This window comes from Micromonospora sp. NPDC006431, assembly GCF_042870725.1.
Taxonomy (GTDB): Bacteria; Actinomycetota; Actinomycetes; order Mycobacteriales; family Micromonosporaceae; genus Micromonospora.
This window is the reverse complement of record NZ_JBIAHQ010000002.1, coordinates 106,023-162,864: the sequence shown is the minus strand read 5'-3', so window position 1 is coordinate 162,864 and position 56,842 is coordinate 106,023. Positions and strand designations below refer to the sequence as shown.

Genomic DNA, 56,842 nt, shown 5'->3' with positions numbered 1-56,842 from the left:
CAGCGGCGCGTCGTCCGCGTCGAAGACGAGCGAGTTGGCGATGGCGCCGACGCCGACGCCGAGCGCCTCGGCGGCCGCCGAGGCGGTGTGCACCGCCTCGGGCAGCAGGCAGACCCGGCTCGGCCCGCCGGAGCCGTCGCGGGCGTCCGCGTCGTCGAGAATCCGCTGCACCGCCTGCACGTTCGGGTGTACCGCCGGCACGTTCGGGTGTGGCTGCATGCCGCTCATTCTCCCTGCCTCATCCCGTCGGGCCCGTCCCGCCCCGCCTCGGTGCGTCGATCATGAAGTTGTTGCCCTCGTCCCCGGGCGTGTCGCGGCAACAACTTCCTGGTCAACGGGCGGGGCGGCTGGCGGCGCGGGCGGCGATGAGAGCCTCGATGCCGTCGAGGATGCGGGCGAGGCCGAAGTCGAGCGCCTGGTCGCCGGCGGCCTGGGCGGCGGCCGAGCGGAGCGCGACGTCCAGCGCCGGGAAGCGCTCCTCCCGGCCCCGCAGCAGCGTGGCGAACCCGGCCTCCCGAGGCTGTCCGGGCGTCTCGGCGGCGGTCGCCGTCGCGTGCTGGGCCAGGTTGCGGGCGTGGCCGACCAGGAGCACCGCGACGTCGAGCTGTTCGCCGCCGGTCAGCCCGGTGCCGGTGAGGGCGGCGACGACCCGCTCCAACCAGGCCAGCTCGTTGGGGCCGGGGAGCCGGGGGCCGACCGTCGCCGCGTTGGCCCACGGGTGGCGGCGGAACCGGTCGAACATCTGCCGGGTCCAGTCATCGAGCTGGCCGCGCCAGTCCGCGCCCGTCCGGGGCGGGGACGGCTCGCCCATCGCCGTCTCCAGCATGAGGGCGACCAGCTCCGCCTTGCCGGGCACGTACCGGTAGAGGGCCATCTTGGTGACGTCCAGCGACTCGGCGACCCGCTGCATGGTCAGCCCGTCGAGCCCGTCAGCGTCGGCGATGGCGATGCCGGCCCGGGCGATCGCGTCGAGGGTCAGCGTGGGCCGGGGGCCCCGGCGAGGCCCGCTGGGCGTGCCCCACAGCAGCTCGTAGAGCCGTCGGTTGTCGGTGCCACCGGTCTCCACGCGCACCTCACACTTGTCCACGGATCGAAACTGTGTCTACAGTACTCTGTATCTGACGGACACAGTTTAGATCCCAAGGGGGAAGACATGTCCTCTTCACTGCGCGGCTTCCGGGTGCTCGTCTCCGGCGCCGGGGTGGCCGGCCCGGCGGTGGCCTGGTGGCTGGCCCGGCACGGGGCCGAGGTCATCGTCGTCGAGGCCGCCCCGGCGCTGCGGACCAGCGGCTTCGCGGTCGACTTCCGCGGGCCGACCCACCTCGGCGTGCTCGCCGCCATGGGGGTGCTCGACGAGCTACGCGCGGTGCAGACCCACGCCGGCGCGATGAGCCGGGTGGACGAGCACGACCGGGAGATCTTCCGGCTGCCGGCCGAGTTCGCCGGCGGCGAGCTGGAGGTCCGCCGCCGGGACCTGTCCCGGATCCTTTACGAGCGCGGCGCCGACCGGGTCGAGTACCTGTTCGGCGACCGGATCACCGCGCTCACCGACACCGGCGACGGGGTGCACGTCGACCTCGCCCGGGGCGCCTCCCGCACGGTCGACCTGGTGGTCGGCGCGGACGGCATGCATTCCGGGGTGCGCCGGCTGACCCTCGGCCCGGAGCCGGCGTACGTCACCCACCTCGGCTACCACCTGGCCGGCTGGGACCTGCCGAACGACCTGGGGGCGGACGCCGTCCCCCGGCAGTACAACGTGCCCGGCCGGATGGCCAGCGTCTCCGCCGATCCGCGCGACCCCGACCGGGCCACCGCCCTCGCCGTCTTCGCCGGGCCCCGGCAGGACCACGACCGGCTCGACCCCGACCGGCAGCAGGCGCTGATCGCCGACGCCTTCGCCGGGCTGGGCTGGCACGTGCCCCGGCTACTGGCCGGCCTGCGCGCCGCGCCGGAGCTCTACTTCGACGCGATCGCCCGGGTCCGCGTGCCCCACTGGCACACCGGCCGGACCGTGCTGCTCGGCGACGCGGCGTGGGGGGTCACCCTCGGCGGGATGGGGGTCGGCACCGGCCTCGTCGGGGCGTACGTGCTCGCCGGCGAGCTGGCTCTGACCGGCGGCGACCACCGGGTCGCGCTCCCGGCGTACGAGCGGCGGATGCGGGGGTACGCGTCCCGCTGGCAGCGCGGCGCCAACCCCGGCCACTTCCTGGCCCCGGCCAGCGGCTGGGGGCTGTGGCTGCGCGACCGACTGCTGGCCGCCCGCCCGGTCCAGTCGATGCTGGTGCGCAGCACCGGGTCGCTGGCCACCGAGGCCGACCTGCCCGACTACGCGGCGCGGGTCTGAACGGCTGGTCGGGAGCCGGGCCAGTTCGAGGTGGCCCGGACCCGGCCGGTGCTGTCCACCAGCAGGGCCGCGTAGCCGTCCAGGGTGGCCAGCCAGTCGAGTGCGTCCGCGCCCCGGGCGGCGGCCGCGGTGGCGTACACGTCGGCCCAGAGCAGCTCGGGGCCGACCACGGTGACCGACCGGACGGCCTCGGCGGGCCGGCCGGCGCGCGGGTCCAGGATGTGCGCGCCGCGCCGCGTGGTGCCCGAGGTGGCGACGGCGCCGCCCGCCCGCTCGACCACGTCGAGCATCCGCTCGGGGTGGTCGGGGTCCTCCACCCCGACCCGCCAGGCCGGCCGGCCCGGCGCGGTACGCAGCAGCACGTCCCCGCCGGCGTTGAGGCAGAGGTCGTGCTCGGGCAGGTCGGCGAGGTGCCGGGCGGCGCGCTCCACCGCCCATCCCTTGACCAGCCCGGACGGGTCGAAGCCGGTGCCGCCGCCGGGCAGCGGCAGGCGCCGGGCGTCGAACCAGCCGCCGGTGCGGGCGCGGGCCAGCTCGCAGAGCTCCACCACCTCGCGCACCACCGGCTCGGCGGTGGCCGGGTCGGGCGGCGCGCCGCCGAGCCGGCCCAGCACGCTCTCCGGCCGGTACGTGCTGAACACCGCGTCCACCTCGCCCAGCTCGGCGAAGACCCGCTCCACCCGCGCCGCCACCGCGTCGGTGTGCACCTCCGGCCCGCGCAGGTGCACGCTCACCGGCAGCCCCATCACCTGCACCACCCAGGCCCGCCGGTCCAGTTCCATCGTCAGGTTCATCGTCGCCACTCCGTTCACTTCAGGTGCGCCGCGTCGATCGCGGACTGGAGGGACTCGCGGTAGCCGTCGCTGGTGACGGTGGCCCCGGAGACGGTGTCGATCCGGGCGCTCTGCGCGGCCAGGGCCTCCTGCCGCAGGACCGGCACCGCGTAGTCGTTGATCTCCTGGTCCCGGCGGTTGCCGTCCGGCACCTGCACCGTCCTGACGTCGGTGATCTTCCCGCCGGAGACGGTGATCCGGACCTGCACCGGCCCCCACCGGGTCTGCGCCACCGACCCGGTGACCGTGCCGCCGGAAGAGGCGCCTCCCGACGAGCCGGCGCCGGTGGAGCCGTCCGCGCCGGTCGCGGTCCCGGGGTTCGTCACCACCCCGTCGGATCCGCCGCCGGCGGCCGCGCTGCTCGCCCCGCCCGGACCCATCGTGCTGGTCCGGTAGCTGAACAGCAGCACCAGGGCCGCCACGGTGGAGAGCAGCCAGAGGGTGATCCGTCGCACGGATCCTCCTTTCGTGCCTGTCACCAGGCGAACCGTTCGTGATGGGTGTGCGCGTCGGGAACCCCCGCCGCGCGGGTCGCGGCGCGGGCGGCGTCGACCCAGCCGTCCGGTCCGCAGAGGAAGACGTCGTGACCGGAGATGCCGGGGGAGAGCCGGCGCAGCGCCTCCGCGTCGGACAGCCCCTCGGCGTACGCGGGCAGCCACGCCGGGCGGGCCGCCCGCGGGCCGACCAGGTGGTGCACCACCAGCCCCCGCTCGGTGGCGAGCTGGTCCAGCTCGGCCCGGAAGGCCAGGTCCGCCGGGGTGCGTGCGCGGTAGAGCAGCACCGCCTCGCCGGGGGCGTACGGCAGCTCCCAGAGCAGTGCCAGCAGCGGGGTGATCCCGACCCCGCAGGCGAGCATGGTGATCCCGCCGCCGCGCCAGTGCTCCCCGGTCAGCCGCCCGTACGGCCCCTCGACCAGCACTTTCGTGCCGGGGCGCAGGGCGGCCATCCGGGCGCTGTCGTCGCCGAGGTCCTTGACGGTGATCCGCATCAGGTCCCCGTTCGGCGGCGCCGACAGCGAGTACGGGTGCGCCCGGGACCAGCCGGGGCCGTCCAGGAACCGCCAGAGGAGGAACTGCCCGGCCCGGGCGGGCAGCCGGTGCAGGTCGCGCCCGCGCAGCCAGACCGAGGTGACCCCGGGCGCCTCGGGCACCACCGCGGCCACCTCGATCCGGTGCCGCAGCGACCGCCAGGCGGGCAGCCCGAGCCGGTAGACCAGCACGCTGGCCAGCGCCAGCAGGTAGACCGTCCACCAGTAGGCGCGGGCCGCCGCCGAGCCGACGAAGTCGGCGCCGGCCCAGAGCTGGTGCGGCAGCGCCAGCGCGACACCGAGGTACGCGTACAGGTGCAGCAGGTGCCAGGACTCGTAGCGCAGCCGGCGCCGGGCCGCGCGGACCGAGGTCACCACCACCAGCACCAGCAGGGCCAGCGCCGCGGTGGCCAGCAGCATCCCGGGGTACGTGACGACCAGGTCCCAGGTCTCGGCCAGCACGCCCTGCCGGGCGGTGCCGGCGTACCCGAGGATGGTCAGCAGCACGTGGGTGAGCAGCAGGTGGAACGAGGTGAAGCCGGCGAGCCGGTGCCAGCGGGCGATCCGGTCCTGGCCGAAGCGTCGCTCGATCAGCGGCACCCGGGCCATCAGCACCACCTGGATGAGCATCAGGTCGGTGCTGACCAGACCGGCGAGCCGGCCGAGCGAGGTGAGGCCGGTGGCGAGGCCGCCCAGCAGCTCCTGCACCCCGCGATCGGCGGTCCAGAGGGCGGTGACGACCAGCAGGCTGAGCACCGCGGCGGTGCCGGCGACGTCGGCCCACCAGGCGGGGACCGCCGGCAGGGTACGGCGTCCGGTCCGCCGGTCGGCGACGGCGGCGGTCACCGGCGGGTTTCTTCGGTTCGGCTCACGTTCATGAAGCCCACTCTGGGCCGGGGAACTCGACGCGCCCTTTGCCGAAGCTGTGGGCCGGCTGAGAATCCGGCTCGCCTCTCGCGTGTCCCGGGCGACGCGCCGGGCCCGGGGTGATCGGCGCGCCGGGCGCGTCACACGTTGCATTTTCGTCGGAGGGGAGGTGTACTGTCAGGGCAGTTAGAACGAGTGTTCGATTCAGTCGTACGCTCGTTCCAACACCCGGGAGGGGTGTTTCGCGGCGCCGGCTCCCGGGAGGTGCGGTTCCGCGGACCGCACCGGGCTCCGGACAGTCGCGAGTCCGGACCCGTCAGGCAGGTCGTCGCCCGCCGCCCACGACCCCCGGGCGGCGGGCGACGGACCCGCCGGTACGCCGGCCGGGTGTGGTGTGGGGAAGCGTCCACACCCGGCCGGCCCCCACCTGGTGCGTCTTCCTCCGCACCGCCCGCTCCGGGCGTCCCGCCGGCGGATCCGATCCGTCACGTGCCGCCCCGCCCCGGCCCACGCGGAGGAGAGACCATGCCGACCAGTCCGGCCCAGGCCCCGACGGTGCCCGCGCACGTGCTGCCGCACCGCACCCCCGCCCAGTTGCTCGCGGTGGCCCGCCACGGGCTGGCCGAGGCCGCCCGGACCCGCCCCGACGGCCTCCGGTACGCCGCCGCCCACCTCGCGGCGCTGCGCGCCGCCGCCGCGCTGCTCGCCGCCCGCGCCCGCCCCACGCCCGGCCGGCGCAACCGGATCACCAGCGTCTGGGTCCTGCTCTCCACCGTCGCCCCCGAGCTCGACGAGTGGGCCGGCTACTTCGCCGCCGGGGCGAGCAAGCGGGCCGCCGCCGAGGCCGGCATCCCCCGGGTGGTCAGCGCCCGGGAGGCCGACGACCTGCTCCGCGCCGCCGAGGAGTTCGTGGCCGTGGTGGAGACCGCGCTCGGCCGGCAACCGGCGCTCGACGGTCTGCACCGGCCGCTCCGGCTCGGCGTGTCCGACGCCACGCCGCGACCCGGAGCAGCCGCCGCCTGACCCGGCGACGTCCGGCCACCCGGCGGGGAGGCGGGTGGCCGGACGTCGTCGTGCCCGGTCCGGCGACGTCCGCCGCACATGGAGATCCAGCAGCACCACCACCACGGGGCGTACCCGTGGGCGACACACGACAGGGGGTAGGTCGGATGGCGGGCCGCATGGTGGTCGGTTCCGCCGCGCTGGCCGAGTTGGTGCGCCCGGCGAGCGCGCCCGACCCGGCGAGCGGCCACCGGGTGCTGCCCGTCCGGCCCGAGCTGACCGGGCTGCTGCCCAACCGCGGGCTGCGGCGCGGCAGCACCATCGCGGTCGGCGTCGGGCAGCCCCGGCGCAGCGGCGGGACGTCGCTGATCCTCGCCCTGCTCGCCGAGGCGTCCCGGGCCGGCTCCTGGTGCGCCGTGGTCGGCGTGCCCACCTTCGGGGCCGGCGCGGCGGCCGAGGCCGGGATCGCCCTGGACCGGCTCGCCCTGGTGCCGCACCCCGGGCCCGAGTGGCCCACCGTGGTCGCCGCGCTCATCGACGGGGTCGACGTGGTGGTCACCGCCGTGCCGGCCACGGTCTCCGCCTCCGTCGCCAACCGGCTGGCCGCCCGGGCCCGGCAACGCGGCAGCGTGCTCGTCCCGTACGGCCGGTGGGACGGCGCGGACGTCACGCTCCAGGTGGTCCGCGGGGTCTGGGAGGGGCTCGGCCCGGGCCGGGGGCGGCTGCGCCGCCGGGAGGTGACCGTCTCGGCCCGGGGGCGGGGCGCGGCCGCCCGCCCCAAGGAGATCAAGGTCTGGCTGCCCGGCGACGAGCTGACCCGGGTCATCCCCCGGGCGACCGGTGCCGCCGCCCGCACCACCTCGCCCCGGCTCCGGGTGGTGGCGTCGCCCGTCCCGGCCGCCCGGCCCCGCACCGCGATCGGGTCGGCATGAGCGAGCGCAGCGAGCGAATCATCAGGCACAGTCCGGTGGAGCCTCATGCGGCCGCCGAGCGGAGCGAGGTGGCCGCATGACCGGGGCGCCGGTGCGGACCCTGCTGCTCTGGTGCCCGGACTGGCCGGTCCTCGCCGCCGAGATCCTCGACGGGGTGCCCGCCACCGACCCGGTCGCGGTGCTGCACGCCAACCGGGTGGTCGCCTGCTCCGAGCGGGCCCGCGCCGAGGGCGTACGCCGGGGGCTGCGCAAGCGGGAGGCACAGGGGCGCTGCCCGCAGCTCACCGTCGTCGACCACGATCCCGGCCGGGACGCCCGGGCGTTCGAGCCGGTGGTGGCCGCCGTCGAGGAGGTGGCCGCCGGGGTCGAGGTGATCCGCCCCGGCGCCTGCGCGCTGGCCGCCCGGGGGCCGAGCCGCTACCTCGGCGGGGAGGAGGCGGCGGCCGAGCGGATCGTCGAGCACGTCGCCCAGACCTGCGCGGTGGAGAGCCAGGTCGGCGTCGCCGACGGGGTCTTCGCCGCCGGGCTGGCCGCCCGGGACGGGCGCATCGTGCCGCCCGGCGGGACCGCGGAGTTCCTGGCCGCCCTGCCCGTCGAGGCGCTCGGCCGGCCGGCCCTGACCGACCTGCTGCGCCGGCTGGGGGTGCGTACCCTCGGGGACTTCGCCGCGCTGCCCGCCGGTGACGTGCTGGCCCGGTTCGGCTTCGACGGGGCGCTGGCCCACCGGCTCGCCGCCGGCCGGGACCACCGGCCGCTCGCGGTCCGGCAGCCGCCGGCCGACCTGACCGTCACCGCCGAGTACGACGAGCCGATCGACCGGGTCGACGCCGCGGCGTTCGCCGCCCGGACGCTGGCCGAGCAGCTGCACGAGCGGCTCGCCGCGTACGGGCTGGCCTGCACCCGGCTCGGCATCGAGGCGGTCACCGCGCACGGCCAGGAGCTGCACCGGGTCTGGCGGCACGACGGCCTGCTCACCGCCGCGGCCATCGCCGATCGGGTGCGCTGGCAGTTGGACGGCTGGCTCTCCGGCAGCAACGGCCGGGGCGGGGCCCGCCCGGCCCGCCCCACCGCCGGCATCATCCGGCTGCGGCTGGTGCCGGACGGGGTGCTCGCCCAGGCCGGCCTGCAACCCGGGCTGTGGGGGGAGACCGGCGAGGAGCGGGAGCGGGCGCACCGCGCGCTGAGCCGGGTGCAGGGCATCCTCGGCCCCGAGGCGGTGGTCACCCCGGTGCTCGGCGGCGGACGCTCCCCGGCCGACCAGGTACGCCTGGTCCCGTGGGGCGACGAACGACTGCCCGCCCGCCCCGGCCCACCGCCCCTGCCCGCCGCCCCGGCGGGCGGGCCGCCGCTGCCGGCCGGGACGGCCGATGCTTCCGCCGGATCGCCCGGCGGCGAGCCGCGCCCGGGTGCGGCGGGTCCGTCGGGTACGTCCACCCGATCCGGGGTGGCGCGCCCCGGCGGGGTGGCGCGGTCGGGTGGGGCGCCGGTCCCGCCCTGGCCGGGGCGGCTTCCGCCGCCCGCGCCGGCCGTGGTGCTGCCGACCCCGCTCCTCGCCACCGTGCACGACACCGCGGGTGAGCCCGTCGTGGTCAGTGCCCGGTTGGCGGTGAGCGCCCCGCCCGCGCGACTGGTCGTCGGCACCGGCCGGCCGGCCGAGATCGTCGGCTGGGCCGGCCCGTGGCCGGTGGACGAGCGCTGGTGGGCGCCGGCCGAGGCCCGGCGCCGGGCCCGGTTCCAGGTCTGCCTGGCCGACGGCGCCGCCCTGCTGCTCGCGGTCGAGGGCGGCCAGTGGCTGGTGGAGGCGATCTATGACTGAGCGCCGAGCGGCGGGGGCGGGGCGGTGAGCTTCCACAACCCGAATCTGTCCTGGTCGGAGCTGGAACAGGTGCTCTCCGGCCGGCCCCGCGGTGGGCGGTCCGGCAAGGGGCGGTCCCGGGACGAGCGGCACCTGCACGTGGTGGACCCGCTCGCGGTCGACGCCGACGGCGGCGACTCCCCGGCGTGGAGCCGCAAGCGGCAGCAGTACGAGCCGCCCGAGCTGCCCCGCCCGGACGACCCGGTGCCCTACGCGGAGCTGCACGCGCACTCCAACTTCAGCTTCCTCGACGGCGCGAGCCACCCCGAGGAACTGGCCGAGGAGGCCGCCCGGCTGGGGCTCACCGCGCTCGCCGTCACCGACCACGACGGCTTCTACGGCGTGGTGCGGTTCGCCGAGGCGGCCCGCGCACTGCACCTGCCGACGGTCTTCGGCGCGGAACTCTCCCTCGGGCTGCCCGGCCCGCAGAACGGCGAGCCCGACCCGCACGGGTCGCACCTGCTGGTGCTCGCCCACGGCCACGAGGGGTACGCCCGGCTGGCCGCCACCATCTCCCGCGCCCAGCTCCGCGGCGGCGAGAAGGGCCGCCCGGTCTACGGCGAGCTGGAGGAGGTCGCGGCGGAGCTGCGCGACCACGTGCTGGTGCTCACCGGCTGCCGCAAGGGGCACGTGCCCGGCGCCCTGCTCACCGAGGGCGTCGACGCCGCCGCCCGGGAGCTGGACCGGCTCACCGCGCTCTTCGGCGCCGAGACGGTGGCGGTGGAGCTGACCGACCACGGCCACCCGATCGACGCCGACCGCAACGACGCCCTGGTCGAGCTGGCCGACGCGGCGGGGCTGCCCACGGTCGCCACGAACAACGTGCACTACGCCACCCCGGGCCGGCGTCGACTGGCCACCACCGTGGCGGCGGTGCGCGCCCGGCGCAGCCTGGACGAGATCGACGGCTGGCTGCCCGCCGCCGGCACCGCCCACCTGCGCAGCGGCGCGGAGATGGCGGCGCGGTTCGCCGCGTACCCGGGCGCGGTGGCCCGGGCCGCCGAGTTCGGCGCGGAACTCGCCTTCGACCTGCAACTGGTCGCGCCGAAGCTGCCGGCGTACCCGGTGCCGCCCGGGCACACCGAGATGAGCTGGCTGCGCCGGCTGACCATGGACGGCGCCCGGGAACGCTACGGCCCGCCCGAGGCGCACCCGGAGGCGTACGCGCAGCTGGAGCACGAGCTGCGGATGATCTCCGACCTCGGCTTCCCCGGCTACTTCCTGGTGGTCTACGACATCGTCACGTTCTGCCGCGAGCAGGACATCTACTGCCAGGGCCGGGGCTCGGCGGCCAACTCGGCGGTCTGCTACGCGCTGCGGATCACCAACGTGGACGCAGTGCGGCACCAGCTGCTCTTCGAGCGTTTCCTCGCCCCGGAACGCGACGGTCCGCCCGACATCGACGTGGACATCGAATCCGACCGTCGGGAGGAGGTGATCCAGCACGTCTACGCCCGGTACGGCCGGGAGTACACCGCTCAGGTCGCCAACGTCATCTCGTACCGGCCGCGGTCGGCGGTGCGGGACGTGGCCAAGGCGTTCGGCTTCTCGCCCGGGCAGCAGGACGCCTGGAGCAAGCAGATCGACCGGTGGGGCTCGGTGGCGACGGTGGACGTGGCGGACATTCCCGAGCAGGTGGTGGCGTACGCCAACGAGCTGCAGAGGTTCCCCCGGCACCTGGGCATCCACTCCGGCGGCATGGTGATCTGCGACCGGCCGGTGATCGAGGTCTGCCCGGTCGAGTGGGGGCGGATGCCCGACCGCAGCGTCCTGCAGTGGGACAAGGACGACTGCGCCGCCGTCGGGCTGGTCAAGTTCGACCTGCTCGGCCTCGGCATGCTCTCCGCGCTGCACTACGGCTACGACATGATCGGGATGAGCCTGGACCTGGGCGACATGACCCTGGACGACCCCGAGGTCTACGACATGCTCTGCCGGGCCGACTCGGTCGGGGTGTTCCAGGTGGAGAGCCGCGCCCAGATGGCCACCCTGCCCCGGCTCAAGCCCCGCGTCTTCTACGACCTGGTGGTGGAGGTGGCGCTGATCCGGCCCGGCCCGATCCAGGGCGGCTCGGTGCACCCGTACATCCGGCGCAAGAACGGCCAGGAACCGGTGACGTTCCCGCACCCGCTGATGCGCAACGCGCTGGAGAAGACCCTCGGCGTGCCGCTGTTCCAGGAGCAGCTCATGCAGCTCGCCATCGACCTGGCCGGCTTCGACGCGGCCGGGGCCGACCAGCTGCGCCGGGCGATGGGGGCGAAGCGCTCGGTGGAGCGGATGGCGCAGATCGCCGACCGGCTCTACGCCGGGATGGCCGAGCGGGGCATCACCGGCGAACTGGCCGACGACGTCTATCGCAAGCTCACCGCCTTCGCCAGCTACGGCTTCCCGGAGAGCCACGCGATGAGCTTCGCCTACCTGGTGTACGCCAGTTCCTGGCTCAAGCGCTACCACCCGGGCCCGTTCCTGGCCGCCCTGCTCAACGCCCAGCCGATGGGCTTCTACTCGCCGCAGACCCTGGTCGACGACGCCCGCCGGCACGGCGTCGAGGTACGCCGGCCGGACATCAACGCCAGCGGCGCCAAGGCGGTGCTGGAGTCCACGCCGGAGACCCGGTGGGGGAGCCAGCCGGGGGAGCCGCCGCACGCCTGGGGGCTGGGCGGCCCGGCCGTCCGGCTCGGGTTGAGCAGCGTACGCACCCTCGGCGACGACGTGGCCGAGCGGATCGAGGCGGAGCGGACGGCCCACGGGCCGTACCGGGACATGCCGGACCTGGCCCGGCGGGTCGGGCTCACCGCCGCCCAGCTGGAGGCGCTGGCCACCGCGGACGCCTTCGCCTGCTTCGGGCTGACCCGGCGGCAGGCCCTCTGGGCCGCCGGCGCGGCGGCCCAGGACCGGCCGGGCCGGCTGCCCGGCACGGTGACCGGCGCGACCCCGCCCACCCTGCCCGGGATGGAGGCGGTGGACCGGCTGGTTGCCGACGTCTGGGCCACCGGCCTGTCCCCGGAGAGCCACCCGGCCCGGTTCATCCGGGACCGGCTGGACGCCCTGGGCGCGGTGCCGATCGCCCGGCTCGGCCGGGTGGAGCCCGGCCAGCGGATCCGGGTCGGCGGGATCGTCACCCACCGGCAGCGGCCGGCGACCGCGGGCGGGGTCACCTTCCTCAACCTCGAGGACGAGACCGGGATGCTCAACGTCACCTGCTCGCCGGGGCTCTGGCAGCGCTACCGGCGGGTCGCCCGCACCAGCGGGGCGCTGGTGGTGCGGGGCCGGTTGCAGCGGCACGAGGGCGTCACCAGCCTCACCGCGGACCGGCTGGACGCGATCGACCCGCCGGTCACGCCGGCCTCCCGCGACTTCCGCTGACCTCGCCTCAGCCACGCCGACCGGGGCGAGCCCGGTGCCGGCGTCGACGGCGGGCCGGCACCAGGCCCACGTCGTGGAGACCTTCGCCACACCGGGCCGGCAGAGGGCATGGCGTGGGCCACATTTCCGTTTCCTGGATCGGCGGGCCGGAGATACGGTCCGCCGGCATGGGCAGAGCGGCCCACGCGGGAAAGGTGGAAAACGATGACGGGGAGCAACACCCACCACGGCGTCGCCAACGCCCGACGGACCCGGCTCGGTGCGGACTGGGTCCCGGCGCACGACACCGAGGTGCACGAATACCCGGTGACGGACGGGCCGGTCGCCAACGCCCACCGCTCCCGCGCCGAGGAGGACCCGGCCGGAGGCGGCGAGTCCTGACCCCGCTGGCGCGGGTGACTAGGCTCGGCGGGGTGGAGCAGACCCGAACCCTGACCCCCCGTACCGCCGTGATCTGGGCGGTGCTCCGGGCCGAGCTGCAGCGCCGGGTGGGCGAGCGGCTCACGGTGCTCGACGTCGGCGGCGGGACCGGCGGCTTCGCCGTCCCGCTCGCCGAGGCGGGCCACCACGTCACCGTGGTCGACGCCAGTCCCGACGCGCTCGCCGCGCTGACCCGCCGCGCCGCCGAGGCCGGGGTCGCCGACCGGGTACGCGCCGTGCAGGGCGACGGTGACGCGCTCGCGGGGCTGGTCGAGCCGGCCAGCATGGACCTGGTGCTCTGCCACGCCGTCCTGGAGGTCGTCGACGACCCCGCGTCGGTGGTCTCGGCCCTGGTCGGCGCGCTGCGCCACGGGGGCGCGGCCAGCGTCCTGGTCGCCGGGCGGGCCGCCGCCGTGCTCACCCGCGCGATGAACGGCCACCTCGACGTGGCCGCCGCGCTCGCCGCCGACCCGGACGGCAGCGCCGGCCCGCGGGACACCCTGCGCCGGCGGTACGACGCCGAGGGCGCCGTCGCCCTGCTCAGCGCCGCCGGGCTCACCGTCGAGGAGATCCACGGCGTACGCGTCCTGGCCGACCTGCTGCCCGCCGCCGTGGCGGACGGTCAGCCGGCCGCCCTGGTCGAGCTGGAACGGGCCCTGGCGGCCCGGCCGCCGTACCGGGACATCGCCGCCCAGCTGCACCTGTTCGCCCGCCGCCCGGTATGACCGGCCCGGCGGTGGATCCGCTCGCCCCGGTCGCGCCCCGCTACGGTGGCGGCAGCCTCGCCGACGTCCTGCCCAGCGCGCTCGCGGTGCTCGGCGTGCCCGGCGCGGCCGACCTGCTCGGTCTGGCGCCCCGGTTGGCCGGGGTACGCCGGATCGCGGTCCTGCTGGTCGACGGGCTCGGCTGGTACCAGATCCCCGCCGCCACCCCGTACGCCCCGACCCTGGCCGGGCTGGCCGCCACCGTCGGCACCCCCCTCACCTCCGGATTTCCCTCCACCACCCCGACCAGCCTGGTCACCCTCGGCACCGGCGTGGCCGCCGGCGCGCACGGGGTGCTCGGCTTCAAGGTCCGGGTCCCGAACACCGACCGGGTGCTCAGCCACATCGAGTGGGCCGGCGACCCGGAGCCGCTGCGCTGGCAGCCCGTCCCCACCCAGTACGAGCGGGCCCGCGCCGCCGGGGTCGCGGTGACCGTGGTCAGCCGCCCCGAGTACGGCGGCAGCGGCCTGACCCTGGCCGCGAACCGGGGCGGCGACTACCGGGGGGCGTCCGGCGTCGACGCGCTCGCCGGGCAGATGCTCGCCGCCCTCGCGGCCGGCGCCGGGCCGACCCTGGTCTCCGGGTATCACCCGGACCTGGACCGGCACGGACACCTGAGCGGCGTCGACTCCGTGCCGTGGCGGCTGGCCGCCGCCGAGGTGGACCGGCTGCTCGTCCGGCTGGTCGACGGGCTGCCGCCGGACGCCGCGCTGCTGGCAACCGCCGATCACGGGCAGCTCAACGTGCCGGCGGGCCACCGGATCGACCTGGACACCGATCCCCGGCTGCGGGCCGGGGTCCGGGTGGTCGCCGGCGAGCCCCGGGTCCGCTACCTGCACGTCGAGCCGGGCGCCACCGCGGACGTGGTGGCCGCCTGGTCGGCGGTGCTGGACGGCGTCGCGTGGGTGACGACCCGGGACGAGGCGGTGGCCACCGGCTGGTTCGGGCCGGTGGCCGAGGAACACCTGCAGCGGATCGGCGACGTGGTGGTGGTCTGCCGGGACACGTACGCCGTGGTCGCCACCCGCTCGGAGAAGCCGATGGAGTCGCGGCTGGTGGCGTACCACGGCGCCGACACCGCCGCCGAGATGACCATCCCACTGCTCACCATCCGCGGCTGACCCGCCCGCCCCCCTGCGCCTGCAAGGTCCGCGCAGCTTCACGGTAGGGAGGGGCCTGGCGCCGCCGCCGGGGCGGCTCGTGGCGGGCGCTCGGGCGGGGCGGCGGGCGGGTTGTCGGACCGGGCGGTTAGCGTGCGGGAATGGGCCGCAGCCAGTCGTTGCCCCGGGGCGGTGATCCGCGCTTCGGGCCGGACGCCGACGACACCGGCTGCCCCATCCTGCACGTCGACATGGACGCGTTCTTCGCCTCCGTCGAGGTGCGCCGCCGGCCCGAGCTGCGCGGCCGGCCGGTCGTGGTGGGCGGGGTGGGGCCGCGCGGGGTGGTCAGCTCGGCCAGCTACGAGGCCCGACGGTACGGCGTCCGCAGCGCCATGCCGACCGCGCGGGCCCGGGCGCTCTGCCCGGGCGCGGTCTACCTGCCGCCCGACTTCACGCAATACTCGGCGGCCTCCCGGGCGGTGATGCAGATCTTCCGGGACGTCACCCCGCTGGTCGAGCCGCTCTCCCTGGACGAGGCGTTCCTCGACGTGGCCGGCGCCCGCCGGCTCTTCGGCTCCCCGGCCGGGATCGCCCGGCTGATCCGCCGCCGGGTCGCCGAGGAGCAGGGGCTGACCTGCTCGGTCGGGGTGGCGCCGAGCAAGTTCGTGGCGAAGCTGGGCTCCACCCGGGCCAAGCCGGACGGGCTGCTCGTGGTGCCCGCCGGCCGGGTGCTCGACTTCCTGCACCCGCTGTCGGTGGGGGCGCTGTGGGGAGTGGGGGAGCGGTCCGCCGAGACGCTGCGCCGGCTCGGCCTGAACACCGTGGGCGACCTGGCCGAGGCGCCGCTCGGCCTGCTCCGGCGGGCGGTCGGCGAGGCGGCCGCGACCCACCTGCACGAGCTGGCCTGGGGTCGGGACCCGCGCCGGGTCTCCCCGGAGCAGGTGGAGAAGTCGATCGGCGCGGAGGTCACCTTCGACGTCGACATCACCGACCCGGTGGAGATCCGCCGCGCCCTGCTGGCCCTCGCCGAGAAGGTCGGGGCCCGGTTGCGCGCCGCCGGTCAGGTGGGTCGGACGGTGTCGCTCAAGGTCCGGCTGGCCGACTTCCGCACGGTCACCCGGTCCCGCACCCTCACCGTGCCCACCGACACCGCCCGGGAGATGTTCGACACGGCCTGGGCCCTCTGGACCGCCCTGGCCGTCGGCGAGCCGGTCCGCCTGGTCGGCGTACGCATGGAGGGGCTCGCCACCGCGGCGGAGACGCCGCGACAGCTCACCCTCGGTGCGCCGGAGCGCGGCTGGCGGGAGGCGGAGGTGGCCGCCGACGCGGCGGCTGCCCGATTCGGGCGGTCCGTCATAGGTCCGGCCAGTCTTCTCGGGAGGCGTGATCCGCGACGAGTCGAAAAACCGACCCGGCCGTAGGTCGTCCCGCTTTCCGACGCGCGAGCCCCCTCGTAGACTTGCGGGTAAGCAGCCGGTTGGCTGCCACGGTCTGTCGGCCCGACCGGGCCGACCAACGTGACCGGGGAGGAGTGCCGTGCCGCTCTCGGAGCACGAGCAGCGGCTGTTCGAGCAGATCGAGCGGTCGCTTGCCGAGGACCCCAAGTTCGCCTCGGCCGTGCGCGCCAGCGACCCGCGTTTCCACACGCGGCGTCGCCTGCTCGTCGCTGCCGGCGTGGTAATCGCTGGTCTGGCCCTGTTGATCTACGGTGCCGTGATCAAGACGCCCCCGCTGGCCGTGGCGGGCTTCGTCGTCATGCTGGCCTCACTGGGCTACGCGGTGCAGTCGCACCGGCGCTCCCAGTCGCCCGACCTGCACGTGGTGGGCGGCACGACAAGCCGGCGTACCCGTGGCCGGACCGGCCGGCGGGGTTCGTTCCTCGACCGGATGGAGGACCGCTGGCGGCAGCGCCCGGAGGGGCACCGCTGACCGGCTCGGACCGCTGACGGCGGGCCCACCGCGACGGCGTGTCGCCGTGGGCCCGGCGAGCATCTCACGCTGCATCGCGGAAGTGGTGGCATCCGGTGGATCCGGACACCACCACTTCCAGGACGCAGCGCGATCGTGCCGCCGTGCCGGTTCACCTTCCAGGACGCAGCGCGGTCGTGCCGCCGTGCGGGTTCACCGGGCCGGACGGCCCGCCAGCAGCCGGCGCGGGCTCCACCGGAGCAGCCGCTGCCGCACCTCCCCGCCGGCAGTGACCAGCCGGGCGGACCGCTCCGACACCGTGGTCCGCCAGCGCAGCAGCACCGACGGCGGCAGCAGGGCCGCCATGATCCGGGTACGCCGGTCGGCCCGGGCGGCCAGTGCCCCGCGTACCGACCGCAGGGCCGGGTGCAGCTCCTCGCCGGTCAGCGGGTCGCGGGCGTAGCGGGCCCGCTCCTCGGCCCGGCCGAGCAGTCGCACCCCGGTCACCGCCCCGGCGTCCTCGGTGAGGGTCTCCTGGACCAGCCGCTCGGCGGTCGCCCGGGGAGTCTCCGTCCGGTCGACCCGGACCTGGAAGTCCACCAGGGTGTCGAGCAGCTCGTCCCAGGCGGCGTGGGCGTCCGCGCGGAGCCGGTCGGCGTCCACCCCGACCACGATGTCGCGTACCTCGCCGCGCTGGCCGGGGATGGCGGCGAGCGTGGTGGCCGCCGGCGCCGCAGCCCGGACCCGCCGGTGGCGACGCAGCGCGGAGCGGCGCAGCGCCGGCACCGCGAGCAGCACCAGCAGGGCGAGCGCCCCGGCGACCCACCACGGCCAGACCGGCGACTGCTGGGTGGGGCCGCCGTCGCCGACCGAGAGGCCCTGGTCGGCGTCCTTGTCGAGCCGGTCGGGACTGTTCGGGCCGGCCGAGGCGTCGGCCGCGTCCGGGGCGGCGGCGCCCCCGGTCGACGGGGTGGCCTCCTCTCGCGCCTCGGTGTCCGGGGCCCAGGCCGACCGGACCGACCCGGGGACGCTCGCCGCCGGGGTGGCGTCGAACGGCACCCAGCCGATCCCGCCGAAGAAGACCTCGGTCCAGGCGTGCAGGTTCTGGTTGGTCAGCACGTACGTGCCGCCGCTGGACCTGGTGCCGTTGGTGAAGCCGAACGCCACCCGGGCCGGGATGCCGGCGGCCCGGACCAGCCACGCCATCGCGCCGGCGTACTGCTGGCAGAAGCCCGCCTTGGTGGACAGGAAGTCGGTGATGTCCTCCCCGCTGGTGCCGTCCCGGGTGGAGAGCGAGTAGGTGAACCCGTTCTCCACCGAGAAGTAGTCGTAGATCGCCCGGACCTTGTCGTAGTCGTTCTGCTTGCCCTTGACGAGCTGCCTGACCAACTGGTCGACCGCGGGCGCCCCCGGCGTGGTGGTCTGCTGGCGCCGCAACGGGTCGTCGGTCGGCAGGGAGCGCGCCGCGCGCAGCACCGACGGGCTGTACGTCGAGCGGACGTAGTCGAACGAGTACCGCTTGCCCCGCGAGTTCTCCCGATCCGAGAAGAGGACCTGGAGGTTCGTGTCGTAGCGCCAGCTGCGGCCGAGGTCCTCGGTCTTGACCGGCTCGGCGTAGACCGGCAGCAGCGGCATGTTGAGGGTCTTCGACACCTCGACCGTGGCCCGGTAGCGCTGCCGCTCGACTCCGGCCCGCTCCGCCGGGTCGGTCAGGCCCTGGGTCACCGCCCGGCCGGTGGGAGTGCGATCCCGGAAGCCGTTCGGACGCAGGTCGTCGGCCACGCCGAAGCGCAGGTAGAACGGGGTCGGCTCGTTGGTGGTGACCTTGACCAGTTCGGTCACCGTGCTCTGTTTGAGCTGACCGCTGAGCGCGGCGAACAGGTCGATGCGGCCGGAGTTGCCGCCCTGGCCCGGGCGCCCGTTGCCGTCGCCCGTGCCGCTGCCGGCGGCGTTCAGCAGGCCGCTGGTCATCCCGGGCACGGCCAGGGGCAGCGCCACCGCGAGGGCGACCCCGACCACGGCCAGCCGGCGACCCGCCGCGGCCAGCGGCGAGGCCTCCCAGACGTCGACGTCCCGGCCCTCCCCGGTGAACCGGCGGCCGAACCGGCGTACCCGGTCGACGTTGTCGGTGACCAGCAGCCACAGGAAGCCACAGGCACCCACCACGAACGGGGTGGCGGGCACGTCGTCCACGTAGACCGCCACCGGCACCGAGTAGATGGCCAGCATCGGCAGCCCGGCCAGCGCCGGCCGGCGCAGCCCGACGGAGAGCACGTCCACCAGCACGGCGACGCCGCCGACGCCGAGCACGGTGAGGAAGAGCAGCGAGTCGACGTCGTCGACCTTCACGCTGTAGGTGCGCATGTCCTGCATCGACGCGCCGAGCAGGTCGCCGAAGTGGGCGAAGGTGCCCGGGGTGGGCAGGAACGCCAGCAGCTCGGTGCCGCCCGGGAAGACCCAGGTCAGGCCCAGCGTGAGGCCGGCGAGCATGGCGATGATCTGACCCCACAGGGGTGCCCGGGCCAGCCGGCTCAGCGCGGCGGCGCCGGCCACCACGGCGACCACGATGGCCGCCTCGATCAGCCACGTCCAGCGCAGGAAGATCGCCGACAGCGGGGCGGCCGCCAGCAGCGTCGCCGCGGCGGCGACGAAGCCCAGGTTGCGGTGCGCGGTCACGGGATCACCCTTCCGGTCATCGCACGCCTCCGGCCACCGTCTCGGCCAGCGCCGCCCGCAGCGCGAAGCCCTGCGAGCCGCGGGCCGCCTGCGGCCAGAGCACGGGCAGCCGGTTGCCGTGCTCCACGCCGATCACCCGCCACCCGCTCTGCAACAGGGCGAGCGCGGCGGTGCCGTGCGCGTGCTCCGCCTCGCTGCGGGCCTTCGCCGGCAGGTTGAGCCAGGTGGTGCTGTCGAGCAGGAAGCCGACGCAGGTCGCGCCGTTGCCGCGCAGCCCGGCCAGCAGCTCCGCCTCGGCGGTGCTCAGGGTGCCGAACAGCGCGATGATCAGGCCACCGTCGGCCCGCTGCCGGACCTGCTGCACCAGCGTGGTGAGCTCACCGCGCTTGGCGAGGCGTACCTCGGCGAGGTGGTCGAGCAGCAGGCCGTCGCCGGCCGCCTCGGTGGCGCCCACGTCCGCGCCGGAGCCGGTGACCAGGCGCAGCTTGTAGCCGGCCTGGCGCAGGTGCACGGCGATGCTGGCGGCGGCGGAGACCGCCCACTCGAAGCTCGCCGTCGGGCCGTCGCCCCGGTGGCCGGCGGCACGGGTGTCCAGGACCACCGTGGCCCGGCTCTCCCAGGGCTGCTCCTCCCGGCGCACCATCAGCTCGCCGGTGCGCGCGGTGGACTTCCAGTGCACCCGGCGCAGGTCGTCGCCCACCCGGTACTCCCGGGTGGCCGCATCGTCCTCGCCGTGCACCGCGACCGACCGGGCCCGACTGTCGCCGCTGCCGGCGTACTCGCCGGGGAGGCGGACCGCGGGCAGCGGAGTGACCTGCGGGATCACGGTGAGGTGGTCGATGCTGGGGAAGGCCCGGCTGAGCTCGCAGAGCCCGAACGGGTCGGTCAGCCGGACCACCAGCGGGCCCACCTCGTACCGGCCGCGCACGTCAGCCCGGACGGTGTACGCCACCGAGCTGGCCTGGTGCGCGCCGAGCCGCTCCAGCACCACACGGGGCCGGCTGCCCAGCGCGTACGGCAGCCGATCCTCCAGCAGCAGGGTGCCGGTCGGCAGGCGGGACAGGTTCTGCAGCCGCAGCACCACCCGGGAGCTGGCCCCGACCGGCACCCGGTGCGGTTCGAGGGACCGGCTGCAGGCGAGCTTGTACCGGCTGCGCCCCACGTACGCCGCCGCGAGCAGCGGCAGGACGGCGAGCAGGACGGCCACCCGGAGCAGGTCCTTCTCGCCCAGGATGCCGGCGGAGATCGCTGCGGCGACCGCGGCCGCCAGGAACGAGCGGCCGCGGGTGGTCAGTCCTCGCAGCCCGTCGCGCACCTCACGGCCTCCGTGGCTCGTACGGCCCGCGACCGGTGCCGCCGGGCCGGGTGTCGTACGGGGAGCGCTTGCGGTCGTTCGGCAGCGGCAGCCGGTGCACCAGCTCGGCGACGATCGCGTCGGTGGTGCGCCGGGCGAGCTGCGCGTCCGCGGTCGGGATGATCCGGTGCGCCAGCACCGGCACCGCGAGGGCCTGCAGGTCGTCGGGGAGGACGTAGTCCCGGCCCTCCAGAGCGGCCACCGCGCGGGCGGTGCGCAGCAGCTGCAGGGTGGCCCGCGGGGACGCGCCGAGCCGCAGGTCGGGCGCCTCGCGGGTGGCGGTGACCAGGTCGATCGCGTACTGCTTGACCGCGTCGGCGACGTGCACCTGCCGGACGTGGCCGATCAGCTGGCGGACGGTCGCCGCGTCGGAGACCGGGCGCAGCTCGGTCAGCGGGTCGGTGGCCCCGTGGCCGTCCAGCATGGCCAGCTCGGCGCCGGCGTCCGGGTAGCCCATCGCGATCCGGGCGGTGAACCGGTCGCGCTGCGCCTCCGGCAGCGGGTACGTGCCTTCCATCTCGATCGGGTTCTGCGTCGCGATCACCATGAACGGGGTCTGCAGCTGGTAGGTGACCCCGTCGACGGTGACCTGCCGCTCCTCCATGCACTCCAGCAGGGCGGACTGGGTCTTCGGCGAGGCCCGGTTGATCTCGTCGCCGACCACCAGGTTGGCGAAGACCGCGCCCGGCCGGAACTCGAAGTCGTGCGTCTCCTGGTTGTAGACGCTGACCCCGGTGACGTCGCTGGGCAGCAGGTCGGGGGTGAACTGGATCCGCCGCACCGAGCAGTCGATCGAGCGGGCCAGGGCCTTGGCGAGCTTGGTCTTGCCGACGCCGGGCACGTCCTCGATCAGCAGGTGACCCTCGGCGAGCAGCACGGCCAGGGCGAGCCGGACCGTGGCGGTCTTGCCCTCGATCACCTGCTCGATGTTGGCCACGATGGCCTCGCTGGCGGCGCGGAACTCGTCGTGCGGCAGCAGACCGCCCACCTCGTCCCAGGTCTGTTGTGTCACGGGCCTCCTCCTCGTCGCCCTGGACGGCAGCGCTGAATAGAGCACCTGGACCCGCCGTTTGGTTCGCGACGTCGAGCCACGTCTGCCGCAGAAATCTCACTGGCCTCTCAGGCTAACCATGTTTGTCGTTGTCGCCGACCCCCGCAGCCGGTCGGTCGGTTACGCCCGAAATATTCGCCGGACCGGGGGACGAGTCCCGCCCCGTGGATCGGGCGAGATAGTCGCTGGGCAGGCGGGGTACACTGCCGGACATGGCCGGAGTCTTCCTGCTTCTTACCCAGCCGTGCTGATGCGCTGAACGCGCGACAGCACGGCGGCCCCTCCTGCGCGAGGGGCTTTTTTGTGCCCGCAGGAGACCTCCCACTATCCGACTTGACCCGCGCCGAGGAGACGCCATGAGTGAGGCAGCCGCACCGGCGACCGACATCCCCCCGTTCCGGTACACCGCGGCCCTGGCCGACGAGATCGAGCACCGCTGGCAGGACACCTGGGAGCGGGACGGCACCTTCCACGCGCCGAACCCGACCGGCCCGCTGGCCGACCCCGGCCACCCGCGGGCGGGCGCGGAGAAGCTGTACGTGCTGGACATGTTCCCGTACCCGTCGGGCGCCGGCCTGCACGTCGGCCACCCGCTGGGCTACATCGGCACCGACTGCTTCGCCCGCTACCAGCGGATGGCCGGGCGCAACGTGCTGCACGCCATGGGCTTCGACGCGTTCGGCCTGCCCGCCGAGCAGTACGCGGTGCAGACCGGCACCCACCCGCGGACGACCACCGAGGCGAACATCGAGCGGTACAAGGCGCAGCTGCGCCGGCTGGGGCTGGCCCACGACGAGCGACGCTCGGTGGCCACCATCGACACCGACTTCTACCGCTGGACCCAGTGGATCTTCCTGCAGATCTTCAACTCCTGGTACGACCACCAGGCGCGGAAGGCCCGCCCGATCGCCGAGCTGATCGCCGAGTTCGAGGGGGGCAACCGGCCCACTCCGGACGGCCGGCCGTGGGCCGAGCTGACCGTGGCCGAGCGGCGGAAGGCCGTCGACGACCACCGGCTGGCGTACGTCTCGGAGGCGCCGGTGAACTGGTGCCCGGGGCTGGGCACCGTGCTGGCCAACGAGGAGGTCACCGCCGACGGCCGCTCCGAGCGGGGCAACTTCCCCGTCTTCAAGCGGAACCTGAAGCAGTGGATGATGCGGATCACCGCGTACGGCGACCGGCTGCTGGACGACCTGGACAAGCTGGACTGGCCGGAGCCGATCAAGCTGATGCAGCGCAACTGGATCGGCCGTTCGCAGGGCGCGCACATCGACTTCCCCGCCGACCGGCACTCCATCCGGGTGTTCACGACCCGGCCGGACACCGTCTTCGGGGCCACCTACCTGGTGCTGGCCCCCGAGCACGAGCTGGTCGACGGGCTGGTGCCGGCGGCCTGGCCGGAGGGGACGAAGGAGTCCTGGACCGGCGGGCACGCCAGCCCCCGGGCGGCCGTCGAGGCGTACCGGAAGGCGGCCGCGGCCAAGACGGACGTGGAGCGGCAGGCGGAGACCCGGGAGAAGACCGGCGTCTTCGTCGGCGGGTACGCGACCAACCCGGTGACCGGCGCGCCCATCCCGATCTTCATCGCCGACTACGTGCTGGCCGGCTACGGCACCGGCGCGATCATGGCTGTGCCCGCCCAGGACGAGCGGGACTGGGACTTCGCCGAGGTGTTCGATCTGCCGATCGTGCGTACCGTGCAGCCGCCGGAGGGCTTCGCCGGCAAGGCGTACACCGGGGACGGCCCGGCGATCAACAGCGCCGCGCCCGACCGCGGCGTGGACCTGAACGGCCTGGGGGTGGCCGACGCCAAGGCCCGGATCATCGACTGGCTGGAGGCGAACGGGCACGGCACCGGCGCGGTGACCTGGCGGCTGCGGGACTGGCTGTTCAGCCGGCAGCGCTACTGGGGCGAGCCGTTCCCGATCGTGTACGACTCCAGCGGCGCGCCGATCGCGCTGCCCGAGTCGATGCTGCCGGTCGAACTGCCCGAGGTGGATGACTTCTCGCCGAAGACGTTCGACCCGGAGGACGCCGACTCGAACCCGGAGACGCCGCTGTCCCGCCGCAGTGACTGGGTGGAGGTGGAGCTGGACCTGGGCGACGGGCCGAAGCGCTACACCCGGGAGACCAACGTGATGCCGCAGTGGGCCGGCTCCTGCTGGTACGAGCTGCGCTACCTGGATCCGACGAACGGTGAGCGTTTCGTGGATGCGGAGAACGAGCGGTACTGGATGGGGCCGCGCGGCGCCGGCGACTGCGGCGGCACCGACCTGTACGTGGGCGGCGCCGAACACGCCGTGCTGCACCTGCTGTACGCCCGGTTCTGGCACAAGGTCCTGTACGACCTGGGCCACGTCTCCAGCTTCGAGCCGTTCCGGAAGCTGTTCAACCAGGGCTACATCCAGGCGTACGCCTACACCGACGCCCGCGGCGCCTACGTGCCCGCGGCGGACGTGGTGGAGAGCGACGGCGGCTTCTTCCTGGGCGACGTCCACGTCAACCGCGAGTACGGCAAGATGGGCAAGTCGCTGAAGAACGTGGTGACCCCGGACGAGATGTGCGCCGCGTACGGCGCGGACACCTTCCGGGTCTACGAGATGTCGATGGGCCCGCTGGAGGTGTCCCGGCCCTGGGAGACCCGGGCGGTGGTCGGCTCGTACCGGTTCCTGCAGCGGGTCTGGCGGGCGATCGTCGACGAGCAGACCGGCGCGGCGCGGGTCGTCGACGCACCGGCCGACGAGGAGACCCGCCGGCTGCTGCACCGGGTGGTCGACGGCGTCCGCGGCGACATGGAGGGGATGCGGTTCAACACCGCGATCGCCAAGCTGATCGAGCTGACCAACGGGCTGACCCGGCTGTCCGCCACGCCGCGCGAGGTGGCCGAGCCGCTGGTGCTGATGCTGGCGCCGTTCGCCCCGCACGTCGCCGAGGAGCTGTGGCAGCGGCTGGGCCACGACACCTCCCTGGCGTACGCGGACTTCCCGACCGCCGACCCGGCGCTGCTGGTCGCCGCGACGGTGACCTACCCGGTGCAGGTCAACGGCAAGGTGCGGGGCCGGATCGAGGTCCCCGCCGACGCGTCCGAGGACGACGTCCGGGGGGCCGCGCTGGCGGCGGTCGAGGGCGCGCTGGCCGGCAAGGAGCCCCGCAAGGTCATCGTGGTGCAGGGCCGGATGGTCTCGGTCGTCGCCTGACCCTGCCCATACCGCCGCAGGCGCGTCCCGTGATCGGGGCGCGCCTGCGGCATACCCGGGTCAGGGCTCGCGGCGGTGGACGACGGCCATGGCGGCCAGGGCGGCCACCACCGGCCAGACGGCGAGGACCGCCCACGAGCCGGGGACCGTAGCGAGGTGGTCGTTGAGCATGATGTACGGGTTCCCGACCAGGCGGTCCCAGGCGGGTACCGGCAGGGCGTTGTGGATCGCGGCCGTCCATTGGCGCTTGGTGTCGAAGGCCAACTGCAGCAGGAGCAGTACCGCCGTGGTGGTGACGATCGCCGGGGCGGTGTGCCGGACCAGCGCGCCGATGCCCAGCCCGGTCAGCGCGCACACCGGCAGCAGCAGCGCCGAGGCGGCGACGGCCCGCAGCGCCCCCGGATCGCCGAGCGCCGCGCCGGCACCACGGTCGGCGAGGATGGCCTGCGACAGCCCGAACGAGACACCCGCTGCCAGCACGCCGACGACCAGCATGACGACCGCCAGCACCACCACCTTGGCGCCCACCACGGCACGCCGGGCCGGGACGGCGGCGAAGGTGGTACGAATCTGTCCGCTGGCGTACTCGCCGGCGATCATCACCGCCCCGACGGCGCCGGCGGCCAGGACGATGAAGAGCCAGCCCTCGTCGGGAAAGGCATCGTGGATCGGGTCGAACGCGGCCCGCCGCTCGGCGGAGTAGTTTGGCCAGTTGTGGTGGTCGGCCAGGGCGGCCCGGGCGCTGAACAGCACGGCCGAGACCGCGATCAGCACGAGCGACCCGTACGTGGAGCGCAGCGACCACAACTTGATCCACTCGGCGCCGAGCAGGTCGCGGAAGCGCGCGGCGGGTTCGACGGCGTGGGGGCCGGCGGCGACGGCGGGTTCGATCGCGGTGCTCATCGGGCATCTCCTGCCGGGTAGTCGACGTGGTCGGCGGTGAGGTCCATGAACGCCTCCTCCAGCGAGGCGGTCCGGGTGGCCAGCTCGTGCAGCGGGATCCCATGCGTGCACGCCAGGTCGCCCACCCGGCCGGCGGCCAGCCCGGCGACCGAGAGCGATCCGTCGTCGGCCGGCCGGACCTCCGCGCCGGCGTCGCGCAGCGCGGCGGCCAGCGCCTCCGGTGCGGGCGTCCGGACGACGACGGCGGGTCCGGCGCTCCGAGCGGCGAACGCCGCCAGGCTCTCGTCGGCGACCAGCTCGCCGCGGCCGATGACCACCAGGTGGTCGGCGGTCTGCTCCATTTCGCTCATCAGGTGGCTGGAGACGAGTACCGTGCGACCCTCGGCCGCCAGACGGCGGAACAGGGCGCGTACCCAGCGCACCCCCTCCGGGTCGAGGCCGTTGAACGGCTCGTCGAACAGCAGCACCGGCGGGTCGCCGAGCAGCGCCGCCGCGATGCCCAGCCGCTGCTTCATGCCGAGCGAGAAGCCGCCGATCCGGCGCCGGGACGCCCCGGCCAGCCCTACCTCGCGCAGCACCTCGTCCGCCCGCGACCGGGCGATGCCGTTGCTGCGGGCCAAGGCGGTCAGGTGGGCGGCGGCGGTGAGCCCACGGTGCACGTCGGCGGCGTCGAGCAGCGCGCCCACGTGGCGGAGTCCGCGCCGGCGTTCGGCGAACGGACGTCCGTCCACGGTGACGGTGCCGCCGGTGGGCCGGTGCAGACCGAGGATCAGCCGCAGCGTGGTGGACTTGCCGGCGCCGTTGGGACCGAGGAACCCGGTCACGTGCCCGGGCCGGACGGTGAGGGTCAGCCGGTCGATGGCCGTGGTGCCGTCGTACCGCTTGGTCAGGTCACGTAGTTCGATCACGCGATCCAGGCTGCCGGCCCGCAGCCGGCCGGTCGTCCCACCGGCGACCACATCGGGCGGTCCAGCGTCCGCCCCGGGGCGTACGCCCCCGGGCCGATGACCCGGGCCGGCGCGCTGGTTACCGTGGGCCGATGGACGCCACCGCATCCCGGTCCGCCGCCGCCCTGGCCGCGCGGGCCGTGCTGACCTGGGCCGGCGTCGCGGTGCTGCCCGTCGTCGTCCTCTTCGCGCCGTTGTTCGCCGCCGCTGGTTCCGAGCTGAGGATCGCCGGCTGGTGGCTGCCGCTGCGTTACCTGGCACCCGCCCTGGTGGTCGCCCTGCCCGCCGGGCTGGTGCCGCGCCGGCCGCTGCTCGCCCTCGGGTTGATGCTCACCGGCGCGAGCCTGGTCACCGTCACCGTCCACGCCGGGGACGACGGCTATCTCGCCGACATCTGGTACCTGCAGTTCCTGGCGGTCGACCTGGTCGTGGGGCTGGTCGCGGCGCGCCGGTCCCGCCGGGTGTCGGTGGTCGCCGCCGGGCTGGTGCTGGTGGTGCAGGTCGCGGCGAGCTTCGTCAATCCCGCCCTGGACCCGCTGGACCGGGCCCTGCTCTCGGTGCTGGCCGTGGCCACCGCCTGGACCGTGGGGAACTCGGTCCGGGCCCGTCGCCGGCACGCCGACGAACTCAGGGCGCACGCCGCCGCCGAGGCGATCACCGCCGAACGGCTGCGCATCGCCCGGGAGCTGCACGACCTGGTGGCGCACAGCATCGGGGTGATCGCCATCCAGGCCGGAGTGGGTGCCCGCGTCATCGACACTCAACCGGGGGAGGCCCGCACGGCGCTCGCCACCATCGAGCGGGCCAGCCGGGAAACCCTGGCAGGGCTGCGGCGTACCCTCGGCGCACTGCGCCGACCGGAGGGAGTAGCAGCGTCGCTGGACTCCCCGCCTGGGCTGGCAGACCTGGATCGGCTGGTCGCCGCCGCAGCCGACGCCGGGGTGCGGGTGGCGGTCCGCCGATACGACGAGCCGCGCCCGCTGCCGACAGAGGTCGACCTGGCGGCGTACCGGATCGTGCAGGAGGCACTGACCAACGTGGTCCGGCACGCTGACGTCGAGGAGTGCCGGGTGACTGTCGAGTACCCGCCGGATGGGCTGTCGGTCGAGGTGGTGGACGCCGGTCGGGGCGGTCACCTCGGCGGTGAGGGGCATGGGATCGTCGGCATGCGCGAGCGGACGAGCCTGCTCGGCGGCCGGTTTACCGCCGGACCGCGGCCCGAGGGTGGGTTCCGGGTCGCCGCATGGCTGCCGGCGGAGGCGGCATGATGGTTCGGGTCCTCCTCGCCGACGATCAGCCGCTGGTCCGTGCCGGGCTGCGGGTGCTCATCGCCGACGCGCCGGACATCGAGGTGGTCGGGGAGGCCGGCACCGGTGCCGAGGCGGTCCGGCTGACCCGCGAGGCCGTCCCGGACGTGGTGCTGATGGACCTGCGGATGCCGGGCACCGACGGGATCGTCGCGACCCGGGCCATCACCGCTGCCGGTGGTCCGACCCGCGTCCTCGTCCTCACCACGTTCGACGACGACGAGCACGTGCACGCGGCGCTGCGCGCGGGGGCGAGCGGGTTCCTGGTCAAGGACATGGCGCTGGAGGAGATCCTCGGCGCGGTCCGGGTGGTGGCCGCCGGGGACGCGCTGATCGCACCGGGTGTCACCCGCCGGCTCATCGCCGAGTTCGCCCGGCGCCCGGCCCCGGCGCCGCGGGCCCGCGCCCTGCCCGGAGTGACCGACCGGGAGCGGGAGGTGCTGACCCTGGTCGGGCGGGGACTGTCCAACGCGGAGATCGCCGCCGAATTGGTGATCAGCACGGCCACGGCCAAGGCGCACGTGGCCCGCCTCTTCACCAAGCTTGGGGCCCGGGACCGGGTCCACCTGGTGATCGCCGCGTACGAGGCGGGCCTGGTGATCCCGTCCGAGTGAGCCGGCACGCCGGGTCGGGGCGCTGGGCGTCAGCGGATGCCGAACGCCGCCTCGACCGCCGGACGGTGCCGGAGCAGCCACTCCTGCCAGCTTCGTACCCCGTCGACCGCGCCGGCCGCGCGGAGCCGGCGCATGCCCGGTTCGTCGCGGTCGGCGCCGGCGTCGATGCCGCGCCAGGTGCCTTCGATCTGGTCGAGCATGACGTCGAGCAGTTCGTCGCGGGGGAACGGGACGCTCAGCCGCGCCGCCTCGTAGGCGTCGCAGAGCAGCCGGCAGCGGCGGCCCAGCTCGCCCGGATCGGCGTCCCTACCGAGGGTGGCCCAGTGCCAGCCGGCGAAGGCCACATCCTCGATCCGGCGGCCGGGCCCGGCCAGGTCCCAGTCGAGGAACGCCACCGGCAGCAACCCGGCCGGGGTGTCCCGGTAGACCGTGTTTTTCGGGGACAGGTCCCGGTGGCAGACCGTCTCCGCGCCGCCGGCCAGGTCGCCGCCGGCGCAGGCATCGTGCAGGGCACGGATCATCCCGGCCAGTCGGGTCAGCGCGGCGTCGGAGAAGTACGCCGGATCCTCCCGGTCCCGCCAGGGCACCCGCCCGCCGAGGTGGGTCAGCACCTGCCGCCCGTGCTCGTCCACGCCGAGATGCCGGGGCGCCAGTCCCGGGGCGGCGGTGGCCAGGTGCCCCAGCAGGGCCGCCACGTAGTCGAGGTTCGTCGGGGCGGTGCGGCGTACGGTGTCGCCGACCCGGAGCACCTCGGCGATGAAGCCGCCGGGCAGCACCTCCTCGGCGCTCATCTCAGCCCCCCGCCAGCCGGCGCCGCCGCTCGGCGCGCCACCAGCGGTGCACGATGACCACGCTGGCGATCAGGCCGAGGCCGGCCGGGGCGACGGCGTACCAGTTGATCTCGCCGGGGGAGCTGACCGCCGCGCCGAGCGCCGCGTACCCGACGGCGGTGGGGACCGCGGCGATCACGCTGCCGGCCAGGAACGGCAGCACCCGCGCGCCGGTGGTGCCGTAGCCGTAGCTGACCAGCCCGAAGCCGGCGATCGGCAGCAGTCGGACGGTGACCACCCCGAGCACGCTCTGCCGGGCGAACCAGCCGTCCAGCCGGGCCAGCCGCCCCCGGACCCGCTCGGCCACGAACTCCCGGCCGAGCAGGCGGCCGACCGCGAAGCCGAGCGCCGCCGCGAGCAGCGCCGCGCCGAGGGCGTACGCGGCACCCGCCACCGGGCCGAAGATCGCGCCCGCAGCGAGCGTGACGAAGGTACGCGGAACCAGTGCCACCAGCAGCAGCGCGCCGCCGAGGACCGCCGCCACCGGGGCGTACCCGCCGAGGGAGTGGGCGAGCCGGGGCAGCTCGGCCGGGGCCGGCCGGGGCAGGACCAGCAGCGCCACGGCGAAACCGCCGAGCAGCAGGAGCAACAGCCCGAACCGGCGGGCGGACGGCTGCCGGAGCATCCGCGCGAGCCGTGCGGATGACCGCCGGAGCAGCCCCCGGGTGGCCGGGATCATGCCCGGGCGGCGGCCACCGCGGCGCGGCGCTCGGAGCGGAGCCGCTCGGCCCAGGTGTCGTCGAGCGCGGGCAGCTGATGGGCGCCGGTGGCCCAGCGCAGCAGCAGGTCGGCCAGGGCCGGGTTGCGGGCCAGGGCCGGGCCGTGTGAGTAGGTGCCGAGCAGCTTGCCCCGCCAGGCGCCCTCGGTCGCCCCGTCGTTGCCGACGCCGGCCGTCACCCGGGCCACCGGGGACACCCCCGGACCCAGGTGGGTACGCCCGCCGTGGTTCTCGAAGCCGGTCAGGTACGGGATGCCCAGCCGCGCGTCGACCTCGCCGGCCAGCTCGCCGACCGCACGGGTGGGACCCCGGTCGGAGGCGATGTCCAGCAGCTCCAGCCCGGCGTACCTGGCGCCCTTGGCGAAGAAGGAGGTGCCGAGGAGCTGGTAGCCGGCGCAGACGCCGAACACCACCGAGCCCTGCGCCACCGCCCGGTGCAGGCCACCGTCGGCGATCAGCCGCTGCGCGCCCAGCGCCTGCGGGCCGTCCTCGCCGCCGCCGATCAGATAGATGTCGGCGGTGGCGGGCAGCCGCTGGTCGGAGCGGACCTCCAGCACTTCGACCGGCATGCCGCGCAGCTGGGCCCGCCGGGCCAGGATCAGCGCGTTGCCCCGGTCCCCGTAGGTGGACAGCAGGTCGGGGTAGATCCAGACGATGCGCAGGCTCTCAGTTGACACGGTCCAGCTCCGCTCGGATGTCCTGGAAGGCGGTGTAGTTGGCGATGACCTCCAGGCGGCCCGGCGGCACCGCCCGGACCGCCTCGTCGAAGCTGCGCATGTGCTGGAACGGCACGCCGTTGACGTCGAGCCGGACGGCGAGGTCGTACGCCCGGTCGCCGGTGATCAGCACCTGCCGGCCGCGCAGCGGGGCGAAGTCGACGTCGAAGAGCCAGGAGGTGTCCAGCCCGTCGGGGTCGCGGGCGTTGATGGAGAGCAGGGTCGGCGCCTCGTCGGCCATGTCGAACGCCTCCAGCCAGCTGGCCGGGTTCTTCGCCAGGAGCAGCCGGATGTTGCGCCCGTCCCGGTCGACCTGGGCGTAGCGGCCGGCCACCGAGGTGACCGTGCCGAGTCGGGAGACCGCGTCCACCGGCCGTACGCCGAACTCGGCGGCGACCGCCAGGGCGGTGGCCGCGTTGCCCAGGTTGACCCGGCCGGGGAGCTGGAGCTGGATCTTGTGCCAGGCGCCGGTGGGGTCGAGCACGCCGTCGTCCTCGACGGTCCACTGCGGTGCGGGCCGGCGCAGCGGGCAGCCGGTGCACCACCACTGGTCACCTGTGCGCTGGATGGTGGCGCCGCACTCGGGGCAGACCCACGAGTCGTCGTGCCAGCGCTGGCCGGCGCTGAACCAGGTGACCTTGGGCGGGATGTGGCCCTGGGCCGGGTCGGCCGGCGGGGTGGCGGCCCACACCACCATCGGGTCGTCGGCGTTGGCGACCACCCGGACGTCGGGGTGCCGGACCAGCGCGGCGCGCCAGAGCTGCGCCATCATGGCGACCTCCTTGGCCCGGTCGAGCTGGTCGCGGGAGAGGTTCAGCAGCGCCACCACGTGCGGCTCGGTGGCCTCCAGCACCTGGGCGAGGTAGTGCTCGTCGACCTCGAGCACCGCGTACGGGGTGCTGCCGGCCTTGGCCAGTGCCGAGGTGTGGCCGGTGGGCATGTTGGCGCCGAAGGAGTTGGTGGCGACCCGGCCGAGCACGCCGACGGCGGCGGCGGTGAGCCGGGTGGTGGTGGTCTTGCCGTTGGTGCCGGACACCAGCGCGATGGCGCGACCCGCCGACAGGTGCGCGAGCAGGTCAGGGTCGATCTTGAGGCCGATCCAGCCGCCGATCACCGAGCCGTCGCCACGACCCGCGGCCCGCGACAGCGCCGCTGCGGTCCGCGACACCGAGCTGGCCACCTTCGCCCGCAGGGGCATCTTCGCGTCCGTCACCCGAGCGAGGTTACCGGACCCCGGCGCCCGCCAGATCGCCGCCGACGGCGATCCGTTCGGCCGGGGGCACCCGGCGGACGGCCATCGGGCGCTCGGCCGGATGGAGTCGATCTATGTCGGGTAGCGGACCCGCGTCGGGGGCCGCCGCCGCCCTCCACTCCGCCCCACCCCATTTGACGTGCGCTTTTACGTGTGGACGCGACGCGCCACGCGGGCGTTTCTGGTTGCAGGTGGAGGGAAGTGGAGTAGAGTGGGGCGCGATGGTGAGGCCGGGAGGGCCACACCGGCCCGGGGGGTCAGCGGCGCCGCGAACGCCGCTCAGGGCGAGGGGGTTGGGCCGATGTTCCTCGGCACCCACACCCCACGCCTGGACGACAAAGGCCGGTTGATCCTGCCGGCGAAGTTCCGGGACGAACTGGCGGGGGGTGTCGTGATCACGAAAGGGCAGGAGCGCTGCCTCTACGTCTTCCCGATGCCCGAGTTCCAACGAATCGCCGACCAGTTGCGCGCGCAGCCGATGACGAGCAAGACGGCCCGGGCCTACAGCCGGGTCTTCTTCGCCAGCGCGCACGACGAGGTGCCGGACAAGCAGGGGCGGGTCACCATCCCCGCGCACCTGAGGTCTTACGCCGCGCTCGACCGGGATCTGGTCGTGATCGGCGCGAGCACCCGGGTGGAGATCTGGGACAAGGCGGCCTGGGAGGCCTACCTCACGGAGAGCGAAGACGACTTCGCCGACATCGAGGAGGGGGTGCTGCCCGGCGGTCTGTAGGGCGTGACGACGCCCGACGTACTGCGAGATCTCCAGCCGCTTTCGAGTTCCTGGCACCCCTTCCCCGGTGCCAGGCGCACGATCCAACCGGAGGGCCGCGGCCTCCGGCGGGCGGGAGCGGATGGGGATCTGGCGGTATGACGAGGCGTCGTGGCGACGACGGACGCGATAGGGACGGAAGGTTTCAACCAGTGGGGGTCGACATGGGGGAGCTACGCGGCGCGCACGTGCCGGTGCTGCTCGAGCGGTGTCTCGAGCTGCTCGCCCCGGCGCTCGGCCGGAAGGGCCGGACCGTGCACGTCGACGCCACGCTGGGGCTGGCCGGGCACGCCGAGGCGGTGCTGGCGGCGCACCCGAACACGGTGCTGATCGGCCTGGACCGGGACACCGAGGCCCTCGCCCACGCGCGGGTCCGACTGGCCCGGTTCGCCGACCGGATCCACCTGGAGCACGCCGTCTACGACGAGCTGCCCGAGGTGCTCGACCGGCTCGGGTACCCGGCGGTCGACGGGGTCCTGTTCGATCTCGGCGTCTCGTCCCTGCAACTCGACGCGCCCGACCGCGGGTTCGCGTACGCGCAGGACGCGCCGCTGGACATGCGGATGGACCAGACCCGGGGGGTGACCGCCGAGGAGGTGGTCAACACCTACTCGCACCCCGAGCTGGCCCGGCTGCTGCGGGTGTACGGCGAGGAGAAGTTCGCCGGCAAGATCGCCTCGGCGATCATCCGGGAGCGCGAGCGCGCCCGGATCACCTCGTCGGCCCGGTTGGCCGAGCTGGTCCGGGAGAGCATCCCGGCACCAGCCCGACGAACCGGCGGACACCCGGCAAAGAGAACGTTTCAGGCTTTACGGATCGAGGTAAACCGGGAACTGGCAGCGCTGGAAGCGGCGCTGCCGGCCGCGCTCGACAAGCTCACCGTGGGCGGCCGCATGGTGGTCCTGTCCTACCACTCGCTGGAGGACCGGCTCACCAAGCACGCGCTCGCCGACCGGGTCCGCAGCAAGGGCCCGGTCGACCTCCCGGTCGAACTGCCCGGGTCGGGCCCGACGTTCCGGCTGCTCAGCCGGGGCGCCGAGCTTCCCGGGGAGGCGGAGGTCGCCGCGAACCCGCGCGCCGCGTCGGTGCGGCTGCGGGCCGCGGAACGGCTCGACCCGGAGGCGGCCCGGCAGGGGCGTACCGACCGCGAACGGTACCGCCGCCGGGTGAAGGCGATGCACCAACCGGGGACGGGGTCACCGGGGTCCGTACCGGACCCGTCGGCCCCGAGGGACGGGAACGGGACGGACGACGAGGGGGAGGGGACATGAACGTCAACACGCGCGACGGCCGGGACGCCGTCGGGCAGCGCGCACCGCGGTCGGGGGGCCGGACCGCGGCGCAGCGCACCACGCGTACCGCGACGGCGACGGCGGGGGCCGACCGGCGCGACCGCCGGGAGGAGACTCGCGCCCGGGGGGCGCGCGAGTTCGCCACCGACGGCACCGCCGCGCTGCGGCCGGCCGAGCGGACCCGGAACACCGGTGCGGCGTCGCCGCGGCTGCGGGTCGCCCCGCCGCCGCCGGTGTCCGTGCCGCGGGCGCCGTTCGTCGGGCTGATCCTGGTGCTGGTGGTCGGCGGGGTGCTGGGCATCCTGGCGATCAACACCAAGATCAACGAGAACGCCTTCAAGCTGGAGAGGCTCCAGCAGGAGCAGGCCAAGCTCGACGTCGACCAGCAGCAGCTGAAGCAGGAGATCGCCGAGCAGAAGGCCCCGGGCAACCTGACCGCCAACGCCCGCAAGCTCGGCCTGGTGGAGTCCGGCGATCCGGCGTACATCCGGCTGCCGGACGGGAAGATGATCGGCGTGCCGCACCCGGCGCAGGGCGCGCCCGCCATCACCAGCCAGCAGGGCAACGGAGGCTGAGCCGTGCCGCCGAGATCGGAGGAACCGCGCCGGGACGCCACAGGCTCCCGGCGCGGCTCGTCCCCGGGTGGCCGGGGCGCCGACCCCCGCTCCGGGGAACCGGGCGTCGGCGGGATCTCCGACGCCCGGGCGTACACGCCCCGGGGGCGGACCATCCGGGAGGGCGGCGGCGCCGCCCGGACCGGCGGGGGCGCCGAGCAGCGGCGTACCCCGCGCACCAGCCGCTCCGGTGACCCGTTCCGGCCTGCGCTGCAGGTGCTCGACGGCGGCCGGGCCGGGGCGGCCCGCGCCGGCCGCCGGGACACCGCGGGCGGCCGGAGCGGCGTGGTGCGGACCGTGTCGGCGCGCCCGGCCCGGGAGCCCTTCGACGACGAGGCGCCGGCGCCGCGCCGCCGGACGGCCCCGCGCCGCCCGGCGCGGCCGGCCGCCGCCCGCCGACCGGCCCGCAAGCCGCGCCGGCCGCCGAAGCTGGCCGACCCGCGCCGCCGGCTGCGGCTCGGCACGCTGCTCGCCCTCGCGCTCTTCGCCACCATCGGCGTCCGGCTGGTCTTCCTGCAGACCGTGGACACCCCGGCGTACGCCGACGGCGGGCTCACCAACCGGCTCACCGTGGTCGAGCTGCCGGCCCCGCGCGGGGCCATCTACGACTGGAAGGGCGAGCCGCTGGCGCACAGCGTCGAGGCGCGTTACGTCTTCGCGGACCCGACCAAGATCAAGGACCCGCTCGCCACCGCGAAGCTGCTCTCCCCGCTGCTCGGGGTGCAGGCCTCCGAACTGGCCGAGAAGATGAAGGAGCGCACCCTCCCCGGCACCACCACCAAGTCCCAGTTCGAGTACCTGGCCCGCGGCGTCGACATCGACAAGGCCAAGCAGATCATGGCGCTGGAACTGGCCGGCATCGGCACGCACCGGGACGAGAAGCGCGTGGTCCCCGGCGGCGACCTGGCCGCCAACCTGATCGGCTTCACCAGCCCCGACATGAACGGCCTGGAGGGCCTGGAGGCGAAGTACGACGACCTGCTGCGGGGACAGCCCGGCCGGAAACGGTACGAGGCGGGGCAGGGTGCCCTGGCCGCGCCGATCCCCGGCGGCTACAGCGAGACCACGCAGGCGAAGCCCGGCAGCTCGCTGGGGCTCACGATCGACCGTGACCTGCAGTTCCAGGCCCAGCGGATCCTGTCCACCCGGATGGCCCAGACCCGGGACAGCGTGGGCGCGGCGGTGATCATCGAGGTGCCCTCCGGCGAGGTGCGGGCCCAGGTGAGCTACCCCGGCTACAGCGCGACCGAGCCGACGAAGGTCAACTCGCCGAGCGACCGGGCGGACGCGGCCACCAGCTTCGTGGTCGACCCGGGCTCGATCCACAAGGCGATCACCTACGGCGCCGCTCTCCAGGAGGGCGTGATCACCAAGGACACGGTCTTTCCCGTCGCGAACACGATCATCAAGGGCGGGGTGAGGTTCGAGGACACCCACCCGGCGAACGGGCGGCGGATGAGCATTCCCGGCATGCTGGCGTTCTCGTCCAACGTCGGGACCATCGAGATCGCCGAGAAGCTGGGCCCGGACCGGCTCATCGACTACCAGAAGCGGTTCGGGCTGGGGCAGCCCACCGGCGAGGGGATGCCCGGGGAGGCCTCCGGGCGGCTGCTCCCCGCCGACCAGTGGAGCGGCTCGGCGCACGGGTCGGTGCCGATCGGGCACAGCGTGGACGCCACGCCGTTGCAGATGGCCGCCGCGTACGCCGCCATCGCCAACGACGGGACGTACGTCCAGCCCCACCTGATCAAGGACGTGATCGGCCCGGACGGGAAGCGGACGCCGGGGCCGAAACCGGTCACTCGCCCGGTGCTCAGCCCGCAGAACGCCGCCGCGCTGCGCACCATGCTGGAGGCGGTCACCACGGTCGATGAGGGACCGGGCGAGCGGGCCACCGGCCTGGCCGCTGCGGTCCCCGGCTACCGGGTGGCCGGCAAGACCGGCACCGGCCTGCGGTACGTCGACGGCAAGCAGCAGCCGGGCGAGGTCCACTCGTTCATCGGGATGGCCCCCGCGGAGAAGCCACGGTACGTGGTGGCGGTCTTCGTCTGGAGCCCGGGCGGGGAGGGCGGCGGGGTGGCCGCACCGGCCTTCCGGGAGATGATGGGCTTCACTCTCGCGCACTACCGGGTGCCGGCCTCGCCGACCAACAAGTCCCCCAAGTTCGAGGTCTTTCCGCGCTGAGCGGGCACCGGGAGACATCATCGGTGAGTGGCGACGAACCACCGGGGCGGCTGTGCGCTCGGGACCGGACGACCGGGTAGGGTCTGACGCCGTGCCCGGCAATCCACGTCCCCGTACCGTGCATCCCGTCCGGCTCGGCGACCTCGCCGCCCGGTTGCGGGCGAGCGCGCGGAGCGAGCTTGCGAGCCCCGCAGCCGCGAGCCAACGACAGGGTCAGCTGCCTCCGGAGGCCGCCGACGTGGCCGTCACCGGGGTGACCCACGCCAGCCAGGAGGTCCGCCCCGGCGACCTGTACGCGGCCCTGCCCGGCGCCCGCCGGCACGGCGCGGAGTTCGCCGCCGCCGCGGCCGAGTCCGGCGCGGTGGCCGTGCTGACCGACCCGGCCGGGGTGGCGCTGGCCGCCGACACGGGCCTGCCCACGCTGGTGGTGGACGATCCCCGGGCGGTGCTCGGCGAGGTCGCTGCCACGGTCTACGGCGATCCGACCGCCGGCCTGACCGTGATCGGCGTCACCGGCACCGCCGGCAAGACCTCCACCAGCTACCTGATCGAGTCCGGGCTGCGCGCCGCCGGGCACACCACGGGCCTGATCGGCACCGTGGAGACCCGGCTCGGCGACCTGGTGATCGACAGCGTCCGGACCACCCCGGAGGCGACCGACCTGCACGCCATGCTCGCCGTGGCCCGGGAGCGGGGGGTCGACGCGGTGGTCATGGAGGTGTCCAGCCACGCGCTGGCCATGGGACGGGTCGGCGGGGTCCGCTTCACCGTCGGCGGCTACACCAACTTCGGCTCCGATCACCTGGACTTCCACGCCGACGAGGCGGACTACTTCGCCGCCAAGGCGAAGCTCTTCGACGGGCGCTGCCAGGTCGAGGTGCTCAACCACGACGACCCGGCGCTGCGCCCGCTGGTCAAGCCGGCGACCGTGACCTACTCGGCGGCCGGCGACCCGACCGCCACCTGGTGGGCCGACGGCGTCGACGGCGAGGGGTACGCCCAGCGCTTCACGGTGCACGGCCCGGACGGGCTGACCCTGCCCACCGGCGTCTCGCTGCCCGGGCGGCACAACGTGGCCAACGCCCTGCTCGCCATCGCCACCCTGGTGGCCGCCGGGGTCGACCCGGCCACGGCGGCCCGCGGGGTGGCCGCCTGCGGCGGGGTGCCCGGGCGGTTGGAACTGGTCAGCGGCGACGCCCCGGTGCTCGGCGTGGTCGACTACGCGCACAAGGCCAATGCCATCGAGGCGGTGCTGACCGCCCTGCGGGACCTGACCACCGGCCGGCTGATCTGCGTCCTGGGCGCCGGCGGCGACCGGGACCGGGGCAAGCGGCCGGTGATGGGGGCGGTCGCGGCGACCGGAGCCGACGTGGTGCTGGTGACCGACGACAACCCGCGCACCGAGGAGCCGGCCGCGATCCGGGCCGAGGTGCTGGCCGGGGCGTACGCGGCGAACACCGCCGCGCGGATCATCGAGGCGCCCGGCCGGCGGGCCGCGATCGAGGAGGCGGTCCGGTTGGCCGAACCGGGTGACATCGTGGCCCTGCTCGGCAAGGGGCAGGAACGCGGCCAGGAGATCAACGGCGAGGTGCTGCCGTTCGACGACCGGGTGGAGCTCGCCGAGGCGCTGCGTGTCCGGTTCGGCGACCTGGTGGGGCGGCCATGATCCCGCTGACCCTGGCCGAGGTGGCCGCGGCCGTCGACGGGCGGCTGGCCGCCGCCGACCCGGACGCCCGGGTCACCGGGTCGGTCGAGTTCGACTCCCGCAAGGTCGGCCCGGGCGGCCTCTTCGTCGCCTTCCCCGGCGAGCAGGTGGACGGGCACGACTACGCGGCCACCGCGGTCGACGCCGGCGCGGTGGCCGTGCTCGGCACCCGCGAGGTGCCGGGCGTGCCGATGGTGCTGGTGGCCGACGCGCTCGACGCGATGGGGCGGCTGGCCCGCACGGTGGTCGACCGGCTGCCCGGACTGACCGTGATCGGGCTCACCGGGTCGTCCGGCAAGACCACCACCAAGGACCTGATCGCCCAGCTCGCGGTCCGGCTCGGCCCGACCGTGGCGCCACCCGGCTCGTTCAACAACGAGCTGGGGCACCCGTACACCGCGCTGCAGGCCGGCCCGGAGACCCGATACCTGGTCATGGAGAAGGGCGCCCGCGGGGTGGGGCACGTGCGCTACCTGTGCGAGGTGGTGCCGCCGCGGATCTCCGTGGTGCTCAACGTCGGGGTCGCGCACATCGGCGAGTTCGGCTCGGTGGAGACCATCGCCCTCGCCAAGGGGGAGCTGGTCGAGGCGCTGCCCGCCGACGGGCTGGCCGTGCTGAACGCCGACGACCCGCTGGTCGACGCGATGGCGGCCCGTACCGAGGCCCGGGTGGTCCGGTACGGCGAGTCGGAGCGGGCCGACGTGCGGGCGGTGGACGTGACGCTGGACGGGCGGGGCCGGCCGTCGTACACGCTGGTGACCCCGGAGGGGAGCGTGCCGGTGCGGCTCGGGCTGACCGGGCGGCACCAGGTCTCCAACTCGCTGGCCGCCGCGGCGGTCGCCCGCGAGCTGGGGATGCCGCTGGCCGAGCTGGCCGCCGCCCTGGGCGAGCTGGGCCTGGTCTCCACCCGCCGGATGGACGTCTTCGAACGCGCCGACGGGGTCACGGTGATCGACGATTCGTACAACGCCAACCCGGCCTCGATGGGCGTGGCGCTCCGGGCGCTCGCCAGCCTGGGCGGGCGGGGGCGTACTGTCGCGGTGCTCGGCTACATGGCCGAGCTGGGGGACTTCGAACGGGAGGGACACCAGCAGGTCGGCCGGCTCGCGGCCGAGTTGGGCGTCGACCGGCTGCTCGTGGTGGGCGAGCCGGCGGCGCCGATCCACCACGGGGCGACAGCGGTAGGCAACTGGGGAGGAGAGTCGGTGCTGCTCACCGATCAGGCGGCGGCCGTCGAGGTGCTGCGGAGCGAGCTACGTCCGGGTGACGTGGTCCTGGTGAAGGGCTCCCGGTACCGCACGTGGGAGGTGGCCGACGCGCTGCGCGCGGACGCCACTGAGGGGGCCGCCTCATGAGGGCGGTCATCGTCGCCATCGGGGTCGCCTTCCTCATCTCGCTGTTCTGCACCCCGATCGCGATCAAGGTGTTCACCCGGCTCAAGGCCGGCCAGCCGATCCGGGCCGAGGGCCCGGCCATGCACCAGGGCAAGAAGGGCACGCCGACGATGGGCGGCGTGGTCTTCATCCTGGCCACGGTGATCGCGTACGTCGCCGGCCACCTGGCCCTGACCACCCTGCCGGACGCCCAGATCGCCCAGGTCGAGCCGACCATCACGGCGCTGGTGCTGCTGGGGCTGATGGTGTTCTCCGGCGCGGTCGGCTTCATCGACGACTTCCTGAAGGTGCGCAAGCGGCACAGCGGCGGCCTCAACAAGCGGGGCAAGCTGGCCGGCCAGATCATCGTTGGCGCGGTTTTCGGCGTCGTGGCGCTCTACTTTCCGAGCACCATGTACGACGTCAGCGGCAACCGGACCAACGCCGAGACGGTGGGCAGCACCACGCTGAGCTTCATCCGGGACATCCCCGCCCTGGAGATCGGCAAGGTCGCCTCGGTGATCGTCATCGTCCTGGTGGTGATGGCCGCCACCAACGGCGTCAACCTCACCGACGGCCTCGACGGCCTGGCCACCGGCGCCTCGGTGATGGTGCTCGCCGCGTACGGGCTGATCGCGTTCTGGCAGTACCGGCACTGGTGCGCCGACCCGAACTACACCGAGGCGTACTGCTACACCGTCCGGGACCCGCTGGAGATCGCCCTGATCGCCGGGGCGGCGGCCGGCGCCTGTGTGGGCTTCCTGTGGTGGAACACCTCGCCGGCCCGGATCTTCATGGGCGACACCGGGGCGCTCGGCCTGGGCGGCCTGATCGCCGGCATGGCGATGTCCACCCGGACCATCCTGCTGCTGCCGATCATCGGCGCGCTCTTCGTGATCATCACGATGTCCGTGGTGATCCAGATCATCTCGTTCCGGACCACCGGTAAGCGGGTGTTCCGGATGTCGCCGCTGCAGCACCACTTCGAGCTGGCCGGCTGGAGCGAGGTCAACATCGTGGTCCGCTTCTGGATCATCGCCGGCATCGGCGTGGCCATCGCGCTGGGCCTGTTCTACAGCGAGTTCCTCGCCGCGGTCAGCTGAGCGCAGCCGTGCAGGGGCCCTTTGCTCTTCGGCAGGTCCCTGGTGGTGACCACCGGTCCGCTGGCAGGCCGTCCTCCCGCCCCGACACGCCGACCGGGCGGTTGCGCCACGGGCGGGCGGGTCGAGCCGCGATGATGGGCGGGTGGGGGAGGGACGAGACACCGAGGGCACCACCGACACGCAGAGCAGACGGGCACCGGCCGCGACCCGGCCGGCCGACCCGCCGGCCCCGCCGCTCGGGCTGGACGCCGCCGGCGGGCTGGCCGCGCTGCGCGGCCTGCTGGCCCGGCCGTTGGCCTCCTATTATCTGCTGCTGTCCAGCGCCGGCCTGCTGCTGCTGATCGGCCTCACCATGGTCTTCTCGGCGACCAGCGTGAAGGACTACGCCGAGGACGGCGACGCCTCGGCCTCGCTGGTCAGGCAGACCGTCTTCGCGGTGATCGGCATCGTGGCGTTCTGGGCCTGCCAGCGGTTGCCCGCCCGCACCTTCCGGGCGATCGCCCGGCCCTTCCTCGGCGTGGCCGTGGTGCTGTTGCTGATCCTCAACCTGCTGGTCGCGCTGGAGGCGCTGTTCCGGGTGAAGTCGGTCGGCCCGCTCGAGGCCAACCTGCTCTGGCTCTGGCTCGGCCCGGTCTCGGTGCAACCGGTCGAGGTGGCCAAGTTCGCGCTGGTGCTCTGGGGCGCGCACGTGCTGGCCCGCAAGGGCGCCGCGCTGGGCTGGTGGAAGGAACTGGCCACCCCGCTGTTCCCGGTGGTCGGGCTGCTCTCCGTGCTGGTCGGTTACAACGACCTGGGCAGCATGCTCTGCCTGCTGGCCCTGGTGGTCGGCATGCTCTGGGCGGCCGGCGTACGGAGGCGGGTCTTCGCCGCCCTCTCCGCGGTCGGCCTGCTCGGCGTCGGCCTGCTGGTCGCCGCCGCGTCCCTGGGGGCCGGCTCGGGTTCGCGCGATGCCGACAACTACCGGCTGACCCGGCTCACCTCGTTTCTCGACCCGCCCGACCCGAAGACCTGCTTCGAGGAGCAGTTGGAGGGCTGCTACCAGCTCGTCCAGGCCCGCTACGCGCTCGGCCACGGCGGCTGGTTCGGTGTCGGGCTGGGCAAGAGCACCTTCAAGTGGGCCTGGCTGCCCGAGGCGCACAACGACTTCATCTTCGCGATCATCGCCGAGGAGTTGGGCGTGGTCGGCTGCACCGTGGTGCTGGTGCTGTTCGCCGTGCTGGCGTACACCGGGCTGCGGATCGCCCGGCGGGTGGAGGACCCGTTCCGCCGGCTCGCCGCGGCCGGCGTCACGGCCTGGCTGGTCGGCCAGGCGGTGATCAACATCGGCGGGGTGACGGGACTGCTGCCGCTGACCGGTGTGCCGCTGCCGTTCATCTCCGACGGCGGCAGCGCCCTGGTGGTCACCCTGGCGGCGGTCGGCATGCTCGCGTCCTTCGCCCGGGCCGAGCCGGACGCGGCCCGAGCCCTGCATGCCCGTCCGCCGGCCCGGTGGGTCCGACTACTCTGGGCCCCGTTGCCGCCGATTGCCGGCCGGCGCCGCCGCCCGGCGGCGCCACCGGCGGACCGTGGGTCCGTACCCCGGTCCCGGTCGCGGCGGGAGGACGACCAGGCCGCAGCCCGCGCCGCCCGGCGGGGCCGGACGCGCGCCGGGACGGCGAGCGAGAGGAGACGCTGATGGGTCCGCTGCGTTCGGTGGTGCTCTGCGGAGGAGGCACCGGCGGGCATATCTACCCGTTGCTCGCCTTCGCCGACTGCCTGCGCCGACACGACCCCAGCGTCCGGGTCACCTGCCTCGGCACACCCAAGGGCCTGGAGAACGAGCTGATCCCGCCGGCCGGCTACGACCTGCGACAGATCCCCGCCTACCAGCTGCCCCGCTCGGTCAACATGAGCCTGGTCCGCACCCCGGACCGGATGTGGAAGGCGGCCCGCGCGGCGGGCAAGGTGATCGACGAGGTGCGGGCCGACGTCGTGGTCGGCTTCGGGGGGTACGTCTCGGTGCCCGGCTACCTGGCCGCGTGGCGCCGGGAGCTGCCGATCGTCATCCACGAGGTGAACGTGCCGCCGGGCGTGGCCAACCGGCTCGGGATGAAGTTCACCAAGCACGTCGCGGTGGGCTTCCCGCACCAGCCGGCGCAGGCCGAGTCGCTGCGCAACGCCCGGGTGGTCGGGGTGCCGCTGCGCCGCGGCATCGCCGGCCTGGACCGGGCCGCCATGCGCAACGCCGCCCGCGCCCACTTCGGACTCCGCCCCGACCTGCCGGTGCTCTTCGTCGCCGGCGGCTCGCAGGGCGCCCGCTCGATCAACCTGGCGGTTTCCGGGGCGGCCAAGGAGTTGGCCCGCAACGGCGTGCAGGTGCTGCACGTGATCGGGGCCCGCAACGAGCCGGTCTCGATCCCCACCGACCTGCCGGTGCCGTACGTGACCCTGCCCTACCTGTCCGAGATGGAGCTGGGCTACGCCGCCGCCGACCTGATGCTGGCCCGGGGCGGCGCGATGACCTGTGCCGAGGTGGCCGCCATCGGGCTGCCCACCATCTACGTGCCGTACCCGCACAGCAACCAGGAGCAGAAGCGCAACGCGCTGCCCGTGGTGGACGCCGGTGGCGGGCTGCTCGTCGACGACGCCGAGCTGACCCCGAGCTGGCTGGAGCGGACGGTCATCCCGCTGGTCCGGGACCCGCAGCGGCTCGCCGCGATGGGCGCCGCCGCGGCCGCGTACGGCCGGCGCGACGGCGACGTCGCCCTGCTGAACTTCGTCTACGAGGCGGTGGCTCGGTGAGCGCGAGGAGTGAGCTTGCGAGCCCCGCAGTCGCGAACAATGACGGCACTGTGACGGTCGCCCCCGCGACGGGAAGGTACCTCTCATGAACACCGCGCAGTTCACGCCCGCCGGCACGATGACCGCGGAGGACCTGGGCCGGATCCACCTGATCGGGGTCGGCGGGGTCGGCATGAGCGGCCTGGCCCGGCTGTTCCTCACCCGGGGCCTGCCGGTCTCCGGCAGCGAGCTGCGGGAGTGGCCGTCCCTGGCCGGCCTGCGGGCGCTCGGCGGCACCATCCATATGAGCCACGAGGCGGCGAACCTCGACGGGGTGGACACCGTGGTCTACTCCTCGGCCATCCCCCAGGACCACCTGGAGATGGTCGAGGCGCGCCGGCGCGGGCTGCGGGTGCTGCACCGCTCCGAGGCCCTCGCGGCCGCGATGACCGGCCGCCGGACGGTGGCGGTCGCCGGCACCCACGGCAAGACCACCACCACCTCGATGGTCACCATGGTGCTCCAGCAGGCCGGCACCGACCCGTCCTTCGTGATCGGCGGGGAGATCTCCGAGGTGGGCTCCGGCGCGCACCACGGCACGGGTGAATACTTCGTGGTCGAGGCGGACGAGAGCGACCGCTCGTTCCTCATCTACCGCCCGTACGTCTCGATCATCACGAACATCGAGGCGGACCACCTCAACACGTACGGCGACCTGGCCAACCTGGAGGCGACGTTCGCCGACTTCGCCCGGCTCACCGACCCCGAGGGGTTCATCATCACCTGCGCCGACGACCCGGGCGGGCGGCGGCTGGCCGAGACGCTGCGCGCCGAGGGACGCCGGGTGTGGACGTACGGCGAGTCGCCCGACGCCGACCTGCGGCTGAGCGGGATGGCGTCCTCCGCTCAGGGGGTGCGCTACCTGGCCGAGATCGACGGCCGGTCGCTGGGCGAGATCCGGCTGCCGATGCCGGGGCGGCACATGGGACTGAACACCGCCTCGGCGGTGCTCGCCGCCTACCTGCTGGAGCTGCCGATCGAGGCGGCCGAGGCGGCGCTGGGCGTGTTCCCCGGCGTCCGGCGGCGCTTCGAGCGCAAGGGCGTGGCGGACGACGTGCTGGTCTACGACGAGTACGCGTACCACCCGACGTCGATGACGCTGGCCCTGCAGACGCTGCGCGAGGTGGCCGGCGAGGGCCGACTGATCGTGGTCTTCCAGCCGTACCGGCTCTACCGCACGCGTGACCTCCAGGCGGAGATCGCCGCCGCCCTCGGCATCGCCGACGAGCTGGTGCTGCTGGAGGTGTTCGGCCCGGGCGAACTGCGCCAGCCGGGTGAGGGCTCGGTCGCGCTGCTCGCGGCGGTGCCGCTGCCGGCCGACCGGAAGGTCTTCGTCGAGGCCTGGGACGACGTGCCGGTCGAGGTGGCCCGGCGGGCCCGCCCCGGCGACGTCGTGGTGACCATGGGCGCGCCGCCGATCTCGCTGATGGGCGACCAGCTGCTCGACGCCCTGCTGGCCCGCACCGGCGTGGCGAGCGACGCGGCGGCGATCGGCACCGGCGTCGGTCCGGACGGCGCGGCGGCCGCGGCCGGATGAGCCCCGGCCCGGCGCGCGGCCGGACCCCGGGTCAGGACGGCGGGGCCGGGCGGCGCAGCCCGGTGCGCCGGTGGCAGTTGGTCCGGGCCGGTGCCGACGCCGTCCCGCCGTCGACCCGGCGGTTCATGGCCCGGGCCCGGCAGCGGCGGATGCGCGCGGCGCTGCCCTGGGCGGTCGCCGTCGGCGTGCTCGCGGCCGCCGGGCTGGTGGCCTGGGCCGTGCTGGGCACCGGCCTGTTCGGGGTCCGGCAGGTCCGGGTGATCGGCGCGAAGCTGGTCACCCCGGTCGAGGTGCGCGACGTCGTGGCGGTCCCGGACGACACGCCGCTGGCCCGGGTGGACCTGGCGGCGGCGGCTCGGCGGGTGGGCACCCTCGCCCCGGTGGAGCGCGCCACGGTGGAACGGGACTGGCCGGGCACCCTGGTGGTCCGGGTGGTGGAGCGGACCCCGGTGGCGGTGGTGCCGCAGGGGGACCGGTACGCGGTGATCGACGGGACCGGGGTGCCGTTTCAGGACCTGCCCCAGGCCCCGGGCGGGCTGCCGGTGATCCGGGTCGGCCGGCCGGCGGCGGACGACCCGGGCACCCGGGCCGGGCTGGACGTGCTGGCCGCGCTCAGCCCGCGGCTGCGCGCCGAGCTGGTCTCGGTGGACGTGGCCGGGCTGGCCCGGATCACCCTGCGGCTGCATGAGGGCCGGACGGTGGTCTGGGGGGACGCGACCCGCGGCGCGGACAAGTCCAAGGTGGCTACCGCGCTGCTCGGTCGGAAGGCCGACACGATCGACGTCAGCGCCCCGGACGTGGTCACCTTCCGGTGATCCGCCGGTCAGCGAACGGGTCGCCGCGTGCTGATCGCTCCGTCGGCGAGTGTGTCGCCGCCCGCTCCGGTGGCGACACGCCGGAAAGGTCCTTGGCTCATCGCGCGGCGGCGCTTACGTTGCCCGGAAGAGATCAGTGGTTGACATAGCTCTAAGCCTCTAGTAGAGGGTGAGGGTTTCGGCCCTCCACCGCGCCGGGCATTGCTCCGCCGCTGATCTGGCCAAGCCGTGTGGGGTCGGCCCATGCCAATCTCGAAGGGAAAGGACCGGAGATGACACCTCCGCACAACTACCTGGCGGTCATCAAGGTCGTCGGCATCGGGGGCGGCGGCGTCAACGCCGTCAACCGGATGATCGAGGTTGGGCTCAAGGGCGTCGAGTTCATCGCGATCAACACCGACGCGCAGGCGCTGCTGATGAGCGACGCCGACGTCAAGCTCGACGTCGGCCGGGAACTGACCCGAGGGCTGGGCGCCGGCGCCAACCCCGACGTCGGCAAGAACGCCGCCGAGGACCACCGCGACGAGATCGAGGAGGTGCTCAAGGGCGCCGACATGGTCTTCGTGACCTGCGGCGAGGGCGGTGGCACGGGCACCGGCGGCGCGCCGGTGGTGGCGAACATTGCCCGCAAGCTCGGTGCGCTCACCATCGGTGTGGTGACCCGGCCGTTCTCGTTCGAGGGCAAGCGCCGCCAGGTGCAGGCCGAGGCCGGCATCGACGAGCTGCGCAACCAGTGCGACACGCTCATCGTCATCCCGAACGACCGGCTGCTCGCGCTCGGCGACCGCAACATCTCCATGATGGACGCCTTCCGCACCGCCGACCAGGTGCTGCTCTCCGGTGTCCAGGGCATCACCGACCTGATCACCACGCCGGGTCTGATCAACCTGGACTTCGCCGACGTGAAGAGCGTGATGAGCGGCGCCGGCAGCGCGTTGATGGGCATCGGCAGCGCCCGCGGCGAGAACCGCGCGGTCGAGGCGGCCGAGGCGGCCATCTCCAGCCCGCTGCTGGAGCAGAGCATGGACGGCGCGCGGGGTGTGCTGCTCTCCATCGCCGGCGGTTCCGACCTGGGCCTGTTCGAGATCAACGACGCGGCCCAGCTGGTCACCGACGCGGCCCACCCGGACGCCAACATCATCTTCGGTGCGGTCATCGACGACGCGCTCGGCGACGAGGTGCGGGTGACCGTGATCGCGGCGGGCTTCGACGGCGGTGCGCCCGCGTACAAGGCGGTCGATCAGGGCCGCAAGACCAACCAGAACCAGCCGACCCAGCCCACCGCGCCGGTGACCCCGCCGGCCACCATGCCGGCCCCGCAGCAGTCGCCGCGCCGGGTGCTCTTCGACGACGTCGACGTGCCGGACTTCCTCAAGAACGGGTCCTGAGCAGCGCCGATGACCGACACATCAGCCACGGTGCGACCCGAGCGGCGCGCCGAGCTCGCGGCCGGGCTCGCCCGGGTCCGGGCCCGTATCGCCGACGCCTGCGCGGCCGCCGGCCGGGACCGCAACGAGGTCACCCTGGTCGCGGTGACCAAGACCTACCCGGCCGGCGACGTGGTGGCGCTGGCCGGGCTCGGCGTGACCGACGTGGGGGAGAACCGCGACCAGGAGGCGGCCCCGAAGGCCGCCGAGGTGGCCGCGGCCGGGGTGACCCCGCGGTGGCACTTCATCGGCCAGCTGCAGCGCAACAAGTGCCGTTCGGTGGCCCGGTACGCCGACGTCGTCCAGTCGGTCGACAGCGTGCGGCTGGCCGCCGCCCTCGACGCCGCCGCGGCCGGCCGGGACCGGCCGCTGGACGTGCTGGTGCAGGTGAGCATCGACGGCGACCCGGCCCGGGGCGGGGCGCTGCCCGACTCGGCGGACCCCGACCGGGGGCTCGGCCCGGTGGCCGAGACGGTGGCCGGCGCCGGGGCGCTGCGGCTGAGCGGGCTGATGGCGGTGGCTCCGCTGGGTTGGGAGCCGGAACGGGCGTTCGCCCGGCTGGCCGAGGTGGCGCAGCGGTTCCGCGTCCGGCATCCGGAGGCGACCGCGCTGTCGGCGGGCATGAGCGGCGATCTGGAAACCGCGATCGGGTACGGCGCGACACATGTCCGCGTCGGCAGCGCGTTACTCGGAATGCGCCCCACGCTGCGGTAGCCTGACCGCGAAAGAAGCAAATTACATCAGTGTTGTTCAGGAACGGCGTTCCCGTAGCCGGGGGCCGTGGCGGGCGGACCGCGAACCGCTCGTCCGGGGATTGCCGATCCGGTCCGGTGGGCACTGTGGTGTCCACTCGTGATCAAGCGACACGGCACGGGGGCGCGTGCCGCACGGCGGACGGAAGGGCGCGGGGATGGGTGCACTGCGCAAGGCGGGGGTCTGGCTCGGGCTCGTCGAGGAGGACGATGACCGGGCCTACGAGGACGGTGGCTACGACAAGGGTGGCTACCGGGAGTCGCGCTACCGGTCGAGCCGGTACTCCGAGGAGTTCGCCGACGAGGACGACGAGGAGCCCGAGGAGCCGCCGGCGGCCCGTACCCGGCTGGGCGACCGCGGGAGGCTGACCGAGCGCACCTCGAGCCGGGCCGGCGACGCCGACCGGGCCGACGTCGAGCGCCCGGAGCGCACCGACCGGTCCAGCGTCCGGTCGATCACCCGCTCTGGCGGCGGGGAGAGCTCCGGCGCGCTGACCTACCACACCCGGGACAACCTGGCCCTGGCCCCGCAGGTGCAGCCCCGCGAGCGGGCGGTGGCGGCCGAGGATGAGCAGCGCTACCAGATCACCACCCTGCACCCGACCACCTACCGCGAGGCGCGGACCATCGGCGAGCATTTCCGCGACGGCGTGCCGGTGATCATCAACCTCACCGAGATGGACGAGGCGGACGCACGCCGGCTGGTCGACTTCGCCGCCGGGCTCGCGTTCGGGCTCCGGGGTACGATCGAGCGCGTGACCAACCGGGTGTTCCTGCTCTCACCGGCCAATGTCCAGGTCACTGCGGAGGACAAGGCCAAGATCGCTGAGGGCGGCTTTTTCAGCCTGAGCTAGCCCGACCGAGGGACGTCGCCTGCCGTGTTGTCGATTCTGTTCCAGGTGCTGTATCTGCTCCTTTTTCTGTTCCTGCTTGTACTGTTGGCCCGATTTGTCCTTGGCGCCGTTCTGGCGTACGGTCGCCGCTGGCAACCGGGCCGGGGAGCGTCGGCGGGACTCGAATCGGTGTGGAGCGTCACTGATCCGCCTCTGCGGGCGTTGAGGCGTGTGATCCCTCCGCTGCGAATTGGTACCGTGAGCATCGACCTGGCCTCCCTTGTGCTCCTGGTTATCCTGTTCGTGCTGATGGAGTTCGTGTTAGATCCGCTGATCAGGTCTTTCGCCTGACCAGCGCGCTTTCGCGGCCGCAACTGACCCGAGGAGTTTCGATGCCGCTTACCCCGGCCGACGTCCATAACGTCGCCTTCAAAAAGCCGCCGATCGGCAAGCGGGGGTATGACGAGGAGGAGGTCGACGCCTTCCTGGACGAGGTCGAGCGCGAGCTCGCCCGTCTGATCGAGGAGAACAACGAGCTGCGCGCCCAGGTGGAGCGCGGCGGTCGCGGTGGCGCACCCGCCGGCCCCGGCGGTGACGCCCGGCTCGCAGCCGAGCTCAACGACGTCAAGGCACAGCTCGACCGGGTGCAGCGCGACAAGGCGGCCGCCGAGCAGGCCGCGCGCGCCATGCAGGCCGAGCTGGAGCAGGTCCGTGCCCAGGGCGGCCCGGCCGCCGGCGGTGACGGCGAGCAGCAGGCGCTGCGGGTGCTGATGATGGCCCAGCGGACCGCCGACGACCACGTCTCGGACGCCCGGCGCGAGGCGGACCAACTGCTCTCCGAGGCCCGCACCAAGGCCGAGGAGGTCACCCGCGAGGCCCGCGCCAAGGCCGATGCCCTCGAGCGGGACGCCCGCCAGCGGCACCAGGAGGCCATGGGCGGCCTGGACGCCAAGCGCACCGCGCTGCAGAAGCACATCGAGGAGCTCAAGCAGTTCGAGCGCGAGTACCGCACCCGCCTCAAGGCGTACCTGGAGAGCCAGCTCCGCGACCTCGACGGCCGCGGCCAGGGCCTGGAGGCCGAGATGAACCGCACCGACAGCGCCCGCTCTGGCGGGGGCAGCAACGGCCTCGCCGCCGCCGGCCTCGCCGGCTCCTACGGCGGCAGCCGCGCGGGCTCCATCGAGTCCGGCCGCTGATCCCGTCGCCGGCGGCCGTCCGTACGACGGCCGCCGGCCGCGCAGACCGACACGACGCGGCGGGGGTGAGCCGTGATAGTCGCCAGCATCCTGCTCATCCTCGTCGCGGTCGTGCTCCTGGTGGCCGGGCTGGCCAACGGGTCCAGCCCGCTGCTGATCACCTCCATCGCGGTCAGCCTGCTGGCCGCCGTCGCCCTCGTCGCGGGCGCCCGCCAGGCGGCCGCCACCCGGGCCACGGCGGACCGGGTGGCCGGGCCGCGCAACCGCACCCGGACCGGCCCGCCGTTCGGCGCCCGGGTCGGGGAGCCGGAGATCCCGGTCCAGCACATCCCGTCGACGGTCGGCACCGGTGGACCCGGGTGGCGGCAACCACCCGAGTCGCCGGTGACCGATCCGGACGAGGCGCCGCCGACGGCATACTCCCCGCGCGACCCCTACGCTCCGCCCGTCCCTCGCGAGCCGTCGGCCGACGAGGCCGGTGCCGTGCCGGACGCCCCGGCGCCCACCTCGCGTGCCGCCGACGGCCCGTTCGACGGTGACCCGCCCGTGCAGGACCTGCCGGCGGCGGACGTGGCCCGGCTGGCCCGGCTCGACGCCGAGGTCCGGGTGGTCGATGGCCACCCCCGCTTCCACCTGCCCGGCTGCCCCCATCTGGTCGGCCGGGACGATGAACCGCTGCCCGTCACCGAGGCGGTCGGGCTCGGCTTCACCCCGTGCGCCCGCTGCGCGCCGGCCACCGTCCTGCTCGCCGACGCCCGGCCGGGCCGACCGGGATGACCATGGATGCCCCGCTCACCGTCGCCGTCCGGGTGAAGCCCGGCGCTGCCCGGGCCCGGGTCGGCGGACGCTTCGACGGCCCACACGGGCCGGCCCTGGTCATCGCCGTGCACGCCCCGGCCGTGGACGGGCGCGCCACCGAGGCCGCCCGCCGAGCCCTGGCCGACGCCCTCGGCGTCCGGCCGGCGGCGGTCTCCCTGCGCGCCGGCGCGGCCAGCCGGGACAAGCTCTTCCTGGTCGAGCGCCCGGCCGCCGGGCTGCCCGACGTGCTGCGTCGGCTGCGCGACGGATCGGCCGAGTGAGGACCGCCCGGGCCGGCCGCGGATGACCCCCGGGCTCGATCTCGCGCTGCTGCTCGGCGCGGCCGTCCTGCTGGTGGCCGTGGGCGCGGTGCGCGTCTCCACCCGGCTCGGCGTGCCGAGTCTGCTGGTCTACCTCGCGCTGGGCGTGGCGATCGGCGAGGCCGGGCTGGGCATCCGGTTCCACGACGTCGAGCTGACCCGGGTGCTCGGGTTCAGCGCCCTCATCGTGATCATCGCCGAGGGCGGGTTGACCGCCCGGTGGAGCACACTGCGTCCGGTGCTCGGGATGGCCGCCGCGCTCTCCACGGTCGGCGTGCTGGTCAGCATCCTGGTGGTCGGGCTCGTGGTGCACCTCCTGCTGGGGCTGGACTGGCGGCTGGCCCTGCTCTACGGGGCGGTGCTCTCCTCGACCGACGCGGCGGCGGTCTTCGCCACCCTGCGCAGGTTGCGCCTGCCGCCCCGCCTGGTGGCCACGCTGGAGGCGGAATCGGGCATGAACGACGCCCCCGTGGTGATCGTGGTGCTGCTGCTCTCCCGGGGGGCGACGGCCGCCCACCCGTGGTGGTACGAGGTGCTCCTGGTCGGGTACGAGCTGGGCGTCGGCGCCGCGGTCGGGGTGGCCGCCGGGATCACCGGCCGGTACGCGCTGCGCCGGGCGGCGCTCCCGTCGGCCGGCCTCTACCCGATCGCGGTGGTCGGCTTCACGGTGCTGGCCTACGCGGCCGGCGCGGTGCTGCACGCCTCCGGCTTCCTCGCCGTCTACGTGGCCGGGGTGCTGCTCGGCAACGCCCGGCTGCCGCACCGGCAGGCCATCCTCGGCTTCGCCGACGGGCTGGCCTGGCTGGCCCAGATCGGCTTGTTCGTCCTGCTGGGCCTGCTGGTCTCGCCGAGCCGGCTGGATGCGGCGGTGCTGCCGGCCGTGGTCACCGGGCTGGCCCTGCTGCTCCTGGCCCGCCCGCTGTCGGTGGCGGTCGCCGCGCTGCCGTTCCGGCTCCGCCCGCGCGAGCAGCTCTTCCTGTCCTGGGCCGGGCTGCGCGGCGCGGTGCCCATCGTGCTGGCCACCATCCCGCTGTCGGCCCGGGTGCCGGGGGCGGAACGGCTCTTCGACGCGGTCTTCGTGCTGGTGGTGATGTTCACCTTGCTCCAGGCCGGGACCCTCGCCCCGGCGGCCCGCCGGCTCCGGGTGACCGCGCCGGCCGAGGCGGCCGAGATCCGCGTGGAGACCGCGCCGCTGGAACGGATGCGAGCCGACCTGCTCCAGGTCGAGGTGCCCCCGGGGTCCCGGCTGGGCGGGGTGCACGTGGACGAGCTGCGGCTGCCGGTGGGCGCCTCGGTGACCCTGGTGCTGCGCGACGGGGCGGGCTTCGTGCCCGGCCTGGACACCCGGCTGAAGGTCGGGGACAGCCTGCTGATCGTCGCCACGGCCGAGGTCCGCGACGAGGTGGAGCGACGGCTGCGTGCGGTGAGCCGGCGCGGGAGACTGGCCCGCTGGTTTGGCGAGTACGGCGAGGACCGGGACGGATGATCTGCTAGCGTTCCTTTTGCCCCGATTGGTGGCTGTTCGGGGCTGAATCGCGGTGCGACGGTGCGGCACGTTGTCGGACGCCTGTACGTTCCGTATTCTTGCCACCCTCCGGAGTGCACGGCCCTGGTCGCCGTGCGCCCGTTTTGCAACTGGGGGACACCCACGCCGGTGTCCCCTGCCCAGGCACCGCCGACCGCCGCGGCACGCGGCCAAGGGAGCTGACGATGGCGAAGCCAGCCGACACCAGGACCGCCGGCCGCAAGCCGGTGGCGAAGGCCACCCGCAGCGCGGCGGAGACCGAGAAGATCCGGGCCGCGCTGGCGGCGCGGCGGGACGAGCTCAACGCCGAGTACGATCAGACGCTGAGCGAGATCACCGAGCTGCAGCGCGATCGGCTGACCGACTCGGCCGGGGACGACCAGGCCGACACCGGCACCAAGACGTTCGAGCGGGAGCAGGAGATCTCCCTCGCCAACAGCATCAAGGAGCGGATCACGCAGGTCGAGCGCGCCCTGGAGCGTCTCGACGAGGGTGGGTACGGCTGGTGCGAGCGGTGCGGCAACCCGATCCCGGTGGAGCGGCTCGCCGCGTTCCCGTCGGCCACCCTCTGCGTGACCTGCAAGCAGCTGGAGGAGCGGCGCTGAGGTCCGCTCCCCGGCGGAACGGAGACGGTGAGGGCCACCGTCGAAAGCGTCGATGGGGAGCAGATGACCGCAGCACCGCCCGCCGGGTCCGGCACCGCTGAGTCACGCGCCGGGGTGTCCCGCCGCAGGGCGATCGGGATCCTCCTCGGCGTCGCCCTGTTCGCGCTGCTCGCCGACCTGGCCACCAAGCAGCTCGCCCTCTCGGAGCTGACCGGCCGGGGGCCGGTGTCCCTGCTCGGCGGCGCCGTCTACCTCACCCTCACCCGCAACAGCGGCGCGGCCTGGAGCATCGGCTCCGGCCACACCTGGGTCTTCCCGCTGATCACCATCGGCGTGATCGCCTGGATCGGCTGGATGGCGCTGCGACTGCGCTCGCTGCCCTGGGCCGTCTCGCTCGGGCTGGTGCTCGGCGGGGCGCTCGGCAACCTGACCGACCGGATCTTCCGGGCCCCCGGCCACTTCGTCGGCCACGTGGTCGACATGATCAGCCTGTTCGACCCGTACGGGCAGGTCTGGCCGGTGTTCAACCTGGCCGACAGTTCCCTGGTCTGCGGGGTGATCCTGGCCGTGCTGCTGGAGCTGACCGGCCGGCAGCGGGACGGCAGCCGGGCCGGCGCCCGGCCGGCGCAGCAGGCGGACGCCGCGACGGCCACCGGCGGCGAGCAGCGGGAGCGGGCGTGACCTCTGTCTTCGCCACCGGCGGCGACCACCGGTCGCTGCCCGTCCCGGACGGTCTCGAGGGCCTGCGGCTGGACCAGGCCGTGTCCCGGCTGTTCGGGCTCTCCCGGACCGCCGCCGCGGCCCTGGTCGACGCCGGGGACGCGCTGGTCGACGGCGTCGTACGGCCCAACTCGCACAAGGTCAAGGCGGGCTCCTGGCTGGAGGTGACCCTGCCCGCGCCGGCCGCCCCGCCCACCGTCGTGCCGCAGGCCGTGCCGGGCCTGACCGTGGTCCACGCCGACGACGACATCGTGGTGGTGGACAAGCCGGTCGGCGTGGCCGCCCACCCGAGCCCCGGCTGGACCGGGCCGACGGTCATCGGCGCGCTGGCCGCGATCGGCCACCGGATCTCCACCAGCGGCGCCGCCGAGCGGCAGGGCGTGGTGCACCGGCTCGACGTGGGCACCACCGGGGTCATGGTGGTGGCCAAGAGCGAGCCGGCGTACACCGCGTTGAAGCGGGCCTTCAAGTACCGCGAGGTGGAGAAGCGCTATCACGCCGTGGTGCAGGGCCACCCGGACCCGCTGCGCGGCACCATCGACGCCCCGATCGACCGGCACCCGCACCACGACTACCGCTGGGCGGTGGTCTCCGGCGGCAAGCCGAGCGTCACCCACTACGACACCATGGAGGCGTTTCCGGCGGCCAGCCTGCTCGACGTCAAGCTGGAGACCGGGCGCACCCACCAGATCCGGGTGCACTTCTCCACGCTCCGGCACCCCTGCGTGGGCGACCTCACCTACGGCGCCGACCCCACCCTGGCGGCCCGCCTCGGGCTGACCCGGCAGTGGCTGCACGCCCGCTCACTGAGCTTCCTGCACCCACGGACGGCCGAGGAGGTCACCTTCGTCAGCGACTACCCGGACGACCTGGCCCGGGCGCTGGAGACCCTCCGCGACTGACCCGCCGCCATGGACCGCCCGACGAGCAGCCCGCCCGCCGACGTACCGCCGCCGCATCCGCCCCGGCGCGGTCCGGCGCGGTCCGGCCTGCTCACCTGGATCGCGCTGGCCTGCGCGCTGGCGGTGCTGGTCGCCGCGGTCTGGGACCGTCGCCGCGAGCCGGTGGGCGACCGTACGGTCGGCGAGGTCACCCGGGTCGGGGTGGCGGAGGGCGACCCCATCCCGGCCTATCTGCGCGCCGCCTCCGCCGAACTGGCCGCGCTCGGGCCGGCCGACCCGGGGCCGGGCGACTACGCCCTGGTCTCGTTCGCGGCGTACCTGACGCCGGCGCAGCTGGCCACCGCGCTCGGCGCGACGCCGGTCTCGGCGGTGGTCGCCCGGGTGCCGTTGCCCGGGCGGCAGACGGAGATCGTCCGGATCGCCGCGCTGCGGGCACCCGACGACGTGGTCGCCGGGATGGCCGAGGTGGCCGCCCGCAAGGACCGGGAGGCCGCCGACTACCGGGCGCGCGCCGCCGCCCCGACCGCCTCCGCCGATCCCGAGCTGCGTCGGGTGTACGACACGGGGGCGGCGGTCTCGGCCGAGGAGGCGGCCGGCTACCGGTCGGGCTGCGCCTGCGTGTACGCCGCGGTGGTGCGGGACGCCCCGGCGGCGCTGCGGGCCCTGGCCACCCGCCCCGGCGTACGGGTGGTCGACCCGGCGCCGGAGGTGCGCCGGCTGGACCGCACGGTGTTCACCCCACCGCTGCCCGAGCAGCGGGACGTGGCCCGGCCGCCGGTCGACACCGGGCTGGCCGAGCCGCCCCCCGGCGCCGGCGCGGTGGGCGATTCGTCGGAAGCCGCACCGACGGTGCGCGGGTCCTCACCGTCCTCCGGCGGCCCGGCCACCGGTCGGGGATCCCCGAACCCCGCTCCCACCTCCTGAGACGTGGTCGCCGGCGGCCGTCGCCCGGAGCGACGGTGAGGAGGGCCACCGGGGGGATGTGCGCGCGGGGGTGTGGTTTGAATAGGGTTTCGTTCGTAGCCTGTCAGGCGGAGATCGACGGCTGGGGAGGACGAAGCCTTGGACGGCAGCGAAACCGGCTGGGGTCGGCAGGCTGAGCCGGCACCGCGGTGGCGGGCGCTGCTCGACCGGGCCCGACACGGCGGCCGTGGCGCGGAGCAGATCGACGCCGACCACCGCCCCGCGGAGCCCCCACCCGCCGCCGAACCGCTGCCGCGGCGCAGCGCCGGCGCCGGCTGGACCGGCCGGGCCCCGGCCGTCGGCCGTCCCGCCGAGCCGCCGTACGGCGTCGAGCAGCCGCCCTACCGGGTGGAGGCGACCTACCGGGTGGAGCCGGCCCACCGCCTCGAACCGGGGTACGGCGGCGAGCCGCCGTACCGCGCCGAGCCGGACCACCGTCCCGAGCCGTCGTGGCGGGCCGAGCCGACGTACCGCGCCGAGCCGGAGCCGGGCCATCCGGACGGTCCCGAGCCGTCGTGGCGGGCCGAGCCGACGTACCGCGCCGAGCCGGAGCCGGGCCATCCGGACGGTCCCGAGCCGTCGTGGCGGGCCGAGCCGACGTAC

The 56,842-nt window shown here is 74.7% G+C and carries 50 protein-coding genes and 1 pseudogene (1 of these 51 running past the window's edge); 37 read left to right on the top strand and 14 right to left on the bottom strand.

The window, feature by feature from the left end:
* Together ACFYM6_RS04275 and ACFYM6_RS04270 are read right to left on the bottom strand one after the other, a co-directional pair.
* A protein-coding gene (locus tag ACFYM6_RS04275; protein WP_387272118.1) for a YbaK/EbsC family protein crosses the window boundary here: on the bottom strand, positions 1-219 show its 5' portion. It extends 291 nt beyond the left edge of the window; 219 of the gene's 510 nt are visible here — the first part of the coding sequence; the start codon lies at positions 217-219; the stop codon falls past the left edge of the window.
* Between the two features lie 112 nt (positions 220-331).
* Entirely contained in the window at positions 332-1,087 is a 756-nt protein-coding gene (locus ACFYM6_RS04270) for a TetR/AcrR family transcriptional regulator C-terminal domain-containing protein (protein ID WP_387272116.1), read from the bottom strand.
* 66 nt (positions 1,088-1,153) lie between these two features.
* On the opposite strand from ACFYM6_RS04270, the gene ACFYM6_RS04265 reads away from it, so the two are divergent.
* Positions 1,154-2,344, top strand: a complete 1,191-nt coding sequence (locus tag ACFYM6_RS04265; RefSeq protein WP_387272115.1) for an FAD-dependent monooxygenase — start codon at positions 1,154-1,156, stop codon at positions 2,342-2,344.
* Here the strand turns inward: ACFYM6_RS04265 and ACFYM6_RS04260 are convergent.
* The 3 genes from ACFYM6_RS04260 to ACFYM6_RS04250 are packed head-to-tail and all read right to left on the bottom strand — an operon-like array spanning position 2,326 to position 5,050.
* Positions 2,326-3,138: an FAD:protein FMN transferase gene (locus ACFYM6_RS04260; RefSeq protein WP_387272113.1), complete on the bottom strand. Its 813-nt coding sequence runs from the start codon at positions 3,136-3,138 to the stop codon at positions 2,326-2,328. The two genes, ACFYM6_RS04265 and ACFYM6_RS04260, sit on opposite strands and share 19 nt — an antisense overlap.
* Before the next feature lie 14 nt (positions 3,139-3,152).
* A complete protein-coding gene (locus ACFYM6_RS04255; RefSeq protein WP_387272110.1) occupies positions 3,153-3,632 on the bottom strand; it encodes an FMN-binding protein in 480 nt (159 codons plus the stop codon).
* A 20-nt stretch (positions 3,633-3,652) separates the two neighbouring features.
* Entirely contained in the window at positions 3,653-5,050 is a 1,398-nt protein-coding gene (locus ACFYM6_RS04250) for a ferric reductase-like transmembrane domain-containing protein (RefSeq protein ID WP_387272108.1), read from the bottom strand.
* Positions 5,051-5,596: 546 nt separating this feature from the next.
* Between ACFYM6_RS04250 and ACFYM6_RS04245 the strand changes: the two genes are divergently transcribed.
* The 9 genes from ACFYM6_RS04245 (at position 5,597) to ACFYM6_RS04205 (ending at position 16,439) form a co-directional block, all read left to right on the top strand.
* Positions 5,597-6,094 carry an SAV_6107 family HEPN domain-containing protein gene (locus ACFYM6_RS04245; RefSeq protein WP_387272106.1) on the top strand — a complete coding sequence of 166 codons (498 nt, stop codon included), beginning with the start codon at positions 5,597-5,599 and terminating at the stop codon, positions 6,092-6,094.
* A 146-nt stretch (positions 6,095-6,240) separates the two neighbouring features.
* On the top strand, positions 6,241-7,005 hold the full coding sequence (locus tag ACFYM6_RS04240) for a hypothetical protein (protein WP_387272104.1): 765 nt from the start codon (positions 6,241-6,243) through the stop codon (positions 7,003-7,005).
* Positions 7,006-7,081: 76 nt separating this feature from the next.
* A complete protein-coding gene (locus ACFYM6_RS04235; RefSeq protein ID WP_387272102.1) occupies positions 7,082-8,821 on the top strand; it encodes a DNA polymerase Y family protein in 1,740 nt (579 codons plus the stop codon).
* A 24-nt stretch (positions 8,822-8,845) separates the two neighbouring features.
* Positions 8,846-12,226 carry an error-prone DNA polymerase gene (locus tag ACFYM6_RS04230; protein WP_387272100.1) on the top strand — a complete coding sequence of 1,127 codons (3,381 nt, stop codon included), beginning with the start codon at positions 8,846-8,848 and terminating at the stop codon, positions 12,224-12,226.
* Between the two features lie 204 nt (positions 12,227-12,430).
* Positions 12,431-12,607, top strand: coding sequence for a hypothetical protein (locus ACFYM6_RS04225; protein WP_387272098.1), 177 nt, complete (start codon positions 12,431-12,433; stop codon positions 12,605-12,607).
* A 14-nt stretch (positions 12,608-12,621) separates the two neighbouring features.
* The gene (locus ACFYM6_RS04220; protein WP_387272096.1) at positions 12,622-13,371 is read left to right on the top strand and encodes a methyltransferase domain-containing protein; all 750 of its coding nucleotides are present in this window, start codon (positions 12,622-12,624) and stop codon (positions 13,369-13,371) included.
* Entirely contained in the window at positions 13,368-14,531 is a 1,164-nt protein-coding gene (locus ACFYM6_RS04215; RefSeq protein WP_387272094.1) for an alkaline phosphatase family protein, read from the top strand. The genes ACFYM6_RS04220 and ACFYM6_RS04215 overlap by 4 nt, the downstream gene beginning before the upstream one ends.
* A 140-nt stretch (positions 14,532-14,671) precedes the next feature.
* On the top strand, positions 14,672-15,931 hold the full coding sequence (locus ACFYM6_RS04210) for a DNA polymerase IV (protein WP_387272092.1): 1,260 nt from the start codon (positions 14,672-14,674) through the stop codon (positions 15,929-15,931).
* A 115-nt stretch (positions 15,932-16,046) separates the two neighbouring features.
* Complete coding sequence (locus tag ACFYM6_RS04205; protein ID WP_387272090.1) at positions 16,047-16,439, top strand: DUF3040 domain-containing protein; 393 nt, start codon at positions 16,047-16,049, stop codon at positions 16,437-16,439.
* Positions 16,440-16,631: 192 nt separating this feature from the next.
* Here ACFYM6_RS04205 and ACFYM6_RS04200 read toward each other — a convergent pair whose 3' ends face one another.
* The 3 genes from ACFYM6_RS04200 to ACFYM6_RS04190 are packed head-to-tail and all read right to left on the bottom strand — an operon-like array spanning position 16,632 to position 21,460.
* Complete coding sequence (locus ACFYM6_RS04200; RefSeq protein WP_387272088.1) at positions 16,632-19,094, bottom strand: DUF3488 and DUF4129 domain-containing transglutaminase family protein; 2,463 nt, start codon at positions 19,092-19,094, stop codon at positions 16,632-16,634.
* A 16-nt stretch (positions 19,095-19,110) separates the two neighbouring features.
* A complete protein-coding gene (locus ACFYM6_RS04195; protein ID WP_387272086.1) occupies positions 19,111-20,409 on the bottom strand; it encodes a DUF58 domain-containing protein in 1,299 nt (432 codons plus the stop codon).
* 1 nt (position 20,410) lies between these two features.
* Complete coding sequence (locus ACFYM6_RS04190) at positions 20,411-21,460, bottom strand: MoxR family ATPase (protein ID WP_073833913.1); 1,050 nt, start codon at positions 21,458-21,460, stop codon at positions 20,411-20,413.
* Positions 21,461-21,855: 395 nt separating this feature from the next.
* Between ACFYM6_RS04190 and leuS the strand changes: the two genes are divergently transcribed.
* Positions 21,856-24,696: a leucine--tRNA ligase gene (leuS, locus tag ACFYM6_RS04185; RefSeq protein WP_387272084.1), complete on the top strand. Its 2,841-nt coding sequence runs from the start codon at positions 21,856-21,858 to the stop codon at positions 24,694-24,696.
* 60 nt (positions 24,697-24,756) lie between these two features.
* On the opposite strand, the gene ACFYM6_RS04180 is transcribed toward leuS, so the two are convergent.
* Both ACFYM6_RS04180 and ACFYM6_RS04175 read right to left on the bottom strand, forming a co-directional pair.
* On the bottom strand, positions 24,757-25,599 hold the full coding sequence (locus ACFYM6_RS04180) for an ABC transporter permease subunit (RefSeq protein ID WP_387272082.1): 843 nt from the start codon (positions 25,597-25,599) through the stop codon (positions 24,757-24,759).
* Entirely contained in the window at positions 25,596-26,507 is a 912-nt protein-coding gene (locus ACFYM6_RS04175) for an ABC transporter ATP-binding protein (RefSeq protein ID WP_387272080.1), read from the bottom strand. Before ACFYM6_RS04175 ends, ACFYM6_RS04180 begins: the two co-directional genes overlap by 4 nt.
* A 131-nt stretch (positions 26,508-26,638) precedes the next feature.
* Between ACFYM6_RS04175 and ACFYM6_RS04170 the strand changes: the two genes are divergently transcribed.
* Positions 26,639-27,814, top strand: coding sequence for a sensor histidine kinase (locus tag ACFYM6_RS04170; protein ID WP_387272078.1), 1,176 nt, complete (start codon positions 26,639-26,641; stop codon positions 27,812-27,814).
* Entirely contained in the window at positions 27,811-28,467 is a 657-nt protein-coding gene (locus ACFYM6_RS04165; protein ID WP_387272076.1) for a response regulator, read from the top strand. The genes ACFYM6_RS04170 and ACFYM6_RS04165 overlap by 4 nt, the downstream gene beginning before the upstream one ends.
* Positions 28,468-28,496: 29 nt before the next feature.
* Here the strand turns inward: ACFYM6_RS04165 and ACFYM6_RS04160 are convergent, their stop codons facing one another.
* The 4 genes from ACFYM6_RS04160 to ACFYM6_RS04145 are packed head-to-tail and all read right to left on the bottom strand — an operon-like array spanning position 28,497 to position 31,929.
* Positions 28,497-29,258, bottom strand: a complete 762-nt coding sequence (locus ACFYM6_RS04160) for a phosphotransferase (protein WP_387272074.1) — start codon at positions 29,256-29,258, stop codon at positions 28,497-28,499.
* 1 nt (position 29,259) lies between these two features.
* Positions 29,260-29,976, bottom strand: a complete 717-nt coding sequence (locus ACFYM6_RS04155) for a TVP38/TMEM64 family protein (RefSeq protein WP_387272072.1) — start codon at positions 29,974-29,976, stop codon at positions 29,260-29,262.
* Positions 29,973-30,692, bottom strand: coding sequence for a type 1 glutamine amidotransferase (locus tag ACFYM6_RS04150; protein WP_387272070.1), 720 nt, complete (start codon positions 30,690-30,692; stop codon positions 29,973-29,975). Before ACFYM6_RS04150 ends, ACFYM6_RS04155 begins: the two co-directional genes overlap by 4 nt.
* The gene (locus ACFYM6_RS04145; RefSeq protein ID WP_387272786.1) at positions 30,682-31,929 is read right to left on the bottom strand and encodes a MurT ligase domain-containing protein; all 1,248 of its coding nucleotides are present in this window, start codon (positions 31,927-31,929) and stop codon (positions 30,682-30,684) included. The genes ACFYM6_RS04150 and ACFYM6_RS04145 overlap by 11 nt, the downstream gene beginning before the upstream one ends.
* Before the next feature lie 355 nt (positions 31,930-32,284).
* Between ACFYM6_RS04145 and mraZ the strand changes: the two genes are divergently transcribed.
* From mraZ to ACFYM6_RS04025, 24 genes and pseudogenes are all read left to right on the top strand, one after another.
* Positions 32,285-32,716, top strand: coding sequence for a division/cell wall cluster transcriptional repressor MraZ (mraZ, locus tag ACFYM6_RS04140; RefSeq protein ID WP_357435173.1), 432 nt, complete (start codon positions 32,285-32,287; stop codon positions 32,714-32,716).
* Positions 32,717-32,919: 203 nt separating this feature from the next.
* The gene (gene rsmH, locus ACFYM6_RS04135) at positions 32,920-34,026 is read left to right on the top strand and encodes a 16S rRNA (cytosine(1402)-N(4))-methyltransferase RsmH (protein ID WP_387272784.1); all 1,107 of its coding nucleotides are present in this window, start codon (positions 32,920-32,922) and stop codon (positions 34,024-34,026) included.
* Complete coding sequence (locus ACFYM6_RS04130) at positions 34,023-34,622, top strand: hypothetical protein (RefSeq protein ID WP_387272068.1); 600 nt, start codon at positions 34,023-34,025, stop codon at positions 34,620-34,622. Before rsmH ends, ACFYM6_RS04130 begins: the two co-directional genes overlap by 4 nt.
* 3 nt (positions 34,623-34,625) lie before the next feature.
* Positions 34,626-36,845, top strand: coding sequence for a peptidoglycan D,D-transpeptidase FtsI family protein (locus ACFYM6_RS04125; protein ID WP_387272066.1), 2,220 nt, complete (start codon positions 34,626-34,628; stop codon positions 36,843-36,845).
* 52 nt (positions 36,846-36,897) lie between these two features.
* Entirely contained in the window at positions 36,898-38,511 is a 1,614-nt protein-coding gene (locus ACFYM6_RS04120) for a UDP-N-acetylmuramoyl-L-alanyl-D-glutamate--2,6-diaminopimelate ligase (protein WP_387272064.1), read from the top strand.
* Positions 38,508-39,905, top strand: a complete 1,398-nt coding sequence (murF, locus tag ACFYM6_RS04115) for a UDP-N-acetylmuramoyl-tripeptide--D-alanyl-D-alanine ligase (RefSeq protein ID WP_387272062.1) — start codon at positions 38,508-38,510, stop codon at positions 39,903-39,905. Before ACFYM6_RS04120 ends, murF begins: the two co-directional genes overlap by 4 nt.
* Entirely contained in the window at positions 39,902-41,026 is a 1,125-nt protein-coding gene (gene mraY, locus ACFYM6_RS04110; protein ID WP_387272060.1) for a phospho-N-acetylmuramoyl-pentapeptide-transferase, read from the top strand. Before murF ends, mraY begins: the two co-directional genes overlap by 4 nt.
* Before the next feature lie 259 nt (positions 41,027-41,285).
* Positions 41,286-42,701 carry an FtsW/RodA/SpoVE family cell cycle protein gene (locus ACFYM6_RS04105; protein WP_387272782.1) on the top strand — a complete coding sequence of 472 codons (1,416 nt, stop codon included), beginning with the start codon at positions 41,286-41,288 and terminating at the stop codon, positions 42,699-42,701.
* On the top strand, positions 42,701-43,807 hold the full coding sequence (gene murG, locus ACFYM6_RS04100; RefSeq protein ID WP_387272059.1) for an undecaprenyldiphospho-muramoylpentapeptide beta-N-acetylglucosaminyltransferase: 1,107 nt from the start codon (positions 42,701-42,703) through the stop codon (positions 43,805-43,807). The genes ACFYM6_RS04105 and murG overlap by 1 nt, the downstream gene beginning before the upstream one ends.
* Positions 43,808-43,892: 85 nt before the next feature.
* Positions 43,893-45,383, top strand: coding sequence for a UDP-N-acetylmuramate--L-alanine ligase (murC, locus tag ACFYM6_RS04095; RefSeq protein WP_387272057.1), 1,491 nt, complete (start codon positions 43,893-43,895; stop codon positions 45,381-45,383).
* Entirely contained in the window at positions 45,380-46,198 is an 819-nt protein-coding gene (locus ACFYM6_RS04090; protein WP_387272055.1) for a cell division protein FtsQ/DivIB, read from the top strand. Before murC ends, ACFYM6_RS04090 begins: the two co-directional genes overlap by 4 nt.
* A gap of 272 nt (positions 46,199-46,470) precedes the next feature.
* Positions 46,471-47,586 (top strand): cell division protein FtsZ, encoded by a 1,116-nt coding sequence (gene ftsZ, locus ACFYM6_RS04085; RefSeq protein WP_387272053.1) that lies wholly within the window; start codon positions 46,471-46,473, stop codon positions 47,584-47,586.
* A 9-nt stretch (positions 47,587-47,595) separates the two neighbouring features.
* Positions 47,596-48,339: a YggS family pyridoxal phosphate-dependent enzyme gene (locus ACFYM6_RS04080; RefSeq protein WP_387272052.1), complete on the top strand. Its 744-nt coding sequence runs from the start codon at positions 47,596-47,598 to the stop codon at positions 48,337-48,339.
* Positions 48,340-48,535: 196 nt separating this feature from the next.
* Positions 48,536-49,231: a cell division protein SepF gene (locus tag ACFYM6_RS04075; RefSeq protein WP_387272050.1), complete on the top strand. Its 696-nt coding sequence runs from the start codon at positions 48,536-48,538 to the stop codon at positions 49,229-49,231.
* Positions 49,232-49,255: 24 nt separating this feature from the next.
* On the top strand, positions 49,256-49,561 hold the full coding sequence (locus ACFYM6_RS04070; protein ID WP_357435191.1) for a YggT family protein: 306 nt from the start codon (positions 49,256-49,258) through the stop codon (positions 49,559-49,561).
* Between the two features lie 41 nt (positions 49,562-49,602).
* Positions 49,603-50,406: a DivIVA domain-containing protein gene (locus ACFYM6_RS04065; RefSeq protein WP_387272048.1), complete on the top strand. Its 804-nt coding sequence runs from the start codon at positions 49,603-49,605 to the stop codon at positions 50,404-50,406.
* Between the two features lie 72 nt (positions 50,407-50,478).
* Complete coding sequence (locus ACFYM6_RS04060; RefSeq protein WP_387272047.1) at positions 50,479-51,183, top strand: hypothetical protein; 705 nt, start codon at positions 50,479-50,481, stop codon at positions 51,181-51,183.
* A complete protein-coding gene (locus tag ACFYM6_RS04055) occupies positions 51,180-51,485 on the top strand; it encodes a DUF167 domain-containing protein (RefSeq protein WP_148796578.1) in 306 nt (101 codons plus the stop codon). The genes ACFYM6_RS04060 and ACFYM6_RS04055 overlap by 4 nt, the downstream gene beginning before the upstream one ends.
* Before the next feature lie 22 nt (positions 51,486-51,507).
* Positions 51,508-53,010, top strand: a complete 1,503-nt coding sequence (locus tag ACFYM6_RS04050; protein ID WP_387272045.1) for a potassium/proton antiporter — start codon at positions 51,508-51,510, stop codon at positions 53,008-53,010.
* A gap of 224 nt (positions 53,011-53,234) precedes the next feature.
* Entirely contained in the window at positions 53,235-53,654 is a 420-nt protein-coding gene (locus ACFYM6_RS04045) for a TraR/DksA C4-type zinc finger protein (protein WP_018785248.1), read from the top strand.
* 63 nt (positions 53,655-53,717) lie between these two features.
* The gene (lspA, locus tag ACFYM6_RS04040) at positions 53,718-54,335 is read left to right on the top strand and encodes a signal peptidase II (RefSeq protein WP_387272043.1); all 618 of its coding nucleotides are present in this window, start codon (positions 53,718-53,720) and stop codon (positions 54,333-54,335) included.
* Positions 54,332-55,276, top strand: a complete 945-nt coding sequence (locus ACFYM6_RS04035) for an RluA family pseudouridine synthase (RefSeq protein ID WP_387272041.1) — start codon at positions 54,332-54,334, stop codon at positions 55,274-55,276. The genes lspA and ACFYM6_RS04035 overlap by 4 nt, the downstream gene beginning before the upstream one ends.
* Positions 55,277-55,285: 9 nt before the next feature.
* On the top strand, positions 55,286-56,200 hold the full coding sequence (locus tag ACFYM6_RS04030; RefSeq protein ID WP_387272039.1) for a hypothetical protein: 915 nt from the start codon (positions 55,286-55,288) through the stop codon (positions 56,198-56,200).
* Between the two features lie 138 nt (positions 56,201-56,338).
* Positions 56,339-56,842 (top strand): annotated as a pseudogene (locus ACFYM6_RS04025) (ATPase); the annotation flags it as partial.

What these genes read in the sequence shown, in the direction of transcription:
- ACFYM6_RS04265 (WP_387272115.1), top strand. Translation starts at nt 1,154, where the DNA reads ATGTCCTCTTCACTGCGCGGCTTCCGGGTGCTCGTCTCCGGCGCCGGG.
- ACFYM6_RS04260 (WP_387272113.1), bottom strand. Translation starts at nt 3,138, where the DNA reads ATGAACCTGACGATGGAACTGGACCGGCGGGCCTGGGTGGTGCAGGTG.
- ACFYM6_RS04245 (WP_387272106.1), top strand. Translation starts at nt 5,597, where the DNA reads ATGCCGACCAGTCCGGCCCAGGCCCCGACGGTGCCCGCGCACGTGCTG.
- ACFYM6_RS04240 (WP_387272104.1), top strand. Translation starts at nt 6,241, where the DNA reads ATGGCGGGCCGCATGGTGGTCGGTTCCGCCGCGCTGGCCGAGTTGGTG.
- ACFYM6_RS04235 (WP_387272102.1), top strand. Translation starts at nt 7,082, where the DNA reads ATGACCGGGGCGCCGGTGCGGACCCTGCTGCTCTGGTGCCCGGACTGG.
- ACFYM6_RS04225 (WP_387272098.1), top strand. Translation starts at nt 12,431, where the DNA reads ATGACGGGGAGCAACACCCACCACGGCGTCGCCAACGCCCGACGGACC.
- ACFYM6_RS04215 (WP_387272094.1), top strand. Translation starts at nt 13,368, where the DNA reads ATGACCGGCCCGGCGGTGGATCCGCTCGCCCCGGTCGCGCCCCGCTAC.
- ACFYM6_RS04210 (WP_387272092.1), top strand. Translation starts at nt 14,672, where the DNA reads ATGGGCCGCAGCCAGTCGTTGCCCCGGGGCGGTGATCCGCGCTTCGGG.
- leuS (WP_387272084.1), top strand. Translation starts at nt 21,856, where the DNA reads ATGAGTGAGGCAGCCGCACCGGCGACCGACATCCCCCCGTTCCGGTAC.
- ACFYM6_RS04180 (WP_387272082.1), bottom strand. Translation starts at nt 25,599, where the DNA reads ATGAGCACCGCGATCGAACCCGCCGTCGCCGCCGGCCCCCACGCCGTC.
- ACFYM6_RS04170 (WP_387272078.1), top strand. Translation starts at nt 26,639, where the DNA reads ATGGACGCCACCGCATCCCGGTCCGCCGCCGCCCTGGCCGCGCGGGCC.
- ACFYM6_RS04165 (WP_387272076.1), top strand. Translation starts at nt 27,811, where the DNA reads ATGATGGTTCGGGTCCTCCTCGCCGACGATCAGCCGCTGGTCCGTGCC.
- ACFYM6_RS04160 (WP_387272074.1), bottom strand. Translation starts at nt 29,258, where the DNA reads ATGAGCGCCGAGGAGGTGCTGCCCGGCGGCTTCATCGCCGAGGTGCTC.
- ACFYM6_RS04155 (WP_387272072.1), bottom strand. Translation starts at nt 29,976, where the DNA reads ATGATCCCGGCCACCCGGGGGCTGCTCCGGCGGTCATCCGCACGGCTC.
- ACFYM6_RS04145 (WP_387272786.1), bottom strand. Translation starts at nt 31,929, where the DNA reads ATGCCCCTGCGGGCGAAGGTGGCCAGCTCGGTGTCGCGGACCGCAGCG.
- mraZ (WP_357435173.1), top strand. Translation starts at nt 32,285, where the DNA reads ATGTTCCTCGGCACCCACACCCCACGCCTGGACGACAAAGGCCGGTTG.
- rsmH (WP_387272784.1), top strand. Translation starts at nt 32,920, where the DNA reads ATGGGGGAGCTACGCGGCGCGCACGTGCCGGTGCTGCTCGAGCGGTGT.
- ACFYM6_RS04130 (WP_387272068.1), top strand. Translation starts at nt 34,023, where the DNA reads ATGAACGTCAACACGCGCGACGGCCGGGACGCCGTCGGGCAGCGCGCA.
- murF (WP_387272062.1), top strand. Translation starts at nt 38,508, where the DNA reads ATGATCCCGCTGACCCTGGCCGAGGTGGCCGCGGCCGTCGACGGGCGG.
- mraY (WP_387272060.1), top strand. Translation starts at nt 39,902, where the DNA reads ATGAGGGCGGTCATCGTCGCCATCGGGGTCGCCTTCCTCATCTCGCTG.
- murG (WP_387272059.1), top strand. Translation starts at nt 42,701, where the DNA reads ATGGGTCCGCTGCGTTCGGTGGTGCTCTGCGGAGGAGGCACCGGCGGG.
- murC (WP_387272057.1), top strand. Translation starts at nt 43,893, where the DNA reads ATGAACACCGCGCAGTTCACGCCCGCCGGCACGATGACCGCGGAGGAC.
- ACFYM6_RS04090 (WP_387272055.1), top strand. Translation starts at nt 45,380, where the DNA reads ATGAGCCCCGGCCCGGCGCGCGGCCGGACCCCGGGTCAGGACGGCGGG.
- ftsZ (WP_387272053.1), top strand. Translation starts at nt 46,471, where the DNA reads ATGACACCTCCGCACAACTACCTGGCGGTCATCAAGGTCGTCGGCATC.
- ACFYM6_RS04080 (WP_387272052.1), top strand. Translation starts at nt 47,596, where the DNA reads ATGACCGACACATCAGCCACGGTGCGACCCGAGCGGCGCGCCGAGCTC.
- ACFYM6_RS04075 (WP_387272050.1), top strand. Translation starts at nt 48,536, where the DNA reads ATGGGTGCACTGCGCAAGGCGGGGGTCTGGCTCGGGCTCGTCGAGGAG.
- ACFYM6_RS04065 (WP_387272048.1), top strand. Translation starts at nt 49,603, where the DNA reads ATGCCGCTTACCCCGGCCGACGTCCATAACGTCGCCTTCAAAAAGCCG.
- ACFYM6_RS04055 (WP_148796578.1), top strand. Translation starts at nt 51,180, where the DNA reads ATGACCATGGATGCCCCGCTCACCGTCGCCGTCCGGGTGAAGCCCGGC.
- ACFYM6_RS04050 (WP_387272045.1), top strand. Translation starts at nt 51,508, where the DNA reads ATGACCCCCGGGCTCGATCTCGCGCTGCTGCTCGGCGCGGCCGTCCTG.
- ACFYM6_RS04045 (WP_018785248.1), top strand. Translation starts at nt 53,235, where the DNA reads ATGGCGAAGCCAGCCGACACCAGGACCGCCGGCCGCAAGCCGGTGGCG.
- lspA (WP_387272043.1), top strand. Translation starts at nt 53,718, where the DNA reads ATGACCGCAGCACCGCCCGCCGGGTCCGGCACCGCTGAGTCACGCGCC.
- ACFYM6_RS04030 (WP_387272039.1), top strand. Translation starts at nt 55,286, where the DNA reads ATGGACCGCCCGACGAGCAGCCCGCCCGCCGACGTACCGCCGCCGCAT.